The sequence below is a fragment of the Thioclava electrotropha genome (assembly GCF_002085925.2).
Taxonomy (GTDB): Bacteria; Pseudomonadota; Alphaproteobacteria; order Rhodobacterales; family Rhodobacteraceae; genus Thioclava; species Thioclava electrotropha.
In genome coordinates this window covers 1,021,354-1,077,828 of sequence record NZ_CP053562.1, presented here as the reverse complement: position 1 = coordinate 1,077,828, position 56,475 = coordinate 1,021,354, and the positions used below count along the sequence as shown (strand labels likewise).

Below are 56,475 nucleotides of genomic sequence, written 5' to 3'. Positions count from 1 at the left end.
TACAACCGCCTGATCACCCGCCTGCGCAAAGGCCGCTTCATGTCCACCCTCTTCAACCTGAAGATGGACGGCCAGGAAGATGTCCGCGTGATCTGCCGCGGCGTTCAGAAAGACGTCGTCAAGGACCTGCCGACCCACGTCGACTTCATGCGCACCCACCGCAACTCGCGCATCTCGCTCTTCGTGCATGTCGAGTTCATCAACCACGAGAAGGCGCCCGGCCTGAAGCGCGGCGGCACCCTCGTCGCAGTGCGCCCGGAAGTCGAACTCAACGTTCTCGCCGGTGATATCCCCGAGCAGATCGTGGTCGACCTCGAAGGCAAGCAGATCGGCGACACCATCCACATCTCCGACGTGGACCTGCCGAAAGGCGCCAAGCCGACCATCGAGCGTGACTTCGTGATCGCGAACGTCGCTCCGCCGAAAGGCTTCGGTGGTGGTTCCTCCGACGAGGACGAAGGCGAAGAAGCCAGCGAAGAAGCGACCGAAGAGTAATTCTTCTTCCGATGAGATTTTCGAGACGGGGCCTTTCGGGGCCCCGTTTTTCTTTGCCCAAAGCCGCAATTGCCGGCTGCACGGCAAACCTCCGGCCGGACATGCTCACATTTATGTGAACAAAAAATTTCTCGCCTTTTTTCCAAAACGCGATAGCTTCGAAGGTAATACAACCTAAAGGCTAGTCACATGCTGGAGCTTATCGCACTCGTTCTTGCAGCATTCGTGGTGCTACCGCCTAGAATGCTCAGCGCAATTGGTCGCGCCGTTTATGCCGTGCTGCGTCCGGTCCTGCGCCCGTTCTACCGCTTCGCGTCGAGACGACTCCCGCGCAACGGGTATGAAGAAATTGCGAAATGCGATATCGACGAGACCAGCGAGCGCCTCTTCGATGAATTCGCCCTGCCCGAACCGCAAGAGCGCCCGATCATCGTAGGCGAGTCGGGACGCCCGACTTATGTCGAATACCGCGCGGCTTAAGCGCGACGCCCCCTTTCCCCTGCGCGCCCGCTCACATATCCCTCGGTGAGCAGAGCCTCGACACCGGCGTTCGAAAGGGGAGACGCATGCAGCTTTGGGTGGGCCTGGGAAATCCGGGCGCGAAATACGCGAACAACCGTCACAATATCGGCTTCATGGCGCTCGACCGGATCGCCGAGGATCACGGCTTCGCCCCGTGGCGCGGCAAGTTTCAGGGTCAGGTGAGTGAGGGCCGCTTCGGCTCGACCCGCGTTGTGCTGCTGAAACCCGAGACCTTCATGAACCTGTCCGGCCAGTCCGTGCGCGCGGCGGCCGATTTCTACAAGGTCGATGTCTCCGACATCACCGTCTTCCATGACGAGCTGGACCTGGCCCCCGGTAAGTGCCGCCTCAAGCAGGGTGGCGGTCATGCGGGGCATAATGGGCTGCGCTCGATTCATCAGCATATGAGCCCCGACTACGCGCGGGTGCGGCTGGGCATCGGTCATCCGGGGCACAAGGACCGAGTGGCGGGCTATGTGCTCAACGATTTCCCGAAGGCCGAGCAGGAGATGCTCGACGACCTGCTGCGCGGGATCTCAGATGGGGCGCCTGCCCTGGCGGCGGGCGACGGGTCGAAATTCCTCAATGCGGTGAGCCTACGGGTCGCGCCGCCGCGCTCTTCGACCGGAACCAAGGCACCCGCGAAAGCCAACACCTCTGTCCCGCAAGACACTCCGCAGCCCGCACCGCAAAAGAAAGAGGCCACGGAAACCCGCAGCCCCTTCGACAAGCTTAAGGATCACTTCCGTAAGTGATCACCAGCTGCCGGTGTTCTCCATGCTCGACCACGGCTCCTGGATCGGCAGCGGCTCGCCCATCTGCAGCAGTTCGATCGAGATATTGTCGGGCGAGCGCACGAAGGCCATGTGACCGTCGCGCGGTGGGCGGTTGATCGTCACGCCATTATCCATCAGGTGCTGGCACATCTCGTAGATGTTTTCGACGCGGTAAGCGAGGTGGCCGAAATGGCGGCTGTCCGAGGGCAGCCCGCTATCGCCGTCCCAGTTCCACGTCAGCTCCACATCCGCCGTGCCGTCGTCCTGCTCGGGCGGGCACATGAAGACCAGCGTGAAGCGGCCCTTGTCGTTTTCGATGCGGCGGCGCTCCTTGAGGCCCAGAAGCTCGTAGAAGGCTTTCGATTTCTCGAGGTCGAGCACGCGGACCATCGTGTGCAGATATTCGATTTTCATGAACAGGCTTCCTTGGAACTGATTGCGGTTAACCGGAGGATAGCCCTTGAGGCAGCCGCGGCAAGCACCCCGGCTTATCCACAGGATATGGCGGTTCCTAGAGCCGCCCATCGCATATATAGTGGAGATCGATTCGAGACATCCGGAGGACATCATGGCGCTCACCCCCGAACAACAAGCCGAGATCGACGCACAGCGCGCCGAGACGCAAATGACCGCACGGGCGGTCTCGCCGGGGATGGAGAAGCGCCTCTATACCGCCCATGAAGTGCTCGATCACGGGGTGGTCCGGGTCATCGACTATATGGGCGACGACAACGCGATCGTGCAGGCGGCGCGGGTCTCCTATGGCCGGGGCACCAAGACGGTGAACAGCGACGCGGGCCTGATCCGCTACCTGATGCGGCACTGGCATTCGACCCCGTTCGAGATGTGCGAGGTCAAGTTCCACGTCAAACTTCCGGTCTTCGTCGCGCGCCAGTGGATCCGCCACCGCACCGCGAACGTCAACGAATACTCCGCGCGCTACTCGATCCTCGACCGCGAATTCTACATCCCCGAGGCCAGCCAGCTCGCCGCGCAATCGAGCCAGAACCATCAGGGCCGCGGTCAGGTGCTGGAGGGTGCCGAGGCCGCCCGCGTGCTCGACATCCTGCGCGACGACGCGATGCGCGCCTATGACCATTACGAGGACATGCTGACGCCCGACGAGGACGCGGGCAAACAGGGCCTCGCCCGGGAACTGGCGCGGATGAACCTGCCCACCAATATCTACACGCAATGGTATTGGAAGGTGGACCTGCACAACCTCTTCCACTTCCTGCGCCTGCGCGCCGACAGCCACGCCCAATACGAGATCCGCGTCTATGCCGAGACCATGTGCGACATCGTGCGTGACTGGGTGCCCGCGGCCTATTCGGCCTTCGAGGATTATCGTCTGGGCGGGGTGAACCTGTCAGGCAAAGCGGTGGAGCTGCTGAAGCGCCGTCTGGCGGGCGAGGAGATCACGCAGGAGACGTCGGGCATGAGCAAAGGCGAGTGGCGGGAGTTTTGTGAGGTTTGGGGGTAAGGGATGAGGACAGGGACACCTTTTTCAAAAGAAGTCTTTGACCTAGCATCAAGGCAGTTAGCTTCGCAAAAGGAAGACTTGCGCAATCTCCGAAATCAAGCCGCGATATCAAGTGCAATTACTGGCCTAGTTGCGGCCACCGGAGCGAACGCATTAGGCGACGTAGGCTTAGCGGGCTACAATCTCCCTCCTCATATCCTTGGAATGAATTTTGCGATATGGTTGGTTGCGGGGTTATTCTTCTTCGCTTTGTTCTTTTCCGCGCGCGTATTGGTTTCCCGCGAGGCTTGCACTTTTGACCACTCTGCCGCAATCATTTTCGAGCAACAGCGGGAAAGCGCTTCTGTCGAGGATTTGTATCGAAAACTATCGCGGGAAGCTGAAGGTTTTTTCGACAATAATGAGAAAGTACTAGACAGAGCACATCAAAACCTGACTTTCTCGATATCATGCTCAGTAATGCTCGTTCCTGCGTGGCTCCTATTTATATTCTAAGAAAATGACAAAGAAACCAACTAATACCCCCCCAAAGCCCCCGAAACATTCCAACGTCCACAAGGGTGGAATGAACAATTCCAGCAATGGCTCGGGACAAACCCGGCCTACTGGCTCAGGGAAAACGACCAATCGCGGGAAAAAATAGTTCTGACAACTTCTCAATATCTTTGAGTGAAGTTCCGAGTAGAGATTTAGTCGAGCGCTAACCAAAGCCGTCCCCCAAGGCGGGCGCGATTGCGCCCACCCTCGGATCGGTCGCGGCCCTCCTCGCGATGTCCAGAGCGTGTTAGGCTCACCCCATGACCCAACGCTTCCACGCCCCCCAAGACCGCGACTATCCGACCGCCCTCGCGGAGCTCCGCCAAGGGCGCAAGACCAGCCATTGGATCTGGTGGATCTTCCCGCAACTGGCCTCGCTCGGCCGCTCTCCGCGCGCGCGAGAGTATGGGATCGCGGATCTGGCCGAGGCGCGGGCCTATCTCGCCGATCCCGTGTTGCGGGCGCGTCTGGTGGAGGCCTCCGAGGCGGTGCTCGCCCATGCGGGCACGCCCATCGAGGAGATCATGGGGCCGGTCGATGCGCTGAAGCTGCGCTCTTGCGCGACGCTGTTCGAGGCTGCCTCAAAGAAAAAGGAGCCGGTGTTCACCCGGCTCCTTGAGACGTTTTATGAGGGCGAGCGCTGCCCGCTGACGCTTGACGCCTTAGCCGGGTGACATCCCGCGCAGGCGCTCGGAGCGGCGGCGCAGCAGCTCGACCGTGGTCAGAAGCGCGATCGACACGAAGACGAGGATCGTCGCCACCGCAAGGATCGCGGGGCTGATCTGCTCGCGGATACCGTTCCACATCTGGCGCGGGATCGTCTGCTGGTCATAGCCTGCCACAAAGAGCACCACGACGACTTCGTCGAAGGAGGTGACGAAGGCGAACAGCGCGCCCGAGACCACGCCCGGCAGGATCAGCGGCATCACGATCTTGAAGAAGGTCGTGCGCGGATCCGCCCCGAGGTTCTGCGCCGCGCGGGTCAGCGAGTGATCGAAGCCCACCAGCGTCGCGGTCACGGTGATGATCACGAAGGGAATGCCCAAGGTCGCGTGGGCCATGATGATGCCAGGATAGGAATGCGCCAGCCCGGTTTTCGAGTAGAAGAAGAACAGCCCCGTCGCGGTGATGATGATCGGCACGATCATCGGCGAGATAAGCACCGCCATGATGGCGCGGCGGAACGGCATCTCGGGGCGCGACAGGCCGAGGGCTGCCAGCGTGCCCAGCACCGTCGCGAGGATCGTCGAGAAGAAGCCGATGATCACCGAGTTCTTCGCCACGTCGATCCAGGTCGAATGCTGCCAGGCATCCATCCACCACGACCAGCCACGCTCCACCTGCGGCTCCTGCATCCCGAAGGTCAGCAGCAGGTCATACCAGCGCATCGAATAGCCGGAGGGGTCGAAGGCGAGCATCTTCTCGGTGAAGGTGAAATAGGGTTCCGCGTTGAAGGACAGCGGAATGATCACCACGATCGGCGCGATCAGAAAGAAGAAGATCAGGCCACAGATCACGAGATAGGCGTAGTGCCAAGTTCTCTCGAGCGGGCTTGCATATGCGGGAACGGCCATCTGTGTTTCTCCTCAGCCCAGCTTCATGTTGTCGATGCCCACCAGCCGGTCATAGAGCCAGTAGAGGATGATGACGCCGCCCAGCAGCATCGAGGCGAGTGCTGCCGCGAGCGACCAGTTGAGCGATTTCTGCATGTGGAAGGCGATCATGTTCGAGATCAGCTGACCGTCCGCACCACCGACAAGGGCGGGGGTGATGTAGTAGCCGACCGAAAGGATGAACACGAGAAGCGCCCCTGCCCCGATCCCCGGCAGCGTCTGCGGCAGGTAGATGCGGCGGAAGGCGGTCCACGAGGTCGCGCCAAGGCTGCGAGCCGCGCGAACATAGCTCGGCGGGATGGTCCGCATCACTGAATAGAGCGGCAACACCATGAAGGGCAGCAGGATATGTGTCATCGCGACGATCGTGCCGGTCTGGTTATACATCATCTCCAGCCGGTTATCGTTGCCGATCAGACCCGACCAGACGAGCAGATCGTTGATCACGCCCTGCTGCTGCAACAGCACCATCCACGAGGTCGTCCGCACCAGCAGCGAGGTCCAGAACGGTAGCAGCACGAAGATCATCAGAAGGTTCGATTTCGCCAGTGGCAGCGAGGCCAGCAGATGCGCGATCGGGAAGGCGAGGAACATGCAGAGCACGGTGATCACCAGCGACAGGATCGCGGTGCGGATGAACAGCTTGCCGTAGATCGCGCGTTGCGGATCGACGGGCACGATATTGTTGTCCTTGTCGCGGGTGTGGTCGGTCGCGGCGAGGTAGAAATCCACCGTGTAGGGGCTCGATGCGGAGCGCATCGCACGCCAGAGGTTCGGGTCGCTCCAATCCTCGTTCACGCCCAGGATCGCTTCTTTCCACGGCGGCTCGAGACGTTCGATCTTGCGCGCGGTGGAGGTGAACAGCGAGCGCGTGCCCGCCACGTCATAGTTGATCCGGGTCCCCGCCTCGCCCTGCGTGCGGTTTTCCTTCATCTGCTTGAGGTCCGAGGCGAGCGCGGTATAGGCGCTCTCGTCGATCGGCGACCCAAGGGGGTGTTCGTTGAACCATTGCCCCAGCGCCGGCGCGTTCTTCGAGAACCCGTCGTTATAGACCGATTGCAGCAGCATCTGCCCGATCGGAACGACGAAGGTAATCAGAACGAAGAGGAACAGCGGCGCGACCAGAAGGAAGGCGCGGCGTTTTGCGCGGAGTTGCGATTTCGCAAGGGCGGCCTTCAGCGGCAGCCCATCGGCGGTCTTCAACTGTGTTGGTTCGGGGCCGTTCAGGCTCGCATCCATCGTTGCGTCGCTCATCGTGTCTCCTTGGCCCCTCAGGGCAGCGGGGCGAGCTGCGCGCGCAAATTCGCGGCTTGCTCGGCGGGAATATCGGGCAGCATCACCCGCGTCGTGTAATTGCCGTGAAGCTTGCCATCGCGGCGAAAGCTCCAGTCGGAAATCTGGTTCGGCGCGAAGGTAATCTCGTCCCCCGCATGCGCTTTGAAATGCACGGGCTCGTTCATCAGCGTGCCGGTGATTTTCTGCGCGGAGATCGAAATCGGCGCGATCCAGATATGTTCGAGGCCATCGGCGGGCGTGTCGATCCCCGCCTTGAGCATGAATTGCGAGCCGGACCGGGCGCGCACCGCAGGAATGAAGACACTTTCATAGGTCGCGCGGGCTTGACCGATCGCCGCGTTCATCTTCGTATCGCTGGTCTCGTATCCAACGACCGCATCGTCTTGCGCCTGAGCGTGCAAGGCAGCGGGCAACGACAGGCAAAGACCGATGCACAAACAGGCCAGTGACGACCGGAAAGCTGACATCCGCGGGGCTCCTGACATCGAACAGGTCGAGCCGCGCGACAGGTGAATGCCGCGCGGCCCTTGTGGCTTTAGCCAGCGAGCCAAGCGTTGAAACGCTCGCTCAGTTCGGTGTCGTGGTCAGCCCAGAACTCCGAGTCGTTGACCAGGGCGTTCTGCATGTTGTTTTCCGCGGTGGGCATGTGCGGGCCCATCTCGGTTTTGCCGTCCTGATACATACCGACCATCGGAGCCGACGACTTACGTGCCGGACCGTAGGAGATCCACTTCGCCTGGTTGGCGAGCTGCTGGGTCTCGGTCGCGAACTTCAGATATTTCTTCGCGGCTTCCATATGGGGCGCGCCCTTCGGGATCACGAAGAAGTCGAAGTCCATCAGCTGGCCGTCCCAGACGATCTTGAAGGGCTGACCCTCGGCGACTTCAGCGTTGAAGATACGGCCGTTATAGGCGGTCGACATCACGACTTCCCCATCGGCGAGAAGCTGCGGCGGCTGCGCACCGGCATCCCACCAGACGACGTCGCCCTTGATCTTGTCGAGCTCGGCGAAGGCCTTGTCGACGCCCTCGGGGGTGCCGAGTTCCTTGTAGACGTCCGCAGCCGGAACGCCTGCGCCCATCAGCGCGAATTCCAGCGTGCCTTTGGCCGACTTACGCAGACCGCGCTTGCCCGGGAACTTCTCGGTGTCGAAGAAGTCGGCGATCGAGCTCGGGGTGCCGTCCACTTTGTCAGCGTTGTAGGACATCACCGTCGACCACACGATGTTCGCCACACCACAATCGGTGAAGGAGCCATCGATGAAGTCTTCGCTCGCCGGGGTGCCGTCGGGCGACGCGGCCAGATCGGTGTCGGGGTCGATCGGCTCGAGCAGACCTTCGTCGCACAGCCGGATCGCGTCGGACTTCTCAACATCGGCCACGTCGACCGACACGTTGTTCGCCTCGACCTGTGCCTTGATCGGCGTCGCCGGGTTGTCGGCGGCTTCCATGTTCACGTCGATGCCGGTCGCTTCCGCGAAGGGCTTGTTATAGGCTTCGACCTGGCTTTTTTCGTAAGCGCCGCCCCAGGAAAGGACAGTGACTTCCTCGGCCTGCGCCGCACCGGCCACGAGGCCGACGAGCGCGGTGCTCAGGATCATTGCTTTTTTCATCTTGGTTTTACTCCCAGTTGGTTGAGCTTTTGTGGTTTCGCGACGTTTTCGCCGCTTGGCCGCTTTTTGCGGCAGTTCGGAGCGTGCGGAGCTTGGACCGCACGTTCCGCATTCTTTAGAGATCGAGTGCGCGCGCGTCCTGCGGGTGCCAGCCGATCTTGACCGTCTGGCCTTCCGTCAGCCGCACCTGATCGAGCGTATTGCGCGATTTCATGACGAATTCCGGCGACCCGGCAACCTTCATACGGGTGCGCAGGATGTCCCCCATATAGATCACTTCGAGCACGTCGGCGTTGATCGTATGGGCGCCCGAAGGCATCATCTCGGGCTTGAATTCGACCCGCTCGGGACGGATCGAGACCAGCGTCTCCTGTCCCGCCTCGCGGATGTTCACCGCCGTCGCGTCGATGATCTCACCGGTTTCCAGGCGCACCGTGCAGGTGTCGCCGGTCAGCGTCTCGACGCGACCCGGAAGCTTGTTGTTCTCACCGATGAACTGCGCGACGAAGCTGTTCTGCGGACGTTCATAAAGCTCGTCCGGCGGCGCGAGTTGCTGAATGCGGCCGTCGTTGAACACGGCCACACGGTCCGACATGGTCAGCGCCTCACCCTGATCGTGGGTCACGTAGACCACGGTGATCCCGAGGCTTTCGTGCAGGTGCTTGATCTCGAACTGCATATGTTCGCGAAGCTGTTTGTCGAGCGCGCCGAGCGGTTCGTCCATCAGGACCAGCTCGGGGTCGAAGACCAGCGCGCGGGCCAGTGCGATCCGCTGTTGCTGACCGCCCGAAAGCTGCGCCGGACGGCGATGGATGAAGCTCCCCATCTGCACCATGTCCAGCGCGCGCTTAACCTTGGTTTCGCGTTCATCCTTGCCCATGCCCCGCACTTCGAGCGGGAAGGCGAGGTTCTCGCCCACGGTCATATGTGGAAAGAGTGCATAGTTCTGGAACACCATCCCGATGCCGCGCTTGTGCGGAGGCACCATGTTGATGTTCTGGCCGTCGAGGCGGATCTCGCCGTTGGTGGCGGTTTCGAAACCTGCAAGCATCATCAGGCAGGTGGTTTTCCCTGAACCGGACGGTCCGAGCATCGTCAGAAACTCGCCCTTACCGATCGAGAGATTGAGATCCTTCACGACGAGCGTTTCGCCGTCATAGCTCTTCTGCACGCGGTCGAATACGACGAATCCATCGTCGCTAGCTGCGTTGTTCAAAGCGGGCTCCCCGTTGTTTTTTGTCGTTGGTCAATTCCCGTGCATGTGACTAAAGCAAGGGCATTTGCGTTTTTCAACCCGGAAATCAAAAACCCACGTCACCGACGCATCACAGCACGGTTTCGCCTGAAAAATTGCCGTTTTGCGTCGCTTGTCGCGCAAGGAGCGACCACGACTTGCATTTGGAACGATCTAGCTTCCGCAACGTCAGCGACGGACGAACTCGTGGACCGTAGACCGCTTCCGGCGCCGCGCCGAGGAAATGGACCTCCGCCAAGGCGGGACGCGCGCGCAGCAGAGCGGCCAGATCGGACGCGGTGAGCGCGCGCAGCGCCTGCGGTCCGGGCCAGAAACTCTCGACCCAGGCACCCCCGGCATTGACCAACGCGTGACGCGGCAGCAGCAGGTGGTGATAGATCACCCTCCGGCAGCCCCGCATCACCCGCGCCCCGCCCCACCCCGTTGCCGCTAAGTGGCGCGCGCGCGCGAGGGCGCCCTGCCCCTCCGGCACCCAGATGCAATGTTGCCCGGAGAGAACCAGCGCCTCGCTATTACCGAACGCCCCAGGCCGCAGTCGCACCGGACAAAGCCGCGGATCGGCGGCCAGCGCCGCCGCGCCGAACCGGCGATGCGCATGCCACAGCACCGGCTGTGGCGCATCACCCAACGTCGTGACCAGATCGCCCGGTTTCAGGGTTTCCACCCGGCGCGGCCCGCGCGGCGTAGCCAGCCGCGTGCCTTCGGTGAAACAGGGGATCCCCATCGCATAGAGCTGCGGCGCCCCCGCCACCTGCGCGGGCGCGATACCGGTAAGCGTCAGGCTCTCACCATTGGGAAAGCTGAGAACCGCATTGCCCGCGCCATCGTCGCTGACCGCGACGTCCCAGGCGTTGACCGGATTTCCGGTGCCATCGGTCAGGTCAGAGACGTCGAGCTGATCGAGCGTGAAGCCCGTCCCACCATCCGTCAGATCGAAATCGGTGACGATGTCCTGCCCGTCGCCATCGCTGAAGCGGAGCGTATCGGCCCCAAGCCCGGTGGTTACCGTATCGACCCCGGCACCCGCATCGATGACGTCATCGCCAGCGCCCGCATCGAGCGTGTCGCCCAGCGCCGAGCCAGTCAGCGTATCAGCCCCGTCGCCTGCTGCGATCGAGACGGCATTCCCCGCGGCGGAGGCATCGAATGCCTCTGCGTCGGCGGAGCCCAGAACCTCCTCGACCTCCCAGAAATAGGTGACGGTAATGCCGCCGTCATAACTGATCGCGCCGGTTTCCCAACCCGTCCAGAGGACGACGGCCTCACCCGGACCAAGCTCGATCACGTCCCAATCGGTGCCGCCTTCGCCGCCGAAGATCGTCTCAGCCCCGTCCCCGGCATAAAGCAGGAAAGTGTCGGCATCGTCGCCGCCATGCAGCTCGTCAGCCCCTGCCCCGCCGGTGAGCGTATCGCTACCGCCCACGCCCTGTAGCGTATCGTCGCCCGCCCCTCCCGAGATCAGGTCGTCGCCGCCCAGCGCCCAGATCGTGTCGTTGCCGTCTCCGCCCGAAAGCGTGTCCGCGCCCGATCCGCCGGTGATCGTGTCGGCGCCGCCGCCACCGTCGATCAAGACGCCGCTGGCATCATTGGTGGCGTCGATCACGTCGCCCTGCTGCGACCCGACAATCCCTTCGATCTCACTGAAGGTCGCCGCGTTTCCACCGGCGCTGGCCGTTCCGCTCTCCGATCCGGAGAAGGTGACGGCCACGCCGCTCGCCGTGTAATAGGTGAAGTTGAGCTGGTCGAAATCGCTGCCCGTGGTGACAGTCTCGCCGCCGAAGATCGTATCGCTACCCCAGCCGTCGCTCAGGTAGACCGTGTCGGCATCGGCATCGCCGTAGAGGAGGTCGCTCCCGGCCTCCCCGCGAGGTGATCGGCCCCGTCCCCGCCCGAGATCGTGTCGTCCCCCGTCCCGCCGAGGATGGTATCCGAGCCCGCCTCGCCCAGAATCGAGTCGTTGCCCTCTTCGCCATAGAGATAGTCGTTCCCCGCGCCACCAAGGATCGTGTCATCCCCGGCCTCGCCATGAACGACGTCGTCATCGTTCCCGCCCTCGACATAATCCGCGCCGCCCCCGGCCCAGACCGTATCACTTCCGGCGCCGCCATAGATGGTGTCGTCATAGTCGTAGAAAGTGCCCGAAATGTCGTCGATCAGATCGTTGCCATCGCCGCCGTAGACCAGATCGCCCTCGGCCAACGTGCCGCCGCCGGTACCGTAGTAAATCGTGTCGTCGCCCGCGCCACCGTCGATGGTGTCGGCGCCAGCGCCCCCATCGATCAGGTCGCTCGACGCGCCCCCTTGAAGCGAGTCATCCAGACTGCCGCCCTGGATCGCGTTGGCGTCGTCGGGGTCGTAGGTTGCGTTGAAGAGCTCGGTATAGGCGGGGCCGGTCGAGACGTCGCTGACGGATGTGACCTCATAGGTGACACCGGGCTGCAGCGGTTGATCGGCGACCTCGCCGACGATCGTTCCGCCGATCTCAAGGATATAGATTGTGATCGTCGTGCCGTCCGGGGCGAGCAGCGTGAACTCATTCTCGATATAGACCTGACCGGACGCAATCGGCGCGCCATATGCATCGGTCACCGAGACGGATTGCGTGAGGTCGTTGCCGATCTCGTCGAGAAGTGTGTCGCCGGAGAGAGTCGAGCCGTCGTCGGTGAAGGTGAAGATACGTCCGCTCGTATCGACGTCCCAGCTCGGGTCGATCATGAGACGGCTGCCGGTGACGACGGTCGAGCCGCCGCCCTCGATCAGGAAATCCGATCGGAAATAGCCATGAAAGACGTAACTCGCCATCGCCCGACCGCCCGATCAGCCCCACACACGGTTTCACCCAGGGGCGATCATCGCGCGCGCCTCCCAAGGCAGAGTTAACGCGCGCGAGAGAGTTCACGCGATTTGAGATAAATCGGTCGGGGTTCAGCCCGGCGCGACCGTGTTGTCGGGTTGCCACGGCGCGAGCCCGGACGCGTCCAGCGCCAGCGCCGTACCATCCGATGCCCCCGACGGATCGAGCGGCGGAAACTGCGCCATCCGCGTCGCGACCCGGTTTGCGCAGAGGCGTCCGCCACGGTCGTTGAGATGGACGAGCAGATCGCCCCCAGCCTCGACCGCGAGATACCAGCCGCGCGTCGCTAGGTTGATGCCGCTCTCGCCCCACAGATCGATCAACGGGATCCCCCAGCGATCGGCCACACGCGCATGCACCGCGTTGCGCTCGAAATGGCCCTGCGGCCAGTCGAGCGTCCCATCGAAGGACCAGAAGGCCTGCGGCTCACGCACGATGAACAGCCGATGATCGGGCACCCCGTCGAAGCCGCTCGCCGCAAGATAATTGGCGATCATCGTGTGCCACAGCCCCTCATAGGTCACGATATGCCCGGTGCTCAGCGGCGCAGACAGAAAGGCCGCCGCGCCATCCGCGGCGTTGCGCGCCTCGAACTCGTCCTGCTCGGCCTCGGTCATGATCCGATCGCAGCTATAGGGGGTACCGGGCTGGGGAACGTGATAGATCGCGCGCGCCTCGGCGCTGCCGGTATTGCGATGCTCATAGAGGATATCGAAGCCGGGCTGCGTGCCGGGGGCCCTGAAATAGGCCCCGGCTTGCGTCGCCGCGAGCCCCTCTGCGGGGCCTGCGAAATGCCCGACGGAGAGCGCCGCCGCCTTCGCCGCCAGCCCCGCGATCTGCGCCCCATCGAGCGCGAGGGTTTGATACCCGGCATTCGCGAGATCCGTCACCCCGTCATTCGCGCCGAGCCAGAAGATCGTCGCCGCACTCCGGTCCCGGACACCCGCGCTCAGGCCCAGCGTCGTCGCGTTTCCTGCGGTCGCATCGCTGAAATTGATCAGGTCGTTCGCGAGCCCCGCCATATAGTCGCGTGAGAACATACCCGCCACTCCCTCGCCCGGCTTGGGCTGCAAGGTGCCACCCGAGATCCCGCGCACCGAGTGCCCCTCGAGTGACAGCATCTCGCGCAGAGGCGGTTGCCACATGACCTGCGAAACCAGCGAATGGCCCAAAGTGATGACCCGCTTACCCGCCCAAGGGGAGCGCAGCGCCTCCGCCATATCAGCCAGATCGGCGCGGGCCGCCTGCCCCGCCTGCTGGGCGTAGCCCGTCTGGACCGCGCGCACCGCGTCGAAGCTGATTGCCTGCGCGGTCTCGGGCAGCGGGTGATAGGGGCGCCCAGCCGCGCCAGCGCTTCGGCCACTTCTGCCTCACTGAGGTCGAAAGCGGGTTCGCCGGCCATGCCCAGATCGACCAGCATGAAGCAGCGCAGCGTGAGTTTGAGCGACAGGGTCAGGAGGTTCTGATCGCTCCCGTCGCGCGGGCTCGCGAATTCGATATAGGGATTGCCGCGCGTCGCGCTCGCCTCGGCGGTGAAGCACCGCGCGACACGGTGGCGGATCGGCGCACCGCTCTCGCCCACCTGCACGCGCAGCGCGCCCATCGCCGATCCCGGCGTCGATTGCAGCACGAAGGGACGCCAGCCGAGCGTGTGGATGCCGCTTGCAGCCACATCGCCCTCCGCGTCGAAATCGGCGTAAAGCGCGTAGCGATGCCCCGCGACCAGATCAACGCCCGCGCCGGGGACGTCTTTGTAGATCAGCATCGCGCCGAAGCTTTGCCCCGACAGGCTGCGCGCGACCTCCGCGCCTTCGGGGGCCCAGCTTACAGTATCCGCCCCCGAGATGGCCCATCCAGCAGCACCGTCGCGAAAGTCGTTGCCGCCGAAGACCGAGCGCAAACCGGTAAAATTCCGCGCCGCTAGCGCCTCGGTTGACGGGTAGCTCGCGACCTCCTCGGCGATGCCTCCAGCCGCATGACGGTAGAGCGTCGCGAAACGCGCGCCCTCGCCCGCCACACTGAAATGCGCGCCTTCCGCGGTGGCCCCGAGCCCGTCGGCAACGCTCGCATAAACTCCGCCGCTCAGCAACGCGGCATCGCGCGCCAGTTCCGCCGCCGTCCGGCTCTCCGCAGCCGCCGCGCCGGCCACCGCAGCCGCGGTCGCCTCTGCGCTCGCCGATTGCGCCGCGACCTGCGCAGCCTCCGCCCAGGCCTGCGCGCTTTGCGTGCCCGGCCCGCCCGGGGCCATGCCTTCCGCCCAAGCCTGCGCCAGCGCGACATATACCGCGCTCGCCTCCGAGGGCGGCGTATCTGCGGGCGCTTCCTCGGGGGCAGTCGCGATACAATTGGCAAAACTCTCGCTTGGCGCATCGGGCACCCGCGCCAGAAACTCCCAATGCAACTCCCACGCGTCACCGAAACAGGTGCCGTGATAGTCGCCCGCAGGCAGGTCGATCGCGAGCACGCCTTCCGCGTCGGTCTGCGCAGAGACGATCCGCGGCACGCGCACCGTGACGCCGCCTTGCTCGACGGTCGAGACGATTCCGCCCAGCCGCTCGAAGCTGACGGTGCAATTGGCGCAGATGATCCCGTCTGGGGATGTGACTATTCCGGTGATGTGGCAGGTCATGCGATCCTCGCTCAGGGTAAGCCGCTGTCGAGGGATAGGATCAGCAAGAGGCCCTACCGAGCCTTGAACCGAGCGCACGGAGCTTGCCCGAGGCCATCAGGCCTTTGAAAATAAAGGAAATCCGCCAAATCAGGAGACACACAAACCTGCGCGCACATCTACGGTGCAACGTGAGATTTTCGATTTAGGGAATACCCGCCTCGGGTCTGTCAGCTTTCTCTTCAGGAGAGAAATGGTGCGGTCGAGAAGACTCGAACTTCCACGGGAGTTACCCCACAGCGACCTCAACGCTGCGCGTCTACCAATTCCGCCACGACCGCACTGTCTAGGCTTGGTGTGGCGCGTATTAGCCAAAGGCTTGGGGGATGAAAAGGGGGTATTTCGGGATTGGCGAGAATTTTTCGCATTCGCGCTCTTGCCGTTGCGACAGGCCGGGCTGTCCCGGCCTGTGCAGGGTGCAGTTTATTGCGGCGCCGCGGTTTCCACGAGCTCCGCCGCCTTCGCCGCAAAGCTCGGCAGCGCCATCACAGGCTTCGGCGCCGTTGCGGCGTCGGCGCGACCGTTCATCATCAGGGCCGCCTTGCGGATCAGACCGCTGCGTTCGGGCTGCGCGGGCGCGAAGACCGGCTGCGCCGAAAGCGCGTTCTCATACCAGCCCATCGCGAGGTCGGCGCGCTCGGCCGTGCCGATTCCCTGCATCAGGTGATGGCCGACCAATTCGTCATAGGCGCCCTCGCCCAGACCGCCCAGAACCAGCGCCGAGCCCAGCGCCACATCCATGTCGTCGGTGCGGTAGCCGACCGACAGGCAGACCTTCGCGGTGCCCGAGAGCTGCGCCGGGCTCATCCCCGAGCCGTCGATAAAGCTTTTCACCTTGGCAAGCGTGGCGTCGCGCGGGGTGGTGCCGACGGCAGCCACTTGCTCGGAGAGAAGGGCGCCGAAATCGCGGCATTGCGCGGCGATCTGCTCGGGTGTGAAGCCCCCGATATTGGCCTCGAGCTCCGCACCTTCGTCCAAGGCATAGCCGCGCGCGAGGCAGAACTGCTCGCCCAAGGCCTGCCCCGGATCGGTCAGCGAGGCCTCGGTGACGAAGCCACCATTGGACGAGGTGACGAGACTGGTCTTCGCGCAGAAAGACGCAAGCGACACCGGCACCGGTTCGGCCACCGGCGCGGGCGCCACGAAGGACGGCATCGCGGGCGCCGGCTGCGAGGCCATCTGCGTCGCGAAGGACGGCGCGGCTGGTGCCGGAGCAGGCGCTCGCGCGGCAGCCGTTACCGGCGCGTTGCTCTGGGCGCTCGCGCCGGTCTTCTGGCACGTACCCGCCTGACAGGTGAACATCGCAGGCGTCGCGTTATAGGCTTGGAAGTCGTTGCGCGAGAAACCACTCGGCGTCGAGGCGAAGACCCGCACCGCACAGCTCTTGTCGTTGCACCAGAAGCCCGGCCCCAGAACCGACGTGTCGAGCAGATAATCGGTGCGCCCGTCGTTATTCAGATCGGCCAGCTGCACGAATCCAGACCGCGCCATCAGCTGCTGCGGCTCGACATTGGAGCTGCGCGCGATCTCGAACACGGCCTCGGAAATCTGAGGCGGCAAGCCCCCGATCGAATTGCCAGCGTAGGTCGATTTCCCCGTGCCCAGCATCTGCTCGCGTGTCTGCAAGAGAAGCCCGCGCATCCCCTGCGGATGGGTCGAGATCGTCTGCGTGACAGCAGCGCCGCCCAGGCTCGCCTTCTGATACGACGTGGTCAGGATGGTGCGCTCCAGATCGGTCAGCTTGCCCGTGATCGGGAAATCCATGAATGCCTGATATTGCGAGATGCCCGCGCGCGAGTTGCGCCCCAGCACCCCGTCCGGCGTACCGACATTCCATCCGAAGTGATTGAGCGAGACCTGCACTTCGCGATTGGCCTCGCGCTGCGCCGACGACATGGTCGGCTTCTTGTAGTAGGTGCGCTTCGTAACCGTCCGCGGCTGGCGGTTGGCCTCGTTCACGATCGCGCCGCCGATGATCCCTCCGATCACCCCACCCACGATATCCGAGCCGCCCGCCAGCGCCGACCCTGCCGGTCCGCCCGTAGCGACAGCGAGCGCAAGACCCGCCAGAACGAACTTGTGTTTCATCCCTGAACCCTCCAATCAAATAACTTCCGGTCTTGCCTGTTGCCCCGCAAATTCCATGTTTCTGCACGACAGGACCGGTCGGAATGTGACCGGCGCGGGGGGTGCGCGACCTTACCAATAGGTCAAGTTTGCGCTCCGAATCGGTGATGTGGCAAGGAATATTGACGCCGGGTGAGGAATTCCGGCGGGTGAGGTTAAGAAATGGTCGAATGGCGCGTAAGTGACAGCCCGGTCCCCTATCATGAGGCGCTGGCCTTCATGGAAGACCGCGTGGCCAAGATCGCCGCGGGCGAGGCCGAGGAGATGATCTGGCTTCTCGAGCACCCGCCGCTCTACACGGCGGGAACCTCGGCGAAGCGCGAGGATCTCGTCGATCCCGACCGTTTTCCCGTCTTCGAGGCCGGGCGCGGCGGCCAATACACCTATCACGGCCCCGGCCAGCGCGTCGCCTATGTGATGCTCGATCTGAACAAGCGCGGGCGCGACGTGCGCTGCTTCGTGCGCCAGCTAGAGGATTGGGTGATCGCCGCGCTCGACGAATTCAACGTGAAGGGCGAGATTCGCGACGGCCGCGTCGGCGTCTGGGTCCAGCGTCCCGACAAGCCGAAAGCGGCGGATGGCAGCCTGCGCGAAGACAAGATCGCCGCGATCGGGGTGAAGCTGCGCAAATGGGTCAGCTTCCACGGCATCTCGATCAACGTGGAGCCGGACCTGTCGCATTTCGAGGGAATCGTGCCATGCGGGATTCGCGAACACGGGGTGACGAGCCTCGTCGATCTCGGCCTGCCGGTCGAAATGGCCGATCTTGATCTCGCGCTACGTGCGACATTCTGTCGCATTTTTGTGAGTAAACTAAATGCGACCTCAGAAGTTTAGTGGACACATAGGCAATCATGCATGTTAGAACGCCCTTCAAGGCAGCGTGACTGCCCTGTGAAAGCCGGGTCGGGAGGGCCCGAGCTTCGTCTCAAAATGAACAAGGAAGACGCGATGAAACTCAGCCTTATTGCCATGATCACCGCCGTCACCGTTGCGAGCCCCGCGCTTGCGCAGGACGTCGAGAAAGGCAAAAACGAATTCAAGCGGTGCAAGGCCTGTCACTCGATCGTCGCCCCCGATGGCACTGCGATCTACAAAGGCGGCAAGGTCGGCCCGAACCTCTACAACGTGATCGGCCGCAAGGTCGCATCCGTGGATGGCTATAAATACAAGGACGGGATCAAGGAATACGCCGATACCGGCGCCGTCTGGACCGAAGAGCTGCTCGCCGAATACATCACCGATCCGTCGAAGTTCCTCGAGGAGCAGACCGGCGATCCCAAGGCGAAATCGGGCATGGCCTACAAACAGCGCAAGGACCAGGCAGACATCGCCGCTTACCTCGGTTCGGCAGAAGTGTCGCCCGACGCGCCCGCGTCCTGATCGCGATATAAACGCATCACGCGTTCGTTGGCGGACCCTTTCGAGGGTCCGCTTTTTTTGTGCCAGCGTCGCGGATTAGCAACGCCTGTCTGGCGCAACCCCGACGCTCGCACAGCCAGCCAAGGGCGCGAGATCACGGATCACTCACACCTGACAGAGCTGCGACATTTTTTCACGGCTGCGTGTGCAGAATTCTTGCCCTGCCATCGAAATATTCATAACCTCCGTTCATTCAGGCCCAAAGGGACGGGAGACCCGGGTCTGACGGGAGAAATGGGAGATCACTATGGCGGACGCAGCCGTTCACGGCGAGGGCGCACATGACACGCGCGGGTTCTTTACCCGTTGGTTCATGTCGACCAATCACAAGGATATCGGGATCTTGTATCTCTTCACCGCAGGTGCGGTGGGGCTGATCTCGGTCCTGTTCACAGTTTACATGCGCCTCGAGCTGATGGAGCCGGGCGTGCAATACATGTGCGCCGAGGGCGCGCGCTTCATCGCTTCGGCTGAGGAATGCACCCCCGACGGGCACCTCTGGAACGTGATGATCACCTATCATGGCGTCCTGATGATGTTCTTCGTTGTCATTCCGGCGCTGTTCGGGGGCTTCGGCAACTACTTCATGCCGCTCCAGATCGGCGCGCCGGACATGGCGTTCCCGCGGATGAACAACCTAAGCTACTGGCTCTATGTCGCGGGCACCTCGCTCGGGATCGCTTCGCTGCTCGCCCCCGGTGGCGGTGGCGGCGCAGGCTCGGGCGTGGGCTGGGTGCTCTACCCGCCGTTATCCGTGAACGAGGGCGGCTATTCGATGGATCTCGCGATCTTCGCCGTGCACGTCTCGGGCGCCAGCTCGATCCTCGGCGCGATCAACATGATCACGACCTTCCTCAACATGCGGACGCCGGGCATGACCCTGCACAAGGTGCCGCTGTTTGCCTGGTCGATCTTCGTGACCTCCTGGCTGATCCTGCTGTCGCTGCCGGTTCTGGCGGGCGCGATCACCATGCTGCTGATGGACCGTAACTTCGGCACCACCTTCTTCGATCCGTCGGGTGGCGGCGATCCGATCCTCTACCAGCACATCTTGTGGTTCTTCGGACACCCCGAGGTCTACATCATCATCCTGCCGGGCTTCGGCATCATCAGCCACGTCATCGCGACCTTCTCCAAGAAGCCGGTCTTCGGCTACCTGCCGATGGTCTATGCAATGGTGGCGATCGGCGTGCTGGGCTTCGTCGTCTGGGCGCACCACATGTACACGGTGGGCCTGTCGCTGACCCAGCAAAGCTACTTCATGGTGGCGACGATGGTTATCGCGGTGCCAACGGGCGTGAAGGTGTTCAGCTGGATCGCGACGATGTGGGGCGGCTCGATCGAGTTCAAGACGCCGATGCTCTGGGCGATCGGCTTCCTGTTCCTGTTCACCATCGGCGGCGTGACCGGCGTGGTGCTGTCGCAGGCGCCGCTCGACCGCGTCTATCACGACACCTACTACGTCGTGGCGCACTTCCACTACGTTATGTCGCTGGGGGCGGTGTTCGCGATCTTCGCGGGCGTCTACTTCTGGATCGGCAAGATGTCGGGCCGCCAGTACCCGGAATGGGCCGGCAAGCTGCACTTCTGGATGATGTTCATCGGTTCGAACCTGATCTTCTTCCCGCAGCACTTCCTCGGCCGTCAGGGCATGCCGCGCCGCTACATCGACTATCCGGAGGCCTTCGCCACCTGGAACTACATCAGCTCGATCGGTGCGTTCATCTCGTTCGCCAGCTTCGTGTTCTTCATCGGCATCGTGTTCTACACCCTCTTCAAGGGTAAGCGCGTCACCGAGAACAACTACTGGAACGAGTATGCCGACACGCTGGAGTGGACCCTGCCCTCCCCGCCGCCGGAGCACACTTTCGAGGAGCTCCCGAAGCGCGAGGATTGGGATCACGCCCACGCGCACTAGTGATCTACATCTCCTGATAACGAGAACGGCCCCGGAGCGATCCGGGGCCGTTTGCAAAAGGGCGAGAGGTTGCAGGAAGGACCGGGCGGATCATGCCCTATCGCTGGACAGATACCGAAGGCCAAACCATGGAGGCGCCCCGCTCCGAGGCTGCGCCCCTGCCCGATCAGCTGCACCTGTGGCCCTACCGTTCCCTGCCGCGCAAAGGCTTCGTCTTCTTCATCGCGGCTACGGTGGTCATGGTCAGCCTGCCGCTGCTGTCGCTGCTGGGCCATGTCGAACTGTGGGGGCTGCTGCCCTTCATCGCGCTCGCCATTGCAGGCGTGTGGTGGGCGATCTCACATAGCTATCGCACCGGAGAGGTGCTCGAGATCCTGACCTTCAACGGGCCCCAATTGCACCTGATCCGCCACGAACCGGGCAAACCCTCGCGCGACTGGGCGGCCAATCCGCATTGGGTGCAGGCTGATCTGCATGGAAAGGGCGGGCCGGTCGAAGCCTATCTGACACTGCGCGGCGGTCCGCGCGAAGTGGAGATCGGCGCCTTTCTCACCCCGGAAGAGCGCCGCCAGCTGCACCGCGAACTCGTGATCCGCCTTGCAGCCTCGCGCGCGCCCATTACGCCCTGATCACTTCGAGATACCGACCCCCGGCGCGGCCACGGGCAGGCATTCATACTGCTCTTCGATCTTCAACGCCGCTTCGCGCGCCCAGGCGTCGCTGTCGCGATTGACCTCTTGCGCGGCGGAACTCGCCCCGGTTCCGGCCTCCAGAGCGGAGACCAGCGTCTCGGCGAACCTGCCACCGTAGCTTTGTATTTCGACCTCATAGGCGGCATGGGCCTTGCGCGCGCGGGCTTTGGTAGCCCTCGGCGTGCTGCCCGCCGCGCAGAGATAACTCACCTCGCCACCCAAGGCAGAGGAATTGAAATGATAAAGCGTGCGGTCGGGATAGCTTCGCTTCAGATCCTGCAGGCCCGGTTCCGGGACACATCCCGATAGACCGACAACAGTCCCAATCACCGCCAACCCCGGAAGACGCCCCATCCACTTCTCCAAACACATCACTCGTCACTCGTCATCAGGCACGGCCGCAACCGCGCCTCTCAGTCGTCCTTGCTCTCAGGGAGATCCTTGCGCTTCGTGCTCGCGATATCCTCAAGCTCGCTTTCGGACATGCTGTCATACATCTCCTTCGACGCGCCCTGAAGATCGCCGACCTTGGTCTCGCCGCGCTTGGCTGCGAGCGCCGCGCCCGCTGCTTTCTGCTGTGCTTTCGATTGCGCCGGCATCGCTGCCTCCTTTTAGAAACTCGCAAAAGAAAACGCCCCACAAGGGGGCGCTGTTCCCAGTCTCGAGAGACCCAAGTCAGATCAGGAGGCGAGACGATCTTTCACCATCGGGCCCGCCTTCGAGAAATCCATCTGTCCGGTATATTGGCCCTTCAGCTCGCCCATCACGCGCCCCATGTCGCGAATCGACTCCGCACCGAGTTTCGAGATAGCGGCTTCGATGGCGGCATTCACCTCATCTTCGCTCAGCTGACGCGGCAGGAAGTCCTCGATCACGCGGATCTCGGCCTGCTCCTTCTCGGCCAGCTCCAGCCGACCGCCCTCTTCATAGGCGCGTGCGCTTTCCTGACGTTGCTTCACCATCTTTCCCATGATCGCAAGCACTTCGGCGTCGCCGACAGTGCCCTCGCCCTCGCCTTCGGCGCGCATCGCGATCTCGCGGTCCTTGATGGCGGCGTTGACCAGTCGCAGCGTCGAGAGCCGCTCCTGATCCTTTTCCTTCATCGCCGCTTTCAACGCGGCGGCGATCTTATCGCGCATTTGCATCACATCGTGTCCCTACTTCAGTGAAGGCGCCAGAATAGCGGCATTGCGAAACGCGCACAACATCCGCAAGTCATTGATAAATAAGCAATTCGCAATTATTTCATGGCCTCTTGACCCCCGCGTTCAGCGCGTCTAGGTTCCGGCGAATTTTGACATCGGGGAGTCGCGCCATGCCTGCAAGCCAGTCCGCATCGGAAAAGCCCACTGCGTTGATCGCGCTCGCTGATGGATCGCTGTTTTACGGGAAGGGTTTCGGCCGCCCGGGCGAGACAGTGGCCGAACTGGTCTTCAACACCTCGATGACCGGCTATCAGGAAATCATGACCGACCCCTCCTATGCGGGTCAGGTGGTGACCTTCACCTTCCCCCATATCGGCAACACCGGCGTGAACCCGGAAGATGACGAGACGAACGACCCCGTCGCCGCTGGCATGGTGGTGAAGTGGGACCCGACCGAGCCGTCGAACTGGCGCGCGGCCGAGACGCTGGTCGAGTGGCTTGAGAAGCGCGGCCGGATCGGCATCGGCGGCATCGACACCCGCCGCCTGACCCGCGCGATCCGCCAGCAGGGTGCGCCGCATGTCGCGCTTGCCTACAACCCCGATGGCGTCTTCGACATCGAGGCGCTGGTGCGCAAGGCGCGTGAATGGTCCGGGCTCGAAGGACTCGACCTCGCGAAGGACGTGACCTGCTCGCAAAGCTACCGCTGGGACGAGATGCGGTGGGCCTGGCCCGAGGGCTACAAGAAAGCCGAAGGCAACGATCTGAAAGTGGTCGCCATCGACTACGGCGCGAAGCGTAACATCCTGCGCTGCCTCGCTTCGGCTGGCTGCGACGTGACCGTGCTGCCCGCGACTGCCACGACCGAGGACGTGCTCGCGCTTGAGCCCGATGGGGTCTTCCTGTCGAACGGTCCGGGCGATCCGGCGGCCACCGGGGAATATGCCGTGCCGATGATCAAGGGCATTCTGGAAACCGAGCTGCCGGTCTTCGGCATCTGCCTCGGCCACCAGATGCTGGCGCTCGCGCTCGGCGCGAAGACGATCAAGATGAATCACGGCCACCACGGGGCGAACCACCCGGTGAAGGACCTGACCACCGGCAAGGTCGAGATCACCTCGATGAACCACGGCTTCGCGGTCGACAGTCAGACCCTGCCCAAGGGTGTCTCCGAAACCCACGTGTCGCTCTTCGACGGCTCGAACTGCGGGATCGCCATATCCGATCGCCCGGTCTTCTCGGTGCAGTATCACCCCGAGGCGAGCCCGGGCCCGCAGGACAGCTATTACCTGTTCGAGCGCTTCGCGACCGCGATGCGCGCGCGCAAGGCGTAAGCTGCACTCCGACCAATCGCTCGCCGTGATGCCTAACCGGCCCCGGCGGGCGTTAACACCATGTTAACCAAGCGTTCGCATTCTGCCCTGCGGGACAGATGCGAGGATTGGCATGGGCGGCGCGCGGCGACAGCTTCTCGAAATACCGGCGGCGATAGCAGAACCGGCGGAACGCGCGCAGCGCGCGTCACCGGCGAATTCGTCTGGCGCGCTGGTGCGATCCAAGCGTGATCCGCTGGGCACGCCCGACCGCAAACCCAGCCGTGCCGACCGACCGCCCTTGGGGCAAATCCTGCTGGACCGAGGCGCAATCGACCCCGGCGACCTCCTGAAAGCACTCGCATTGCGGCAACGCGAAGATGTGCGGCTGGGCGACATCCTCCTTGCGAATGGCTGGGTGCGCGAGGCCGATCTGCTAGCGGCCTTGGCCGAGCAATGGCACGCCTCGGTCGTCGATCTGCAGGCCTGCCCGCCCGATCCACGTCTGATCGACGCTGTCGGGGCGGAACTGTGCCTGAGACATGCGATGGTGCCGTGGCGGCGCGTTGGCGGTGTTACCCTGATCGCGACCGCACGGCCCGAGGATTTCGAAGCGCTGCGCGACGCCCTGCCCGCGCGCCACGCCCCCTACAGGCTGGTGCTTGCGCCGGAACGCTGCATCCACGAGAGCTTGCTGGCCCGGCGCCAGACCGCCCTGATCCGCCGCGCCGAGATCAAGGTCGACCCGGCCGAGAGCTGCCGCGACCATAACGAACAGCGTGCAAGCCGGATTGCGGCGGGGTTTCTCGTGGTGACGGGTCTCGGCCTGTGGCTCGCACCTTCTCTCCTGATCGGCATCCTTTTCGCATGGGTGATGCTGACACTCGTGGGTTCCATGGCGCTCAAGCTCGCCGCTTTCGCGAGCGAACTCATCGCCTGCCGCCGTCCCGCCCCTGACCCGTGCGACCGTGGCGCGCCAAGAGGACGTTTGCCGATCATCTCGATGATGGTACCGCTTTTTCGCGAAACAGACATCGCCGCGCGGTTGGTCGAACGGCTCGGCAAGCTGCGCTATCCGCGCGAATTGCTCGACGTGATCCTCGTCGTCGAGCAAACCGACGCGATGACTCTGGCAGCCCTTTCCGGTGCCGATCTGCCGCGTTGGATGCGGGTGGTCACGGTGCCCGACGGGCCGATCAAGACCAAGCCGCGCGCGCTGAACTACGCGCTGAACTTCTGCCGCGGATCGGTGATCGGAATCTGGGATGCCGAAGACGCGCCCGAACCGGATCAGCTGCAGATCGCCGCTCAACGCTTTCTCGCAGCGCCCCCCGAGACCGCCTGCCTGCAAGGCATCCTCGATTATTACAACCCGCGCAGCAACTGGCTCGCCCGCTGCTTCACCGTGGAATATGCGACCTGGTTTCGGATGTTCCTGCCGGGGCTCGCGCGGCTCGGTTTCGTCGTGCCTCTGGGCGGCACTACTCTGTTCTTCCGCCGCGACGCACTGGAGAAGCTGGGCGGCTGGGACGCCCATAACGTGACCGAAGATGCCGATCTGGGCGTGCGGCTCGCGCGGCATGGGTACCGCACCGAGTTGATCCCGGCGGTCACCCACGAGGAAGCCAACTGCCGTGCTGTGCCATGGGTCAAACAACGCTCACGCTGGCTGAAGGGCTACGCGATGACCTGGGCGGTCCATATGCGCGATCCGGTGCAGCTCTGGCGCGATCTCGGAACGAAACGCTTCATCGGGGTGCAGATCCTGATCCTCGGATCGCTCTCGCAATATGTTCTGGCCCCGGTACTGTGGAGTTTCTGGCTCGCGCTGTTCGGAGTCTGGCATCCGATTGCGAGCGCCCTGCCCGGCCCGGTCTTTGCCATCGTCATGGGCACTTTCATCCTGTCCGAGCTGATCGCGATCACGACCTCGGCCTGGGCCTGCCGCGGTGCGGAACATCGCCATCTGATCAAATGGGTGCCGACGCTGCATCTCTATTATCCGCTGGGCGCACTGGCGGGCTGGAAGGCGCTGTATGAGTTGGTCGCACGGCCCTTCTACTGGGACAAAACCAGCCACGGCATTTTCGATGCCAATGGAGCCACAGCGCCGGACAGCGCGCAGCACAGGCTTCTCGAGGAAATCGCAGCCGCACAGGCCGGGGCAAAGCCCGGACCGCAGCGTCTGGCGCATGCGCCGCTTATCGGGTGATCAGAGCGCCTCGGCCCAGTGGCCCGCCGTGCCGTGATGCGCCGCGTCGAGCGTGAGACGCGTCTCGAAGGCCCGCGAGATATGGGCGCGCAGCGCCGAGGCCGCCGCATCGCCATTGCCTTCGCGGATCGCATCGACAATCGCCTGATGCTCGTCGAGCGCAGCTTCGCCCCGGCCCTTCACCGCAAGCGAGGTCGTCGCGAGAAGCGCCATCGAGCGGTGCACGAGGTCGAGCTGCTGGACAAGGTAACGATTATGCGAGGCGAGGTGAATTTGGTGGTGGAACCGGCGATTGGCCCGGCTCAACGCCTCGGGATCGTCCAGTTGCCCGCGATCCTCGTCGATCATGTTCTGCAGCACGCGGACCTCTTCGGGCGCCGCATGTTTCGCCGCCAGCTGCGCGGCCAGCGCCTCCAGTTCGGCGCGCACGATATAGAGCTCCGCCAGCTGGTTGTGATCGAGCGAGGCCACGATCAGCGACCGCCCGTCGCGGGCCAGCATTTGCTGGGTTTCCAGCCGTTGCAGCGCCTCGCGTACCGGGGTGCGTGACACTCCGAACCGCTCCGCCAATTCGGATTCGACCAAACGGTCCCCGGGGCGGTAAACGCCTTCGTCGATGGCGTCGAGTATGAGAGTGTAGGCGTCTTTTTGCATGCAACCTGCTTTCGCGTTCTGCCAGAGATTAGGCGCGGGCCGCCCCCGGTGACAAGCAGATTGCACCTGCGCGCCCCGCGACCTAGCTTGCAGCCCATGACAGACAGCTCCGCGCCTGCCCCCGCCTCCGCCACCCCTGCCGACCGCGATCTCGCTGCCGATTTCGCGCATGTCGACGCCTGGGTGTTCGATCTCGACAACACGCTCTACCCGCCAGAGGCGCGTCTCTTCGACCAGATCGAAGTGAAGATGACCGATTTCGTGATGCGCTCGCTGGGCGTCGATCGCGCGCGGGCCGACCATCTGCGCAACCACTATTGGCAGCTTTACGGCACCACGCTGGCGGGTCTGATGCACGAGCACGACGTGGATCCTGCCCCCTATCTGCACGAGGTGCACGAGATCTCGCTCGACCATCTGGTGGTGGATGAGGCACTGCGCGCAGGCATCGAAGCCCTGCCGGGGCGCAAGATCGTCTATACGAACGGCTCGGCCCCCTATGCGACGCGGGTGATCGCGGCGCGCGGGCTGACGGGGCTGTTCGACGGGATCTATGGCGTCGAACATGCCGAGTTTCACCCCAAGCCCCGCGCCGAAGCTTTCGACCGGGTCTTCGCGCAGGCCGGGATCGCGCCCGACCGCGGTGCGATGTTCGAAGACGACGCCCGCAACCTGCGCCATCCCCATGCGATCGGGATGAAGACCGTGCATGTCGCCCCTGCCCCCGCGCCGGAGGATCACATCCACTATCACACAGCCGATCTCGCCGGGTTCCTGCGCAAAATCACGCGCGCATGAAGGGAAAGTGACGGCGCTGCGACAATATGGCACGGCTTCGCATCTTTATCGAAACGAGATGCATCTTTAAATCACGGTGGCCTGTCAGGGAGACAGCAAACGGGAGAATCGATTATGACCATGACGACCGCCGATTCCGGCGTTTCGGCCTATGTGGCCGATCATTCCGAAACCGAGCACAAGCAGATTTCGCCGGCTTTCATGTTCACCCTCGCGCTTGTCGTCGTGGCTCTGGCCGCGGGCATGGTCGCGATCATGGGCCTTGGCGGCCTGATCCTCTGGGCCGTGGGCGCCACCTGGATCATGCTCGGCCTCATCGTTGTGATGACCGCAGGCGGCTGACGTCGCACTAGTAGAATTCTCGCCCTTGGCGAACACGGCCCGGATCCGCGTGATCCGGGCTGTTTCTTTTTGCGCCGCGCGTTGCGGGACCTGCACACCCCCGGCTTGCGTTTCGCTGTGTCGCCGCGTCGCATCCCGGCGGCGGATCATTGCACCTGCCCGCGCCGGAGGGCAAAGTGGCACGGACATTGACGGAGGCGCCCCATGGCCGAAACCCGCACACCCATCGACACCGATATCCTGATCTCCGGCGGCGGCGTCGCCGGTCTGACGGCAGCCGCGGCCTTCGGGCAGGCGGGCTTCACCACGATCTGCGTCGATCCCACGCCGCCGGTCACGGAAGAGGCGGCAGAGGGCGCGGATATGCGCTCGACCGCGTTCCTGCGCCCGTCGCGCGAGGTGCTGCAGGCAGCTGGGATCTGGGATCGGCTCCTGCCCTATGCCGCGCCGCTGCAGATCATGCGGATCGTGGATGCGGGCGGCGAAAGCCCGACCGCACGCCTGACCCGCGATTTTGACGCGGCCGACCTGTCCGACGAGCCCTTCGGCTGGAACTTCCCGAACTGGCTGCTGCGCCGCGAGCTGGTGGCCGCGCTGGCCGATAACCCGCTCGTCGATTTCCGCCCCGGCGTTGCGACGATCGGCCTCGTGACCCGCGAAAGCGGTGCCGAGGTGACGCTGTCCGACGGCACCCATGTGCGCGCCCGTCTCGTCATCGGGGCCGATGGCCGCAATTCCTTCGTGCGCGAAGCGGCGGGGCTTGGCGTCAAGACGATCCGCTATGGCCAGAAGGCGCTGGCCTTCGCGGTCACCCACCCGATCCCGCATGACAATGTCTCGACCGAGATTCACCGCTCGGGCGGGCCGTTCACGCTGGTGCCGCTGCCTGATCGTGACTGCAAACCCTCTTCCGCGATCGTCTGGATGGAGCGCGCCGCCGAGGCTGAGCGCCTCGCCACGCTGCCCACGGAGGAATTCGAAGCGGCGATCATGGAACGCTCGACCGGGCTTCTCGGGCCGCTGAAGCTGGAGACCCGCCGCGCGGTCTGGCCGATGATGACGCAGATCGCGGATCGGTTCTCGGGCCAGCGCGTGGCCCTGATTGCCGAGGCCGCCCATGTCATTCCGCCGATCGGCGCGCAGGGGCTGAATATGAGCCTCGCCGATCTCGCCTGCCTTCTGAAACTGGCCGAGGAAGACCCGGTGCATCTGGGCGAGGCGAAGATGCTCGACGCCTATCACCGCCGCCGCTGGCCGGAGGTGAAGGCGCGCGAAGTGGGGATCGACCTGCTCAACCGCGCCTCGATGGTGGAATCCCAGCCGCTGCGCGATCTGCGCGCAGGCGTTCTGGGCGCGCTCTATTCGCTCGGGCCGGTGCGCAAGACGCTGATGAAGGCGGGGCTTGGCGTGCGTTAAGCGACTGACTGGCGCGGCTGCAACCACGGCCCGCGCCAGAACCGCCGCATCATCATCGCCCCCGCCGAGGCGAGACCGAGGACGAGGCCGAGCCATAGCCCGACGCCGCCGAAATCCAGCGTGAAGGCGAGAAAGTAGCTGGCCGGGATACCGATCAGCCAATAGCTCGCCACCGCCATCCACATCGGCACGCGCGTGTCCTGCACGCCGCGCAGCAGGCCCAGCGCCATCACCTGCATCAAGTCGAAGAGCTGGAAAATCGCCGCAACCATCAGGAAGCGCACGCCATAGAGGACGATCTCCGGCGTGGCCGGATTGTCGGCATCGAGAAACAGCCGCGTGAGCCAAGGACCGGCGAAGACGAAGACCGCCACCGTCAGCAGACCGAAGCCCACGGAGAGCCCTGTCACCACCCGCGCCCCGTCACGCAGAAGGCGCGGGTCACGTTTCCCATGCGCCCGCCCTGCCCGCACGGTGGCCGCGTTCGACAGGCCGACATGCACCATGAAGGTGATCGAGGAGACCTGCAGCGCGATCCCGTGCGCGGCGAGTTCGATCGTGCCGATCCAGCCCATCATCAGCGCCGAGGCCTGAAACATCGAGCCTTCCGCCACCGAGGTCAGCCCCACCGGCAGACCCATTTTCGCGACGATCCAGAACGCCTCCCAATCGGGCCGCCAGAAACGCTGGAACAGCCGGATATGGGTCAGGCCCGGCGCACGCGCGGCATAGATCGCCTGCGCCACGAGGTTCAGCACCATCGCGCTCAGCGAAGCGATGGCCGCGCCGCGCACACCCAGTTCCGGCGCGCCCCAATTGCCGAAGATCAGGATCCAGTTGACGCCCGCGTTCAGCAGGACAGCCCCCAACGTGATCCAGAGCAGCACCGCCGTGCGCTCCTGCGCGGACAAATACGAGCGGATCACCATCATCGCGAGGCCTGGTGCCAGTGCGAAGCCGAGGATGCGCAGGTAATCCTGTGCGAGCGCCGCGATCTCGGGCTTTTGGCCCAGCATCTCCAGCACCGCGCCGGAATTCCAGAAGACCGGCAGCATCGCGAGCCCGAACAGGATCGACAGCCATATCCCCATCCGGGTGTCGCGCCGCGCCTGCACCTCGTCATCCGCGCCCAAGCTTGCCGAGACGCGCCCCATCACCGCCAACGCGATCCCGTTGCCCAGCATGAAGATCGAGAAGAAATAGGAGGTGCCCAGCACCAGCGCCGCCAGCGCCTCGACGCCATACCAGCCCACCATCACCGTATCGGTCACGTTGAGCAGCATCTGCGCGAGGTTGGAGCCGATCAGCGGCAGACCCAAAGTGAAGATCGCCCGCACGTGGCGGGCGAGAGGCATCGCTTGGTTTTGCGGCTGAGGCGGTGGCGCGCTCTGATGGGGGTCGGTGCTCGTCATGGGCGAGCGCTAGCCCCGCCCGACGCGGCGGTCAAGAGAGCGGTTACTCGCCCACTTCTTTCTTACCCGTGATCATCGGCTTCACGAGGTTCACACCTTTCCACGTCCGGTAATAGACGATGGCCGCGATGTGGATGCCCACGACGATCAGCAGCAGGGTCGCCACGAATTCATGGATTTTCGGCGCCCAGCTCGTGCTGATGCTCTCGGGCACGGAGCCCGCAAGGGGGCCGACGTTGATGTAATCCTGCGGATCGGAGGTCAGCCCGGTCACGACCTGCACGATCAGCAGCGCGAGCATCACGAGAACCGACCAGCCGCCCAGCGGATTATGCCCGACATGGCCGGAGCTTTCCTTGGATGGCAGGTGGCGAAGATAATCCGCCACCGCCTTGGGTCCATAAAGGAACTGCGAGAACCGCGCCGTGCGCGATCCCACGAACCCCCAGATAAGACGCACCGCCAGCAGCCCCGCGATCGCGTAGCCGGCATAGAAATGCCGCGTCATCTGGTTCGGCCCCCATTCCCCGAGACCCCAAGCGGCAGCAAAAGCCGCCACCAGAAGCCAGTGGAACAGACGCACGACAGGGTCCCAGACCGTGACGGTTTTCTTCGCGGGGGAGGCGGCGGTGTCTTTCATTCTGCGTTACTTCGAACGGAACTCGTCGTGGCAGCTCTTGCACGTGCCGCCGAGCTTGCCGACCGCCGGCTGCAGCGTCTCGAGGCTGCCTGCCGCATCGGGCATCTCAGCCGCGGCTTGATGGAGGGCGTCCGCCTTTTCCATGAACAGGTCCATGTTCGACCAGATTTCCGACTTCGCGTGGGTCTCCATCATGTCGTCGACCGAGGTGCCTTCGACGAAGAGCGGCGAGATGTCGACCTTCGCGAGCGCCGCGATATTGTTGGCGGCGGTCTGTGCCTTGGCGGCATCGAAGTCCATCTTGCCCTGCGCCATCGGCGCGAGCACGGCCATCTGGGCGCCGAGCAAATCGAAGAAACCCTGGCGCGCTTCGACAGCGTCTTTGGGCGACTGCGCGAAAGCGGCGCTGGCGGCGAGGGTGAAGGTCAGGGCGAGGAGAGGCTTACGCATGTGGAACTCCAATCTGCGATGGCAAGAAACGTACAGGTTTGAGGTTACACGCATTCGTGTCAATCCGAAGACACTCCTATGTGCGCAGGCACACATTTCCCCTACCGGGACGATAGGGAGGCACCGGGTCTTAGGCAGGTTCCGGCCTATTGCCGATCGAACGCGCAAGTCGCCTAGAAATCGCACTTAAGTTGCGACGGAACGTCAGGCACCCCGCGTATAAGCCGCGCGAAATCCTGACTTTATGCCGAAATCTGCGGAATCAGCGCGCGGGTTTGCGGGCGACGAAATCGATCAGGGCGGCGCGACCGGAATGGCCCGCGCCCTCGTCGAGAACGGCATCGTAATCGGCCTGATGCAGCACCTCCCAGCGCGGGAAGGCGTCGCGCAGGAGATCGAGATCGTAGAGCTGCTCCACGACCCCCGGCCCGCCCGTGCCGTAGCGCGGCTGGCGGCGCGCGAAGCCGTGGATCAACGCGAGCCCGCCCGGTTTGAGCGCGGTCGCGATGCCGTCAAAAATCTCCGCCCGAAACGCGGTATCGGCGAATTGGATGAAACAGGCGAGAACGGCGTCATATTCGCCGCGTGGCCAGTCATAGCCGCGCAGATCGGCGTCGATCGTCTGCATCGACACGCCCCGCTCCCGCGCCAGTTCAGCGGCCTTGCGGCGCGCGTTCTCCGACGGCTCGAGGGCCGTGACCTGCACTCCGAGGCTGGCGAGATAGGTGCCGTTGCGGCCTTCGCCGTCAGCGATGCTCAACAGCCGCGCCCCCGGAGCGAGACGCCACGCCTGACGCGCCACGAAATCCGCCGGGGTCGTGCCATAGAGATAATCTTCTCCGGCGAATCTTTCGTTCCAGCCCATGCTCTCCTCCGGTTGTTACCTTTCACATGGAATGCAACCGGCGGAGGGACAAGCCCCACCGGTCACCGAAATCGCCATCGGCGATCACATGCTCAGGATTTGGTCACGCGGCGCTGATCGGGATGAAGAGATGCGCCAAGAATATGCTCAGACGAATGCACGACATGGCTCGCATGGCCCACGATCAGCGGATCGGGCGGCGTTGCGATCGTGGGATCCTTGTCGGGATAGTCCAGCGTCGACAGGAAATGCTTCATGCAGTTCAGCCGCGCGCGCTTCTTGTCGTTCGACTTCACGATGGTCCATGGCGCATCGGCGGTGTCGGTGTAGAAGAACATCGCCTCTTTCGCCTCGGTGTAATCGTCCCAGCGATCGAGGCTCGCCAGATCGATCGGCGACAGCTTCCAGCGCTTGAGCGGATCGGTTTCGCGCGATTGGAAGCGGCGGCGCTGCTCCTCGCGGGTGACCGAGAACCAGTACTTGTAAAGCCGAACCCCCGAGCGCACGAACATCCGCTCCAACTCCGGGGTCTGGCGCATGAATTCGAGGTAATCGTTGGGTTTGCAGAAGCCCATCACGCGCTCCACACCCGCGCGGTTATACCAGCTGCGATCATAGAAGGTCATCTCGCCCGCGGTCGGCAGATGCTCGACATAGCGTTGGAAATACCACTGACCGAGTTCCTCTTCCGAGGGCTTGTTGAGTGCGACGACCCGGGCAAAGCGCGGGTTGAGATGTTCGGTGAAGCGCTTGATCGTACCGCCCTTGCCCGCCGCATCGCGGCCCTCGAAGAGGATCACGAATTTCTCGCCGCTCTCCTGCGCCCATTTCTGGACCTTCAGCAACTCGGCCTGAAGCTCCGCCTTTTCTTTCTCATAGGCGGCGCGCGCCATCTTGCGCTTGTAGGGGTATTTCCCGGTCTCGAAAGCCAGCCGCACCGCACTGGGATCGACGCGCGGGAAGCTCTTCGGGCCGGTCGCCTTCGGCTCGGGCGGGGTGATCGCGGGATGCGCCTCGGAGGGATCGATCGGCTTGACGACAGCCTCTGCCTTCCCGGCTGCGGCCTTGGCCGGTTTCGTCGCGTCGCTCATGAACTGATCTTTCATGCGTATCCCTCCGTTGGCTGAACCTTGCAGAGCATCGCGCAATCCCGCGTGATGTGCCTTGATACGCATCAAAAACCCGTGTCTGCTGGGCCTCCGGCGGCAAAAACGCCACAAAAATCGAGCGAAACGAAGGAACGGACATGATCACGATCTACGGCAACTATCATTCGCGGGCGAGCCGGGCGCTGTGGTTGCTCGAGGAGTTGGGCCTGCCGTTCCGTCTGCGCCGAGTCGTGCAGGCGAACCGTTTCAAGGATCCGCTCGCGCCGGAGGTTCCGCTCAACACCCGCTCGCCCGAATTTCGCAAGCTCTCGCCGATGGGCGCGATCCCGGTGCTGGAGGAAGACGGGCTTATCTTGACGGAGTCGCTCGCGATCAACCTGCATCTCGCGCGCAAGGCGGGTGGCCCGCTCGCCCCGGCGCACGAGCGCGAACTGTCGCAAATGGAGCAATGGGCGCTCTTCGCCGCGACCTGGATCGAGACCGACGCGCTGGCGCTCAGCTTCGTCTATCGCCGCAAGGAGCAGGACACGCCCGAGGGCAAGGCCGAGATCGCGTCTCTCTGCTCGAAGCTCGCACGGCCCCTGACCACGCTCGAGACCCATCTGGAGACGCATAGCCATATCGTGGGCGGCCGGTTCACCGTGACCGACCTCAATCTCGCGGAGGTACTGCGCTACGGACAGGACCACCCGGATTTCCTCGCCCCCTACCCGCGCCTGCAAAGCTGGATCAAACTGTGCCAGAGCCGCAAAGCCTTCCGCGCGATGTGGGAGAAGCGCGAGGCCGAGGCGGTTTGATTCGGCGAACCCCGCGCCGCGCATAGTTCGAAAGGTGTATGCGAAGACGGCGCGGATACGCGCTCTGCTCAAGCGATGGGCAGGCGCTCAGCCCAACTTCGCCTTTCAGTCAGGTCTCCCTGACCAAGTGGTCGGGTTTTCCGCAGCGGGGTGAATTCCTCTTAGCAATGCAGCTTCCCTTACGTCATTTTGTCGGGGTGAAGAGGGTTCGAGGTAACCATGTCTGCTTTGCTTGGATACAGCCTGTGTTTGGGTGCGACGCTGATCGTGATCGCGGGAGATTTCGTTCTGAAATCCGCCGTTGATAAAGGTCACGCGCTGCATTCGCCGTCTGTCTTCCTAGGTTGCGTGCTTTACGCCGCTTCGGCAGCAGGTTGGTTTCTGGCTATGCGGCATGTGTCGCTGGCACAAACGGGCGTGGCCTCGGCGCTTTTCACATTGATGGCTCTGGTGACGATGGGAGTCGTCCTGTTCGGTGAAAAACTCGCCTTGCGGGAAGTCTTCGGTATCGCGATGGCGGTGGGGTCGATGCTGCTCATGGCGCGCGTCGCGTAAGAGCCGGACGTTTTCGGGGTGTGGGGCTTTCGAAGCGGATCGGGGCGGTGGGGTCTTCTTGCTCCTCCGCCCCAACCTGCGGTATCTCTTGTTTAGAAAACTACAAGAGAAAGCGAGCAGCATGGCCGACGATCTTCTGACGCCCCAGACCGATTCCTATGACGCCTCCTCGATCGAGGTGCTCGAAGGTCTCGAACCCGTGCGAAAACGCCCCGGCATGTATATCGGCGGCACCGATGAGCGCGCGCTTCATCACATGGTGGCAGAGGTGCTCGACAACTCGATGGACGAAGCGGTGGCCGGTCACGCCAACCGCATCGAGGTCGAACTGCTCGCCGATCATTCCGTCGTCATCCGCGACAACGGGCGCGGCATCCCGATCGACCCGCACCCGAAATTCCCCGGCAAATCCGCGCTGGAAGTCATCCTTTGCACGCTGCACGCGGGCGGCAAGTTCTCGGGCGACGCCTACGAAACCTCGGGTGGTCTGCACGGGGTGGGCGCCTCGGTGGTCAACGCGCTGTCGGACCTGATGGTCGTTCAGGTCGCCAAGAACAAGGAGCTGTATGAACAGCGCTTCTCGCGCGGCATCCCCGAAGGTCCGGTCGAGAAGATCGGCTCGGCCCCGAACCGTCGCGGCACCACCGTCACCTTCCATGCCGACGAGCAGATTTTCGGCCATCACCGGTTCAAGCCCGCACGTCTGCTGAAGATGGTGCGCTCGAAGGCGTATCTCTTCTCGGGCGTGGAGATTCGCTGGAAATCCGAGGTCGACGATGGCGAGACCCCGACCGAGGCGACCTTCCACTTCCCCGGCGGCCTCGCCGATTACCTGACCGAGACGCTGAGCGGCGCAAGCACCTATGCCGACCGCCCCTTCTCGGGCAAGGTCGAGTTCCGCGAAAAGTTCAACGTGCCGGGCTCGGTCGAATGGGCGATCAACTGGACGCCGTCGCGAGACGGTTTCATCCAGTCCTACTGTAACACCGTGCCGACGCCCGAGGGCGGCACCCACGAGGCGGGCTTCTGGTCGGCGATCCTCAAGGGTATCCGCGCCTATGGCGAGCTGGTGAACAACAAGAAGGCTGCGCAGATCACCCGCGACGACCTGATCACCGGCGGCTGCGCGCTGGTCTCGTGCTTCATCCGCGAGCCGGAATTCGTGGGCCAGACCAAGGACCGACTCGCCACCGTCGAGGCGCAGCGACTGGTCGAGGGCGCGGTGCGCGACCACTTCGACAACTGGCTGGCCTCGGACACGAAATCCGCAGGTGCGATCCTCGATTTCCTCGTGCTGCGCGCCGAAGAACGCCTCAAGCGCCGGCAGGAGAAAGAGACTCAGCGCAAATCGGCCACCAAGCGGCTGCGTCTGCCCGGCAAGCTGGTCGACTGCTCGGCCACGAACCGTTCGGGCACGGAGCTGTTCATCGTCGAGGGCGACTCGGCAGGCGGCTCGGCCAAGATGGCGCGCGACCGCAAGAACCAGGCGCTGCTGCCGCTCCGCGGCAAGATCCTCAACGTGCTCGGCGCGGCAAGCTCCAAGCTCGGCTCGAACCAGGAGATCAACGATCTGACGCAGGCGCTCGGCGTGGGGCTCGGCACCAAGTTCAACGTCGACGATCTGCGCTACGACAAGATCATCATCATGACCGATGCGGATGTCGACGGCGCGCACATCGCCTCGCTCCTGATGACCTTCTTCTTCACCCAGATGCGCCCGATGATCGACCAGGGGCACCTCTATCTGGCCTGCCCGCCGCTCTATCGTCTGACCCAAGGGGCCAAGCGCGTCTATGTGGCCGATGACGCCGAGAAGGACGCGATGCTGGAGAAGGGTCTGGGCGGCAAAGGCAAGATCGACGTGCAGCGCTTCAAGGGTCTGGGCGAGATGGACGCGAAGGACCTGAAAGAAACCACGATGCACCCCGACACGCGCAAGCTGATCCGGGTCACGATCCACGACGACGAGCCGAACGAGACCGGCGATCTGGTGGAGCGTCTGATGGGCAAAAAGCCCGAACTGCGGTTCCAGTATATTCAGGAGAACGCGCAGTTCGTGGAGGAGCTGGATGTTTGAGGAAGGTCGGCTCGGAGAATCAAGCGTCGAGCCTTAACCAATGGGGCCAATCAACAAACCAACGAGACGACGGGGAGCCGCCAGCCTTAAGCGTTTGATAATACTTGTCTTCGGCATGTTGACGCGCCTCCATGCCGATCCGCAGAGTATTCAATACACTTAGGGTTTCATCCCTGTCATCCTGAAGCGACCATATGAAATCGGAGTTACACAACTGCCTATGAGCAAATGATAGTGCGGCCTCTATGCCTGTCATCACGGCATTGATCTGTTTCAACGTTGGCCCGACTACGGCTTCTTGATTGCGGACTGCATCCCAATCTCGGTGTGCGATGAACTTGTTACGTTGGGCTTCAAGCGGCTGTAGCGTCTTTTTTGCCGCGTTTGCCAAGTTCTCAAACTCTTCCCGTCCCTCCCAGTCTGCATATCGATTGGTGTCCGCCAAGCTGAGCAATGTAAGATTTAACTTCTCTCCGCACCCACGCCCTGATTTTGCCGACCCAGCGATCCGAAAAGCACCTTGGATGAGTTCAGAAATCAGTGCTTGCTGCACGATGCCGAAGAAATGTCCCGAGACATTGTTCATCAGCGTGACACGTTCTTGATGCGAGGCGAAAAGCGTCAAGAGGATTTCCGCACGCGCTTTGAACCAGAAAAAGTCAGTCTCCAAAATATCAAGATCGCCACGAATGGTATTCATGTCTTGTGCTTCCTTCGTTGAAAATCAGTGGAATGATGGGGTGATCACCCTTGATTTCCAAACCAAATCGCCCGGGCGTCCAGCCCGGGCAGCGCCCGACCCTCCCCCCGGGAGGGCGCATTGGCAATGCCAGCGCGGGCATAAGCGTCCTCCGGGCTTGCGAGATAAACCGCTCGAACCAATCGACGGCGACTCGCCCACCCAAGGGTCGGGCGCTCCCCTTCGCACTCATCATAAGCGCCTATCCAAAGCCTGGCGCTGCCCCCTTCGCTGAGCACGAAACGGACACGGGCTTGGATCATTGCCGGCTGCGCGATACCAAGGCGCGATACGTCACAACCTCCGGATCCCGACACATGCCCCAGATTTCTTCCCAAAGCCTCAGCGTCACCATCGCCGATCTGGGCGCCGAGATGCAGGGGCTGAGCTATCAGGGGCAGGAGCTGCTCTGGGAGGGCGACCCGGCCTGGTGGAGTGGGCAAGCTCCGATCCTGTTTCCCATCGTCGGCCTTCCCGCCCCCGACGGGGTGACGATCGACGGCACGCCCCACGCGATCTCCAAGCACGGCTTCGCCCGCGACCTGCCCTTCCGCGTGACCGAGCTGACGCAAAGCCGCTGCTGCCACCTGCTCGAACCCTCGCAGGAGACCGCGGCCTATCCGTTCGATTTCCGCCTCGAGATCGTCCACGAGGTCGTGGGGTCGGAGCTGAGCGTCACCGCCACGGTCAGCAATGCGGGTGATCGAGAGATGCCGTTTTCCTTCGGCTTTCACCCCGCGTTCCGCTGGCCGCTGCCCGGCGCGACCGGCCCGCATCGGATCGAGCTGCGCAACGGGGCGGAGCCTGCCTTGGCACGTCTGACGGATGGGATGCTGGGGCGCGCGCGGATGCCCTCGCCCTTCACGGCGGGCGCGCTGACCCTCGATCCGGCGCAGTATGAGGACGATGCGATGATCTTCCCCGAAGGCGCGGGCGACGGGCTACGCTACCACGCCGACGGGGCGCCGGTGCTCGATTTCCGCTTCTCCAACCTGCCCAATCTCGCGCTGTGGCAGAAACCCGGCGCGCCCTATATCTGCATCGAGCCGTGGCATGGGCTGCCTGCCGCGGAAGGGGCCGGGCCGGAACTGGCCGCGCGGCCCGACAGCATGATCTTGGCCCCCGGCGCACAGGAGACATTCGCGATGACCTTGGCGGTGAGCGGATGATCCCCTACCTCGCCTATGGCTCCAACCTGCTGACCTCGCGGCTTGCCGCGCGCTGCCCTTCGGCCCGCGTGCTCGGGTTGGCGGAGGCTCCCGGACATGCGCTCGATTTCTCGAAACGCGGGCGCGACGGGAGCGCGAAGGCTACGATCACCGAAAGCGACGCGCGCACCCAAGGTGTGCTGTTCGAGATCACGGAGACCGACATCCCCGCGCTCGATGCCGCAGAGGGCGCGGGGCTGCACTACGAGAAGATCGCGCTCACGCTCGAGGATGGCCAGCGCGCCTTCACCTATCGCGCGCTACAGCGACAGGACGGGATCGCGCCGTTCGAATGGTATCTCGCGCTGATCCGGGCGGGGCGGCGCGAGCACGGGCTGGGCCTGGACGATCTGGCGGACGTCACGCCGATCCCCGACCCCGAGCCCGACCGCCCCGGATTCATCGCCGCCCGCGAAGCGTTGGTCCGCGCGGGCTATAGAGACTGGCGCGCGGCGCTCTGACCGATCGGGCGCACAGGCATGCCCGGCCCGGTCAGCACGGCGATGCCTGCCCCGACCAGAGACGACAGCTCCGGCCCGTCGCAATCCAACCCCCCGGTATAGGTGCCGAAAGCGGGCAGGATCAGGTGATCGCGCCCCACCAGAAACGCCCGATGCGACCGCCGCGCGATCGTCGCTTTGGGATGGTAATGGCCCGAGAGGTCCGGCCCCGCGCCTGCGATATGGCGCAGGGTGAGCGGGCCGATTTGCGTCTCTTCCACGGTCCGGCCCAAGCCGATCGGATCATGGTTTCCCGCGATCCATAGCAGTTCGGTCTGGGCCGCGATCCGTGTTAGACGCCCGGCGATCTCGGGCGCGATCTCTCCCGCCGCCGCATCGTCGTCGAACGCATCGCCTAGGCTGATCAGCCGCGAAGGCCGGAGGCGCAGCACCTCGGCCTCCAGCCGGATCACCGTGTCGAGGCTCTCGAAAGGCGGCAACAGCGCACCGCCACGCCGCGCCATCCGCTCGGACTTGCCCAAGTGCAGATCGGCCACGATCAGCGAGTCTTCCTCGGGCCAATAGAGCGCGCCCGACGGTTGCGCGATGAGCCGCTGCCCCGCGAAGGTGATCTCTCTCATTCCAGCCCCGCCTCGCGCATCATTGCCTGCGCCTCTTCTTCCATCAGCCGCGCTTCGCCCGTGCCGCCCCGAATGCCGACCTGCCCATGCTCCAACAACAACGGCGCGGCCAGCGGCGTCACATGCGGGGCGCGGATATGCACGATTCTTTTGCCTTGGGCCAGCATCTCCTCGATCCGCTCGAAATCGACGAGACCGCGGCTCGCCTCCTCGCGGGTGATGCGCAGCAGAAGGTGGTCGGGATCGTAGCGGCGCAAGGTATCGTAAAGGATGTCGGACGAAAACGTCGCCTGTTTGCCCGATTTGCGCTGCCCCGGCAGATTGCGCTGGATGAGGCCCGCGATCGTGGCAATGGAGCGGAAGGCGCGCTTCATCACCGCGTTGCTCTCCAGCCAGTCGCGGAGACCTTCGCGCAGCCCTTCGACTGAGAGCAGCGGGGCGGGGTCTTCGACCGGATCGATCGACCAGATCAGCAGCGCATAATCGGTGGCCACGAACCCGAGCGGTCCGAGCCCCGCCTGCTCCATCCGGTGGGTCAGCAGCAGCGCGAGGGTCTGATGTGCGTTGCGCCCGGCGAAACCGTAGAGACAGAAGAACGCCCGCCCGCCGCGCAGGAAGGTCTCGCAAGTCAGCGTGCCGGGGGCGGGCAGCATGGAAATCTCGCGCTGCAGCGCCAGCCAGTCGCGCGTGTCGGGCGGCAGCTGCTCCCAGTCCCTGGGCGTGGCGATCAGGCGTTGGACTCTTTGCGACAGCTCCAGTGAGGTCGCCATCTTCAGCCCCGAGAAGACGGCGATCTTCGGCTCGCGCGTGGCGGCGTTCGTCACCTCAACGACCATCTCGCGCAGGCCTTCGTAGCGCACCACCTGCCCGCCGATCAGGAACGTGTCGCCGGGGGTGAGAGACGAGGCGAACCCTTCCTCCACCTCGCCCAAGGGCGTGCCGCCGCGCCGGGATTTGCGGCGAACTTTCAGCTTCTCGGTCTCGGTGATCGTGCCGATATTCATCCGCAGATCGCGGGTCGCGCGGGGATCGCGGAGCTGCCATTTGCCGTCGCGCTGCAACAGGCGCTGCCAGCGGTCATAGGCCCGCAGCGCGTAACCGCCCGTCGCGCAGAACTCGAGACAGGCATCGAAATCGGCACGTGGCAAATTCGCGTAGGGCCCCGCCCGCAGCACCTCCGTATAAAGCGCATCCGCCTCGAACGGTCCGGCGCAGGCAGTCAGCAGGATATGCTGACACAGCACGTCGAGCGGCCCCCGCCAGCGCCGCCCGCCGCCGTCCAGATCGTTCTCGCGCACGGCCTCCAAGGCGGCGGCGCATTCGACGATCTCGAAGCGATTGGCGGGTACGATCCGCGCGCGCGAAGGCTCGTCATAGCGGTGATTGGCGCGCCCGATCCGTTGCACGAGGCGCTTGACGTTCTTCGGCGCGCCGACCTGCAGGACCAGATCGACATCGCCCCAGTCGAGCCCCAGATCGAGTGAGCCGGTGCAGACCACCGCGCGCAGCTCGCCGCTGGCCATCGCTTCCTCGACCTTGTGGCGCGCCTCGCGCGACAGCGAGCCGTGATGCAGCCCGATCGGCAGGGCGTTGTCGTTCACCTCCCAGAGCGCCTGGAAGAACAGCTCCGCCTGCGCCCGGGTGTTGAGAAAGACGAGGCTGAGACGTGCGTTCTCGATCGCCGCCATCACATCGCGCGCGGCATGCCGTCCGCCGCCGCCAGCCCAAGGTGCGGGGCGCTCGGTCGGCAGCATCTCGATATCGGGGGGCGGGCCGGGATCGGCCATGATCACCCGCGCGCCGCCCATGAAATCGGCCAGCGCCTGCGGAGCCTCGACCGTGGCCGAGAGCCCTGTGACGGTCAGGTCCGGCGACACGCTGCGCAGCCGCGCGACGCCCAGCATCAACTGGTCGCCCCGCTTGCTTTCGGCCAACGCGTGGATCTCGTCCAGCACCACCCGCTTCACCCCCGCGAAGATTTTCGGAGCTTCCGGGTAGGACAGCATCAGCGCGAGGCTCTCCGGCGTCGTCAGCAGGATCTGCGGTGGATCGACCCGCTGACGGCGGCGCTGCGTGGCCGATGTGTCGCCGGTGCGATCCTCGATCCGCAGGTCCAGCCCGATCTCGTCCACTGGCGCGCGCAGGTTGCGTGCGATGTCCTTGGAAAGCGCCTTGAGCGGCGAGACATAGAGCGTGTGCAGCCCCTCGTATCCCGCGGCCAGATCGACGAGCGACGGCAGAAACCCCGCCAACGTCTTGCCGCCCCCGGTCGGCGCGATCAGCAGCGTATCTTCGCGCGCCGACAGCACGTCGAGCTGATGCCTGTGCGGCTGCCAGCCGCGGCTGGCGAACCAGTCGGCGAAGCGTTGCGGCAGGAGGGGCGTGGCGGCGGTGTCGGGCATCGCGTGAAAGGTAGGCGTGAGGAGCGGATGCGCAAGCTTTGCGGCACGTCTTGGCGCGGGCGGCCAGCCTGAGCCGCGCCTGCCCGTCTCTAAAGCAATGAGTCCCTGCGCCGCGACGCGCGGCGCGCTCGCCGCTGAAAGCTTTCCCTGGAAGCCTTCCGAGACGCCCCCCTCCCCCAACATCTCGCACCATCGCACAGCCTACCCGCGCGATCTCGCCACTGTTCATCGGGCGATCCATGTTATATTCAGGCCCGCGACAGGAAATTGCCCGAGTCCCCTCGGGCGCGACAGAAACGGAAAACTTATGGCCTTTTATCGTTCCCGTAGATCCACCCATGGCCGCAACATGGCAGGTGCGCGCGGTCTGTGGCGCGCCACCGGCATGACCGATGACGACTTCGGCAAGCCGATCATCGCGGTCGTGAACTCCTTCACCCAATTCGTTCCCGGCCACGTCCACCTCAAGGACCTCGGCCAGATGGTCGCGCGCGAGATCGAGAGCGCGGGCGGTGTCGCGAAGGAATTCAACACCATCGCGGTCGATGACGGGATCGCGATGGGCCATGACGGGATGCTCTATTCGCTGCCCTCGCGCGAAGTGATCGCGGACTCCGTGGAATACATGGTCAACGCGCATTGCGCCGATGCGATGGTCTGCATCTCGAACTGCGACAAGATCACCCCCGGCATGATGATGGCCGCGATGCGCCTGAACATCCCGGTGATCTTCGTCTCCGGCGGCCCGATGGAAGCCGGCAAGGAAGGCGCGGAAATCATCGGTCACGACCTCGATCTGGTCGATGCGATGGTGGCTGCGGCCGACGACAAATATTCCGACGAGGACGTGCTCGCGATCGAGAAGGCCGCCTGCCCGACCTGCGGGTCGTGCTCGGGCATGTTCACCGCGAACTCGATGAACTGTCTGGCCGAGGCACTGGGTCTGGCGCTGCCGGGCAACGGTTCGATGCTGGCGACGCATGCCGACCGCAAAGAGCTGTTCCTCGAGGCGGGCCGCAAGATCGTCGAGATCACGCGCCGCCATTACGAGCTGGAAGACAAGGGCCTGCTGCCGCGCGAGATCGCGACGTTTGAAGCCTTCGAGAACGCGATGAGCCTCGATATCGCGATGGGCGGGTCCACCAACACCGTGCTCCACCTGCTGGCGATCGCGCATGAGGGCAAGGTCGACTTCACGATGGAAGACATCGACCGGCTCAGCCGCAAGGTTCCGGTGTTCTGCAAGGTCGCACCGGCGAAGCAGGACGTCCACATGGAAGACGTCCACCGCGCGGGCGGCATCATGGGCATCCTTGGCGAGATGAACCGCGCCGGTCTGATCCATCAGGACGTGCGCACCGTGCATTCGGAGACGATGGCCGAAGCGCTGTCGAAATGGGACGTGATGGTCGCCAATGACGATGCCACGGATCAGTTTTACCGCGCGGCGCCGGGCGGCGTGCGCACCACGCAGGCCTTCTCGACTGAGAACCGCTACAAAGAGCTCGACCGCGACCGCGAAAACGGCGTGATCCGCACCGCGGAACATGCGTTCTCGCAAGATGGCGGTCTGGCGGTTCTGTACGGCAATATCGCCGAACAGGGCTGCATCGTGAAAACCGCAGGCGTCGACGACTCGATCCTGAAATTCTCGGGCCCCGCAAAAGTCTACGAGAGCCAGGACGACGCGGTGTCGGGCATCCTGACCGGCAAGGTCGTCGAGGGCGAGGTGGTCATCATCCGCTACGAGGGCCCGCGCGGCGGTCCGGGGATGCAGGAAATGCTCTACCCGACCTCCTACCTCAAATCGAAGGGCCTCGGCGCGAAATGCGCGCTGCTGACCGACGGACGGTTCTCGGGCGGCACCTCGGGGCTGTCCATCGGCCATGTCAGCCCGGAAGCGGAAGAAGGCGGCACGATCGGCCTCGTCGAGACCGGCGATATCATCGAGATCGACATCCCGAACCGCACGATCAACCTTGCCGTGGCCGACAATGTTCTGGCCGCGCGGCGTGAGGCGATGGGGCCGCTGCCGTGGAAACCGGCAGAGCCGCGCAAGCGCGCTGTCTCGACCGCGCTCAAGGCCTATGCGCTGCTGGCCAGCTCGGCGGCGAAGGGTGGCGTGCGCATCCTGCCCGAGTGATCGCACCCTAACGCGAATTGGAACGGCCGCCTCTCGGGGCGGCCGTTTTCATTCAGGCGGCATCGCTTTCGGGCAGGCTTTCTTCCCAACCGAGCCGCTTGCGGATCGCATGGGCGAGATAGCTCATCGCCAGGGCCGAGGCCCCGCCCAGGACCGTGCCCGCGAACCGACCCCAAGCGTTCGACAAAGGTGCATCATTGCCCATCGAGACCATCACGACGATCAGCGCGGTCAGGAAGGCCACGAAGGTCGGGTAATGCGCGGGCGGCGCGAACAGGATCGCAGTCACGCCGAAGATCACATAGAGCCCCGGCATCACGAAACTGTCTGGCCCCAGCCACAGCACAAGCAGGCTCGCCCCCAGCCCGCCTGCGAGGGTTGCGAGGCTGCGCACCAGCACCCGGTCCCATGTCATGCCGGGACGCGGGCGCAGCATCAACAGCGCCGAGAGTGGCGCCCAGTAGGGGTGATTGATCGAGAAAGCCACTGCGATCCCGTAGGACAAGCCCACCGCCCCCATCGCCTGCAGCCCCTGCCCGATCAGCGAGTTGAGCGGCGCGACGCCATCGGGCGGCACTTGCCCATCGAGCTTCGGCCCCGTCTTCGGTGCGAAGTGTTTCCAGATCACCCGAACCGCCTCTTCCACCGCCAGGACCCAGACCATCGCGCCGCCGACAGCAAGCAGCACCGGCCCGGGCGACGGGATGAACTGCACGAGAAAGGTCGAGAGCGAGAAGAACAGCCAGCTTTGCAGAAACAGCCACCACAGGCTCATATCGCGACGCGAGAGCAGGCCAACGGCGAACGCGCCAAGCAGCATCCCCGGCACGCTCAGCGCGACGCCGCCGATCATGACCTTCGCGGCGATCATGCCGGCGAAGATCCCGACCAGTTTGCCCGCAATGTCGAGGAAGGTGACCGGCCAGCGCCGATTACGGATCGACTTGCCCTGCCCTGTCGAGGTGGCGAAGCCCGCGCCAAGCGCCGCGAGTTCCTGCCCCCGCGGCAGATCGAGCGACAGCACGATCGCGACCAGCCCGCTCAGCGCAAGCGCCGCGGGCAAGCCGCGCGACCAGTTCAGCTTGGAAAGCTGTGAGATTGAGATATCGGACAGCGACACCGTGTCTCCTTTCGATGCAGGCAAAGCGCCTTACCGACGCGCTGGTTCCCCGCTAGACGCCGATCCGGTCCAGAAGCCCCGCCACCATTCCGTGATAGCCCGAACCTAACAGGCGCAGATGCACCAGTGCGGGCCAGAGCTGATAGATCGCCCGCCGCGCCTGCCAGCCGGGTTCGAGCGCGCCGTAGCCAGCGGCGAATTCCGGCCCGGGCGCGCCGAAGAGATGGAGCATCGCGAGATCGACCTCGCCGTCACCGTAATAGCAGGCCGGGTCGATCAGCCCGCTCAGATGCCCCCGATCGGCCAGCACATTGCCCGCCCAGAGATCGCCATGCAGCAGGGACGGGAACGGGCGCGGCGGCAGATGCTCGTCGATCTGCGCGGCGAGCGTCTCGACACGGCGCGCAAGCGGCGCAGGCAGTTCGGGCAGCGACGGGCGCAGCCGTGCCTCGGCCCAGAACTCGGGCCATGTCGGGCGCGCTGCGTTCGGGATCGGCACCGGGCCGAAGGCGTAATCGTCGGGCCAGCCGTAGGGCGCCTCATCCGGTGCCCCAGCCGCGCGGTGCTGGCGCCGAAGCATCTCGCCCAGTTCCAGCCACCCCGCGCCCCGCAGCCCACCGCTCTGCGGCAAAGCCTCCATCACGAGGCAGCCCCGAGAGGCCGCGATCACCTTCGGCACCCGTGCGCCCGCCTCGGCCAGCGCCCGCAGCATCCTCGCCTCGATTTCGGGGCGTGGCCCGCCCTTGGCGATCACCCGCTCTCCGGTCGGCAGGTCCAGCGCCAGCACTAGGCTCAGATCGCCGCCCGCCAGCGGCTCGGCCCGTCGCGGCGTGATTTCCAGCAGGCGCGCGGCCTCTGCCAATATCCGCGCCGTTTCGTCCATGTCGCCCTCCTGTTTTCGGTCGTTTGCCTTTTCTTGCGGCACCACAGGCGAATATCCGCTCTGTGCGACAGGATTACGGTTGCGTGACGGGTTCCATCCGGTGCAAATGCCCAATGTTGCCGTCGATCAGCCTCCCCATGGCGGGTCAGTCCTTCGTGCAGCATAGACATTTTGGACGCCTTCGTGCCGAGACAATGCGTGCAGCGCGCTCGGGCCGGAGGATTTGTCCGTTTCTGTCCCTCGGGGGGCAACACGAGACCCTGACGGAGATATCCCCACACTCGTCTCCGTCGGGTAGCAGCCGCCGCGAACCCCTTGCGGCGGCTGCGTTTAGCCCTGGCCCCGGTCAGCGCAGGAAGTTGTCGCGCATCAGCGAGACCACCTCATCGGCACGCCCGTTGAGCACCGCCTTCACGCCAAAGAGCGCGGTAGACCCCACCTGTGCCGGTTCGATCTTCGGTGGCATCACAAGTTCCATCCGGTTCACCTTCACGTCGAGCAGCGCAGGCCCCGGTGCGGCGAGCCAGTCGCGCACCGCGCCGTCGAGGTCGCTCGCGCTCTCGACCCGCATCCCTTCCATGCCGATCGCCCGCGCCATCGCGCCGAAGTCGGGATTGTGCAGCCCGGTGAAGGCGTCGAGCATCCCCTCCACCCGCTGCTCCATCTCCACGAAGCCGAGCGAGGCGTTGTTGTAGACGAGCAGTTTAACCGGCAGTTTCTCCTGCACCAGCGTCAGCAGGTCGCCCATCAGCATGGTCATCCCGCCATCGCCGCACATCGCGATCACCTGACGCTCGGGATAGGCTTCCTGAATACCCAGCGCCTGCGGATAGGCATTGGCCATCGTCCCGTGCAGCAGCGAGGTCAGGAAGCGCCGCTCGCCATTGGCACTGAGGTGACGCAGCAGCCAGACCATGGGCGAGCCGCCATCGGCGGTGAAGATCGCATCCTTCGCCGCGAACCGGTCGAGCAACTCGGTCAGGTGCTGCGGGTGGATCAGGCTCGGGTCGGGTTCTTCCGCGCTATCGAGGTAGCCCTTGAGGTCCTCGGCATAGGCTTTCAGCGCCCGATCCAGATGCTTGCCGGGCTCGCGCGGGGCAAGGCGCGGCAGCAGCGCGTCGATCGTGTCGCCGACATCGCCCGCAAGTCCCAGATGGATCGGCGCGCGCCGTCCCAGCCGGGTGGGATCGATGTCGAGCTGCACGATCTTGGCCTTTCCGGGATAGAACTGCGTATAGGCGAAATCGCTGCCCAGACAGAGGAGCAGGTCGCAATCGCCCATCGCCTCCATGCCCGCGCGATTGCCCAGGATCCCGGTCATGCCGACATTGTTGGGCATGTCCGGCTCGATGAATTCCTTCGCGCGCGTGGTATGCGCGACCGGTGCGGCGAGCCGCTCCGACAGTGCCCGGATCTGGGCGGCGGCTCCGCGCGCGCCGATGCCCGCATAGATCGTGATCCGCTCGGCCTCGGCGATCATGCCCGCCAGCGCGTCCAATTCTGCCTCCGACGGGCGGATCACCGGCTGCGGGCGATGCACGGCCCATTGCAGATCGTCCTTCGTAGTCTCACGGAACATGTCGCCATTGACGATCACCACCGCGACGCCGCCCTTTGTCAGCGCCGCCTGCGCCGCCTGCGCGGTGATCCGGCGGGTCTGATCGGGATGGCTGATCCGCTCGCAGAACACCGAAGCCTGCTCGTAGACCTTCTTCTGATCGACCTCCTGCGGGAAGCCCAAGCCCTCCTCCGCGCGCTCGATATTCGAGGCGATCAGAACCACGGGAGCGCCGTTGCGGTGGCTCTCGAAAATGCCGTTCACGAAATGCAGGCTCCCGGGCCCGGTGGTTCCCGCGCAGACCGACAGCTCCCCGGTCATGTAGCTCTCGCCACCTGCCGCGAGCGCGCCGACCTCTTCATGGCGCACATGCACCCAGTTCAGGTCCGACCGGCGTACCGCATCGGTGAAGTGATTGATGGTGTCGCCCACGATCCCGTAGACGCGCTGCGCCCCCGCCGAGACCAGGGTTTCGGCGATGATGTCGGATACGCTCTTGCTCATGTCAGGCCTCTTTCAATTCGGCTTTGTGATGCAGGCTGGTGCGCTTGGCATCGAGGTCGATGCGCGGCTTGAAGCTGTCCGCATCGGCCGCCTCCCACCAGTCCGCGTAATCGGTGCTGCCCGGATCGTCGTTGAGGATGTTCGCGGGCAAAAAGGGATAGATCTTGTCGATGGTGCGGGCCTCGCGCACGGCAGTGCGGTGCACGATGTGATGGGGCTGCAGCTCACTCGGATGCTCCAGTCCGGCGGCTGCGACGATGTCGGCAAGCGCCTCCAGCGTCTTGGCATGAAAGCGCGCGGCGCGGGGCCCTTGCACCTCGGGCACGAGGCCGCGTTGGCGGCTCTTGTCCTGTGTCGTCACTCCGGTCGGGCAGGTGCCCAAGTGGCACCGCTGCGCCTGAATGCAGCCGATGGAGAACATGAAGGCCCGCGCGGCATTGCACCAATCCGCTCCGATCGCGAGGTTCTGCGCCAGCCCATAGCCGGAATAGACCTTGCCGGACGCCGCCAGCCGCACCTTGTCCTTCACGCCCGCGCCGACAAGCGCGTTGCGCATCAGCACCAGCCCGTCAATCAGCGGCATCCCCACATGATCCGACAGCTCCAGCGGCGCAGCCCCGGTGCCGCCCTCGGCTCCGTCGACGACGACGAAATCCGGATAGATGCCGGTCTTCTGCATCGCCTTCACCAACGCGAAGGCCTCATGCGGCTGACCGATGCACAGCTTGATGCCCACCGGTTTGCCGCCCGAGAGGTCGCGCATCTTCGCCGCGAATTCCATCATCTGCGCGGGCGTCGAAAACGCCCTATGGCCGCGCGGAGACAGGCAGTCCTGATGCGCGGGCACCTTGCGGGTTTCGGCAATCTCCTCGGTGACTTTCGCCGCAGGCAGCAAGCCGCCATGACCGGGCTTCGCGCCTTGGCTCAGCTTGATTTCGGTCATCTTGACCTGATCGCGGCTGGCCTGCTCGGCAAACAGCTCCGGGTCGAAATTCCCCTCGTCGTCGCGCGCCCCGAAATAGCCCGAGCCCAGTTCCCAGACGATGTCGCCACCGTGGCTCTGATGATAGGGCGAGAACCCGCCCTCGCCCGTGTCGTGGTAGAACCCGCCCTGTTTCGCGCCGAGGTTCAGCGCCTCGACCGCGTTGGCCGACAGCGCACCAAAGGACATGGCCGAGATATTGAGCACCGAGGCCGAATAGGGCTTGGCGCATTGATCGTTGCCGACCGTGACGCGGGGGCTTTTGTCGGGATGCTCGGCGGGCGCGATGGAATGGTTCACCCATTGGTATTCGGCACCTTCCACGTCGCGCTCCGTGCCGAAGGGATGGGTGTCGGTCTGCCCGCGGGCCCGGGCATGAACGAGGTTGCGCGCCTCGTAGGGGTAGGGTTTGCCCTCCAGATCGCCCTCGACGATATATGCGCGCAGGAAGGGCCGCAGATCGTAGGCGAGCCAGCGGATGCGCGCCGCGCCCGGATAGTTGCGCGTGATCGTCCAGTCCTTCTGGAAATAGTCATAAAGGCTGAGCGCCAGAAGCGGCACCGTCACAAGCAAAAGGATCAGCCACCAAGGGCTGATCCAGACGGCCAGCGCGAGCGCCAGCACAGATACCAAGAGCGAGCCGAGGGGGACGATGTTGCGGATGATGCTGTTCATGGCGTCCCTCCGGCTCTGCGTGGCTCAGATTGTCGCCTTGGCGCCTTTCGGCCCGACGAGCAGCCAGATGATGAAGCCGATAATCGGCAGGATGACGATCAACAGGATCCACAACACTTTCTTGCCGGTGGATTCGCCCGAGCCAAGGATCGACACGATGGCCCAGATATCGAGGATGAGGACGACGAGGCCCCCGATCATGCTCAGCATAACTTCACTCCTTTATCGGTTTTTTCCGGCACTTACCGGCGTTCCTTGGCAGGGAAACTTGCGCCTTCAGCGCTTTGTTCCCCGTTTTCCCCGATTCAAGCGGAAGTGATTGATCACCGAGGCGGTCGCGCGCGTAGAGCGGCCGCTTTGACAGTGGGAACGCGCCTTCGCCTCAGCGCCCCGGCGTCAGTTTGCGGATCAGGACGTAGAAGGCGGGCACCATGAAGACGCCGATGAAGGTCGCCGCCGCCATGCCACCCAGCACGCCGATCCCGATCGCGTTCTGCGCCGACGCCCCTGCCCCGGTCGCGATCGCCAGCGGCACCACGCCAAGCATGAAGGCAAGCGAGGTCATCAGGATCGGGCGCAGGCGGAGCCGTGCCGCCTCGATGGTCGCGGGGATCAGCTCCTTGCCCTCGGCCTCCAGGTTCTTCGCGAATTCCACGATCAGGATCGCGTTCTTCGCCGCCAGACCGATGGTCGTGAGGATACCCACCTTGAAGTAGACGTCATTCGACTGCCCGAAGACCCAGGCCGAGACCAGCGCCCCCAGAACCCCCACCGGTACGGCGAGCATCACCGAAAGCGGGATCGACCAGCTCTCGTAGAGCGCGGCAAGGCAGAGGAAGACCACCAGCACCGAGAGCGCGTAAAGGTAGGGCGCCTGATCGCCGGACTGGCGTTCCTGATAGCTCAGCCCGGTCCAGGCAACCGCGTAGCCGCCGGGCAGATCGGAGACCAGCTGCTCCATCGCGTCCATCGCCGCGCCGGAGCTTGCGCTGTCCGAAGCCTGACCCGAGATCTCGATCGCATTGGCCGCGTCATAGCGCGACAGTCTCGGCGCGACCGAGACCCATTTCGTCGTCGCGAAAGACGAGAACGGCACCATTTCACCGGAGGCGTTGCGCGCATACCAAGTGTCGATATCCTCCGGCTGCATCCGGTAAGGCGCATCGGCCTGCACGATCACCGGGCGCAGATTGCCGTTAAGGTCGAAGTCGTTCACCGATCTGCCGCTGAAGATCACCGAGAGCATCGAATTGAGATTGCTCAGCGTCAGCCCGAAGCTTTCGGCCTTCTGCTGGTCGATATCGAGCTGCAGCGCCGCCTTGTTCTCGTCGCCGCTGACGCGGACATTGGTCAGGCGGCTGTCGGATTTCGCCGCGGCCACGAGCTGCTCGCCCGCCTCCTTAAGCGCCGACGTGCCGTTATTGCCCTGATCCACCAGATACATCTGGAAACCCGACGAATTGCCAAGCCCGTGGATTGCCGGCGGCTGCAGGAAGAAGACCTGCCCGGCGCGCAGCCCCGCGAAATGCGCATTGGCTCGCGCAGAGACGGCCGCCGCAGTCTGATCGTCCCCGCCGCGTGCATCAAAATCCTTCAGTTTGGCGAAGACCATCGCAGTGTTCTGACCGCCACCGCCAAAGGAAAACCCGAGCGTCGCGAAGACCGAGGACACGTCGGATTTCTCCTGCGTCAGCAGGTATTGCGTGATCTGATCGACGACATCCGAGGTCTGCGCCGTGGTCGACCCCTCGGACAGATTCACCATCGCCATCAGCACGCCCTGATCCTCTTGCGGCAGGAAGGACGAGGGCAGCCGGGTCATCACGCCCCACGCGCCCGCGAGCACCAGCACGAGAACCAGCGCCATCAGGAAAGGTTTGCGCACGATACGGGCCACCGCGCTGGCGTAACCGCCCTGCATCTTCGCGAAGCCCGTGTTGAAGGCGCGCGAAGGCGCAATCGCTCGTCCCGTCGAAGGCCGCAGCAGCTTTGCCGCCAGCGCAGGCGTCAGGATCAGCGCGACCACGGCAGAGAGCACCATCGCCGTGATGATCGTCACCGAGAACTGTCGGTAGATCACCCCCGTCGAGCCCGGGAAGAACGCCATCGGCAGGAACACCGCCGAGAGCACCAGCGCCACCCCGATCAACGCCCCGGTGATCTGCGACATGCTTTTCTCGGTGGCCTTGAGGGGGCTGAGCCCCTCCTCTTCCATCACGCGCTCGACATTCTCCACCACGACGATCGCGTCATCGACCAACAGGCCAATCGCCAACACCATCGCGAACATGGTCAGCGTGTTGATCGAATAGCCCGCGACCAGCAGCACCGCGAATGTGCCCAGCAGCACCACGGGAACCGCGACGATCGGGATCAATGTCGCGCGCCATTTCTGCAAGAAGACGAGGATCACCAGCAGCACCAGCACGATCGCCTCGGCCAGCGTGTGATAGACCTTCTCGATGGAGAGCTGCACGAAGGGCGAGGTATCGTAGGCGATCTGGAATTCGACGCCCTCGGGCAGCGAAGACGACATCCGGTCCAGCGACGCACGCACCGCCGAGGCCGTATCCACCGCATTCGCGCCGTTCGCGAGGTTCACACCGAACCCCGCCGCATTCATCCCGTTGAACCTGGAGTTGCTGCCGTAATCCTCCTGCCCGATCTCGATCCGCGCCACGTCGCCCAGATAGACCGCCGAGCCGTCGGGCTCGGTCTTTAGAAGGATCTTCTCGAACTGCTCGACCGAGGTCAGCTGGCTCTGCGCGGTGATGGTCGCGGTGAATTGCTGGCCCTCAGTGGTGGGCAGATCGCCGAGCGAACCGACCGAAACTGTGGTGTTCTGCGCCTGCACCGCCGAGGTCACGTCGGTCGGCGTCAGCTGATATTGCTCGAGCTTGTAGGGATCGAGCCAGACCCGCATCGCGTAGCCCGAGCCGAAGACGTTGATCCCGCCCACACCCGAGGTGCGCTCGATCGCGCCTTTCACTTCGGTGTCCAGAATGTTGCCCAGCTCGACGGTCGAATATTTCCCGTCGGTCGAGACCAGCGCGCCTACCATCAGGATGTCGGAGGAGGAGCGCGACACGCTCACCCCCGACGACTGCACCGCATCGGGCAGCGAATTCTCGACCTTGCGGATCTTTGTCTGCACCTCGTTCTCGGCGTCGATCGGATCGACCGAGCCGTCGAAGGTCAGTGTCAGGCGTGCCGAACCCTGATTGGACGAGCTCTCCATGTAGAGCAACCCGTCGAGCCCGGTCAGCGAGTCCTCAATCGGCGTCGTCACCGAGTTCTCGACCGCCTGCGCGGTAGCCCCGGAATAGCTGGCCGAGATGCGGATCGTGGTCGGCGCGACTTCCGGATATTGCGAGACAGGCAGCTGGGTGATCGCGTAGCCGCCGGCGAGCATCGTCACCAACGCAAGCACGATCGCGAAGACGGGGCGATGGATAAAGAAACGGATCATGTTGAGCTTACTCCGCCTTCGCCGTGTCGTTCGAGGCGTCGGCGGTACTGTCGGAGCTATCCGTGGCATCCTTCACCACACCCTGCGCGTTGATCGTCACCGGCACCGTCTTGATCTCGGCCCCGTCGCGCAGGTTCTTCAGCCCGTCGAGGATCACCTGATCGCCGCTCTCGATGCCGTCTGTCACGATCCACGCGTTCTGATAGGTGCCCGCCGTCGTCAGCGTCACCTTCTTCGCCGTGCCATCGGCGGCAATAAAGGCCGAGAGCGACCCATCCCCTTCCCGCGTGGTCGCGCGCTGCGGCACGAGGATCGCCTGCGTCGTGCCCAACGTGATCTTCGCGCGCAGGAACTGTCCCGGCAGGATCATTCGGTCGGCATTGTCGAACTTGAACCGGAAATCCACCGTGCCCGTTGTCGAGGAGACAGTCGCACCAGGGCTGACCAGCGTGCCGGTGCCGTCATATTCCTCACCCGTCTCCAGCAGCAGCGAGACCTTCAACTGATCGCCGCGCTGCAAGGAGCCTTGGTCAATTCGCTGACGCACCCGCATGATCCGCGCGGCACTTTCCGAGACATCGACATAGATCGGATCGAGCCGCGTCACCGTCGTCAGCGCATCGGACTGGTTCGCCGTGACCAGCGAGCCCACCGAGACCGCCGCCACATCCGGGTAGCCGTCGATGGGCGAGCGGATCACCGTGCGGTCGAGATTGAGCTGTGCGGTCTGCAGATCGGCCTCGGCACTCAACGCTGAGGCCTTGGCTTGGGCCAGCGTGACCCTGGCCGTCTCCAGATCGCTCACCGAGATCGAGGTCTTCTCGAGCTTGGTATAGCGGTCCACTTGCGATTGCGCGGCCTGCACATTGGCGTCGGCGCTCGCCTTCTCGGCCTCGGCTGCGGTCAGTTCGGCCTGATAAGTGTCGTCGTCGATGTGAAACAGCGCGTCGCCCGTCGCGACCTTGTGGCCCGCCTCGTAGTCGATAGAGGCGATGGTGCCCGCGACGCGCGGGCGGATATCAGTCTGCTCAAAAGCCACCGCGCGGCCCGGCAGGGTGACTGTGTAAGGCACCGATTGCGTCTCGACCTGCTTCACGCCGACCTCGGTCGGGCCTTGAGTGCCGCCCGGCATTCCCTGCGCCAGCGCGCCCGTTGCAATTGCCACGGCCACGGCCACCAGCGTCCCCACCGCCGCGCGCGACGTCCACTTACCTAAACCCATTCCTGTCGTTCTCCTGTCCGCAGCCCGTTTGATCCGGGGAATTCGGTTTTCCTACGGTAGGCTCCGGACATTCTGTCGCCACGTGTGCGAGAGCGGACTTGCGCCCTGCACATGGCTGGACCGGCAGCAAGGGGCAGCGAAGCATCGCTTATCCTTGTTATTATTCAATGGAATAGCCGATTTCCGAACGCATTTCATCCGCACGCGAGACCGTCTTCAGCCACCTGTTCCGGCGCCTGAAGAGGATATCACGATATCGCGATGAGGCGACCCAGGGCGCATGTCACCGAGCCGTTCAATTCAACGTACCGGGCGAGGCGAAACCGTATTTGTGGTAGATCTTCTGCCCGTCGCTCGAAGTCAGGAAGGTCACGAAATCCTTCGCGGCTTCCGGATGTGGCGCCGTCTTCAGCACGCCAGCCGTATAGGTCAGAGTCGAATTCTCGCTATCGGGCAGCTTCACCATATCGATGCCTTCATCCGCCCGCTTGGAGTGGAATTCGGCCTCCGTCAGCCAGACCGGCGCGGCATCGGCGAGCCCCGCCATCACCCGCATCGGCGACTGGCGATGGTGGATATGGGTCAGGTAGGTCGAGCCGTCCCGGACCTTGTCTTTCATGATCTTGTCGTCGAGCGCCTGCCCGCCTGCCTTTACGTAGCTTTTCTCGATCACCTTCGCGATGCCCTCCCAATCGGGGTTCGGCATCGTGACGCGGGTCGCAGGATCGGCCAGATCGGCGAGGCTCTGGATATGCAGCGGATTGCCCTTCGCCACCATCAGCGCCAGTTCGTTATCGGCATAGTCCTGCAAATCGGAGAAGGCCTTCTCGTCCTTCTGCATCGCCTCCATGGCGCCCTTGCCGCGGGTCAGGACATCGGGCTTCATCGCGATACGTAGATTGCCGATGGCGAAGGCCCCGTCATGGTTCTTCACCGCGTCGAGCAGGATGCCCGGCGGCAGGGTGACGTAGAAGATACGCTTGTATTGCGGATAGGCGCGCTGGAAGGCAGCGATCAGGTCCTGCACCACCATGTATTGGTTGCCCGCGAAATAGATCACCAGTTGCGGATCGACGATATCGCCATGCAGGTCGGGAAGATTGTTCACTTCCGGCACCGTGAAGTTCTTCGCATCCGAAGGCGGATTGTCCCAAGGCGCGAAGATGCTGGCTGAGCGGTTGAAGGTCGTCGGCTGGTCGGTATAGCCCGAAAGCTCCTGCCAGCTTTGCCCATCGCTGGACTGGGCCTGTGCCATCGGCGCGGTGAGCGCCAGTCCTGCAGCCACGGCGAGCGCGGTTGTCCTGAGCGATGCCATCGTGATTTCTCCTCCCTGTTGTGATGATGCAGTGCGAAATATCGCCGCACTCATCTCAGCCTAAGCTAGAGTTCACACTCGCCCACTCACGTCTCGCTCACGGACCCTCTCTTTCGCGC

The 56,475-nt window shown here is 64.0% G+C and carries 51 protein-coding genes, 1 tRNA gene and 1 pseudogene (1 of these 53 only partly in view); 21 read left to right on the top strand and 32 right to left on the bottom strand.

Annotated features, from left to right (window positions below):
- The 3 genes from AKL02_RS05305 to pth all read left to right on the top strand — a co-directional run.
- On the top strand, positions 1-495 hold the 3' portion of the coding sequence (locus AKL02_RS05305; protein ID WP_078569525.1) for a 50S ribosomal protein L25/general stress protein Ctc. Its footprint begins 141 nt before the window's first position; only the last 495 of its 636 coding nucleotides appear in the window; its start codon lies beyond the left edge, outside the window; it ends in the stop codon at positions 493-495.
- Between the two features lie 189 nt (positions 496-684).
- Complete coding sequence (locus tag AKL02_RS05300; protein WP_083079222.1) at positions 685-975, top strand: hypothetical protein; 291 nt, start codon at positions 685-687, stop codon at positions 973-975.
- An 86-nt stretch (positions 976-1,061) separates the two neighbouring features.
- Positions 1,062-1,772, top strand: coding sequence for an aminoacyl-tRNA hydrolase (pth, locus tag AKL02_RS05295; protein WP_078569527.1), 711 nt, complete (start codon positions 1,062-1,064; stop codon positions 1,770-1,772).
- Here pth and AKL02_RS05290 read toward each other — a convergent pair whose 3' ends face one another.
- Positions 1,773-2,207, bottom strand: a complete 435-nt coding sequence (locus AKL02_RS05290; protein ID WP_078519753.1) for a VOC family protein — start codon at positions 2,205-2,207, stop codon at positions 1,773-1,775.
- Positions 2,208-2,361: 154 nt separating this feature from the next.
- On the opposite strand from AKL02_RS05290, the gene thyX reads away from it, so the two are divergent.
- The 3 genes from thyX (at position 2,362) to AKL02_RS05275 (ending at position 4,487) form a co-directional block, all read left to right on the top strand.
- Entirely contained in the window at positions 2,362-3,276 is a 915-nt protein-coding gene (gene thyX / locus AKL02_RS05285) for an FAD-dependent thymidylate synthase (protein WP_083079223.1), read from the top strand.
- Between the two features lie 3 nt (positions 3,277-3,279).
- The gene (locus AKL02_RS05280; protein ID WP_133051994.1) at positions 3,280-3,771 is read left to right on the top strand and encodes a hypothetical protein; all 492 of its coding nucleotides are present in this window, start codon (positions 3,280-3,282) and stop codon (positions 3,769-3,771) included.
- 302 nt (positions 3,772-4,073) lie between these two features.
- On the top strand, positions 4,074-4,487 hold the full coding sequence (locus AKL02_RS05275; RefSeq protein WP_083079224.1) for a DUF1810 domain-containing protein: 414 nt from the start codon (positions 4,074-4,076) through the stop codon (positions 4,485-4,487).
- On the opposite strand, the gene AKL02_RS05270 is transcribed toward AKL02_RS05275, so the two are convergent.
- From AKL02_RS05270 to AKL02_RS05220, 11 genes and pseudogenes are all read right to left on the bottom strand, one after another.
- Positions 4,476-5,387: an ABC transporter permease gene (locus AKL02_RS05270; protein ID WP_078519757.1), complete on the bottom strand. Its 912-nt coding sequence runs from the start codon at positions 5,385-5,387 to the stop codon at positions 4,476-4,478. The two genes, AKL02_RS05275 and AKL02_RS05270, sit on opposite strands and share 12 nt — an antisense overlap.
- A 12-nt stretch (positions 5,388-5,399) precedes the next feature.
- Positions 5,400-6,680, bottom strand: a complete 1,281-nt coding sequence (locus AKL02_RS05265; protein WP_083079225.1) for an ABC transporter permease — start codon at positions 6,678-6,680, stop codon at positions 5,400-5,402.
- A 17-nt stretch (positions 6,681-6,697) separates the two neighbouring features.
- Entirely contained in the window at positions 6,698-7,189 is a 492-nt protein-coding gene (locus AKL02_RS05260; RefSeq protein ID WP_165757030.1) for a YegJ family protein, read from the bottom strand.
- Positions 7,190-7,257: 68 nt separating this feature from the next.
- Positions 7,258-8,334: an ABC transporter substrate-binding protein gene (locus tag AKL02_RS05255; protein ID WP_083079227.1), complete on the bottom strand. Its 1,077-nt coding sequence runs from the start codon at positions 8,332-8,334 to the stop codon at positions 7,258-7,260.
- Between the two features lie 115 nt (positions 8,335-8,449).
- Positions 8,450-9,550, bottom strand: a complete 1,101-nt coding sequence (locus AKL02_RS05250) for an ABC transporter ATP-binding protein (RefSeq protein WP_078569534.1) — start codon at positions 9,548-9,550, stop codon at positions 8,450-8,452.
- Between the two features lie 109 nt (positions 9,551-9,659).
- Positions 9,660-11,297, bottom strand: a complete 1,638-nt coding sequence (locus AKL02_RS05245; protein WP_198453264.1) for a Hint domain-containing protein — start codon at positions 11,295-11,297, stop codon at positions 9,660-9,662.
- 218 nt (positions 11,298-11,515) lie between these two features.
- Positions 11,516-12,304, bottom strand: a pseudogene (locus AKL02_RS05240) (calcium-binding protein); the annotation flags it as partial.
- Positions 12,305-12,514: 210 nt separating this feature from the next.
- The gene (locus AKL02_RS05235; RefSeq protein WP_198453262.1) at positions 12,515-13,483 is read right to left on the bottom strand and encodes a hypothetical protein; all 969 of its coding nucleotides are present in this window, start codon (positions 13,481-13,483) and stop codon (positions 12,515-12,517) included.
- Positions 13,441-15,072, bottom strand: coding sequence for a hypothetical protein (locus AKL02_RS05230; protein WP_198453261.1), 1,632 nt, complete (start codon positions 15,070-15,072; stop codon positions 13,441-13,443). Before AKL02_RS05230 ends, AKL02_RS05235 begins: the two co-directional genes overlap by 43 nt.
- Positions 15,073-15,305: 233 nt before the next feature.
- Positions 15,306-15,392, bottom strand: a tRNA-Leu gene (locus tag AKL02_RS05225).
- A 142-nt stretch (positions 15,393-15,534) separates the two neighbouring features.
- Complete coding sequence (locus AKL02_RS05220; RefSeq protein ID WP_083079230.1) at positions 15,535-17,199, bottom strand: peptidoglycan-binding domain-containing protein; 1,665 nt, start codon at positions 17,197-17,199, stop codon at positions 15,535-15,537.
- 201 nt (positions 17,200-17,400) lie between these two features.
- Between AKL02_RS05220 and lipB the strand changes: the two genes are divergently transcribed.
- The 4 genes from lipB to AKL02_RS05200 all read left to right on the top strand — a co-directional run bounded on the left by lipB (position 17,401) and on the right by AKL02_RS05200 (position 21,207).
- Positions 17,401-18,075 (top strand): lipoyl(octanoyl) transferase LipB, encoded by a 675-nt coding sequence (gene lipB / locus AKL02_RS05215; protein ID WP_083079231.1) that lies wholly within the window; start codon positions 17,401-17,403, stop codon positions 18,073-18,075.
- 114 nt (positions 18,076-18,189) lie between these two features.
- Positions 18,190-18,621 (top strand): c-type cytochrome, encoded by a 432-nt coding sequence (locus tag AKL02_RS05210; RefSeq protein WP_078520032.1) that lies wholly within the window; start codon positions 18,190-18,192, stop codon positions 18,619-18,621.
- Between the two features lie 286 nt (positions 18,622-18,907).
- Positions 18,908-20,578, top strand: a complete 1,671-nt coding sequence (gene ctaD, locus AKL02_RS05205) for a cytochrome c oxidase subunit I (RefSeq protein WP_078539822.1) — start codon at positions 18,908-18,910, stop codon at positions 20,576-20,578.
- A 92-nt stretch (positions 20,579-20,670) separates the two neighbouring features.
- Positions 20,671-21,207 carry a DUF2244 domain-containing protein gene (locus AKL02_RS05200; RefSeq protein WP_083079232.1) on the top strand — a complete coding sequence of 179 codons (537 nt, stop codon included), beginning with the start codon at positions 20,671-20,673 and terminating at the stop codon, positions 21,205-21,207.
- Here AKL02_RS05200 and AKL02_RS05195 read toward each other — a convergent pair whose 3' ends face one another.
- The 3 genes from AKL02_RS05195 to AKL02_RS05185 form a co-directional block, all read right to left on the bottom strand.
- The gene (locus tag AKL02_RS05195; protein WP_083079233.1) at positions 21,208-21,624 is read right to left on the bottom strand and encodes a hypothetical protein; all 417 of its coding nucleotides are present in this window, start codon (positions 21,622-21,624) and stop codon (positions 21,208-21,210) included. It lies immediately after the preceding gene.
- Positions 21,625-21,683: 59 nt separating this feature from the next.
- The gene (locus AKL02_RS05190) at positions 21,684-21,869 is read right to left on the bottom strand and encodes a DUF3008 family protein (RefSeq protein WP_078604010.1); all 186 of its coding nucleotides are present in this window, start codon (positions 21,867-21,869) and stop codon (positions 21,684-21,686) included.
- A gap of 81 nt (positions 21,870-21,950) precedes the next feature.
- A complete protein-coding gene (locus AKL02_RS05185; RefSeq protein ID WP_078519770.1) occupies positions 21,951-22,415 on the bottom strand; it encodes a GatB/YqeY domain-containing protein in 465 nt (154 codons plus the stop codon).
- 170 nt (positions 22,416-22,585) lie between these two features.
- Here AKL02_RS05185 and carA point away from each other — a divergent pair, with 170 nt between their 5' ends.
- Together carA and AKL02_RS05175 are read left to right on the top strand one after the other, a co-directional pair.
- The gene (gene carA / locus AKL02_RS05180) at positions 22,586-23,749 is read left to right on the top strand and encodes a glutamine-hydrolyzing carbamoyl-phosphate synthase small subunit (RefSeq protein WP_078519771.1); all 1,164 of its coding nucleotides are present in this window, start codon (positions 22,586-22,588) and stop codon (positions 23,747-23,749) included.
- A 112-nt stretch (positions 23,750-23,861) separates the two neighbouring features.
- Entirely contained in the window at positions 23,862-25,940 is a 2,079-nt protein-coding gene (locus AKL02_RS05175) for a glycosyltransferase family 2 protein (protein WP_083079234.1), read from the top strand.
- Here the strand turns inward: AKL02_RS05175 and AKL02_RS05170 are convergent, their stop codons facing one another.
- Positions 25,941-26,594, bottom strand: a complete 654-nt coding sequence (locus AKL02_RS05170; RefSeq protein ID WP_078519773.1) for a GntR family transcriptional regulator — start codon at positions 26,592-26,594, stop codon at positions 25,941-25,943.
- A 96-nt stretch (positions 26,595-26,690) separates the two neighbouring features.
- On the opposite strand from AKL02_RS05170, the gene AKL02_RS05165 reads away from it, so the two are divergent.
- The 3 genes from AKL02_RS05165 (at position 26,691) to AKL02_RS05155 (ending at position 29,150) form a co-directional block, all read left to right on the top strand.
- Positions 26,691-27,392, top strand: coding sequence for a pyrimidine 5'-nucleotidase (locus tag AKL02_RS05165; protein WP_078604012.1), 702 nt, complete (start codon positions 26,691-26,693; stop codon positions 27,390-27,392).
- Between the two features lie 114 nt (positions 27,393-27,506).
- A complete protein-coding gene (locus AKL02_RS05160) occupies positions 27,507-27,734 on the top strand; it encodes a hypothetical protein (RefSeq protein WP_078604013.1) in 228 nt (75 codons plus the stop codon).
- Positions 27,735-27,938: 204 nt separating this feature from the next.
- Entirely contained in the window at positions 27,939-29,150 is a 1,212-nt protein-coding gene (locus tag AKL02_RS05155) for a UbiH/UbiF family hydroxylase (protein WP_083079235.1), read from the top strand.
- Here AKL02_RS05155 and AKL02_RS05150 read toward each other — a convergent pair.
- The 5 genes from AKL02_RS05150 to ppk2 all read right to left on the bottom strand — a co-directional run bounded on the left by AKL02_RS05150 (position 29,147) and on the right by ppk2 (position 33,623).
- Complete coding sequence (locus tag AKL02_RS05150; RefSeq protein WP_078604015.1) at positions 29,147-30,505, bottom strand: MATE family efflux transporter; 1,359 nt, start codon at positions 30,503-30,505, stop codon at positions 29,147-29,149. The genes AKL02_RS05155 and AKL02_RS05150 overlap by 4 nt on opposite strands.
- 100 nt (positions 30,506-30,605) lie before the next feature.
- Positions 30,606-31,202: a cytochrome b/b6 domain-containing protein gene (locus AKL02_RS05145; protein ID WP_083079236.1), complete on the bottom strand. Its 597-nt coding sequence runs from the start codon at positions 31,200-31,202 to the stop codon at positions 30,606-30,608.
- A gap of 6 nt (positions 31,203-31,208) precedes the next feature.
- Positions 31,209-31,652, bottom strand: a complete 444-nt coding sequence (locus AKL02_RS05140) for a c-type cytochrome (RefSeq protein WP_078519779.1) — start codon at positions 31,650-31,652, stop codon at positions 31,209-31,211.
- 262 nt (positions 31,653-31,914) lie between these two features.
- On the bottom strand, positions 31,915-32,517 hold the full coding sequence (locus AKL02_RS05135) for an SAM-dependent methyltransferase (RefSeq protein ID WP_083079237.1): 603 nt from the start codon (positions 32,515-32,517) through the stop codon (positions 31,915-31,917).
- A gap of 92 nt (positions 32,518-32,609) precedes the next feature.
- Positions 32,610-33,623 carry a polyphosphate kinase 2 gene (gene ppk2 / locus AKL02_RS05130; protein ID WP_232621717.1) on the bottom strand — a complete coding sequence of 338 codons (1,014 nt, stop codon included), beginning with the start codon at positions 33,621-33,623 and terminating at the stop codon, positions 32,610-32,612.
- Between the two features lie 140 nt (positions 33,624-33,763).
- On the opposite strand from ppk2, the gene AKL02_RS05125 reads away from it, so the two are divergent.
- The 3 genes from AKL02_RS05125 to parE all read left to right on the top strand — a co-directional run bounded on the left by AKL02_RS05125 (position 33,764) and on the right by parE (position 37,055).
- Positions 33,764-34,423 (top strand): glutathione S-transferase family protein, encoded by a 660-nt coding sequence (locus AKL02_RS05125; RefSeq protein WP_078539834.1) that lies wholly within the window; start codon positions 33,764-33,766, stop codon positions 34,421-34,423.
- A 219-nt stretch (positions 34,424-34,642) separates the two neighbouring features.
- Complete coding sequence (locus AKL02_RS05120; protein ID WP_133051995.1) at positions 34,643-34,978, top strand: hypothetical protein; 336 nt, start codon at positions 34,643-34,645, stop codon at positions 34,976-34,978.
- Between the two features lie 121 nt (positions 34,979-35,099).
- Positions 35,100-37,055 (top strand): DNA topoisomerase IV subunit B, encoded by a 1,956-nt coding sequence (gene parE, locus AKL02_RS05115; protein ID WP_083079690.1) that lies wholly within the window; start codon positions 35,100-35,102, stop codon positions 37,053-37,055.
- Between the two features lie 19 nt (positions 37,056-37,074).
- On the opposite strand, the gene AKL02_RS05110 is transcribed toward parE, so the two are convergent.
- Complete coding sequence (locus AKL02_RS05110) at positions 37,075-37,755, bottom strand: AbiU2 domain-containing protein (protein ID WP_083079686.1); 681 nt, start codon at positions 37,753-37,755, stop codon at positions 37,075-37,077.
- A gap of 356 nt (positions 37,756-38,111) precedes the next feature.
- On the opposite strand from AKL02_RS05110, the gene AKL02_RS05105 reads away from it, so the two are divergent.
- Both AKL02_RS05105 and AKL02_RS05100 read left to right on the top strand, forming a co-directional pair.
- Positions 38,112-38,963 carry an aldose 1-epimerase family protein gene (locus AKL02_RS05105; protein ID WP_083079682.1) on the top strand — a complete coding sequence of 284 codons (852 nt, stop codon included), beginning with the start codon at positions 38,112-38,114 and terminating at the stop codon, positions 38,961-38,963.
- The gene (locus AKL02_RS05100; protein ID WP_083079674.1) at positions 38,960-39,463 is read left to right on the top strand and encodes a gamma-glutamylcyclotransferase family protein; all 504 of its coding nucleotides are present in this window, start codon (positions 38,960-38,962) and stop codon (positions 39,461-39,463) included. The genes AKL02_RS05105 and AKL02_RS05100 overlap by 4 nt, the downstream gene beginning before the upstream one ends.
- Here the strand turns inward: AKL02_RS05100 and pdeM are convergent.
- Both pdeM and AKL02_RS05090 read right to left on the bottom strand, forming a co-directional pair.
- A complete protein-coding gene (pdeM, locus tag AKL02_RS05095) occupies positions 39,436-40,083 on the bottom strand; it encodes a ligase-associated DNA damage response endonuclease PdeM (RefSeq protein ID WP_083079671.1) in 648 nt (215 codons plus the stop codon). The genes AKL02_RS05100 and pdeM overlap by 28 nt on opposite strands.
- The gene (locus AKL02_RS05090) at positions 40,080-42,485 is read right to left on the bottom strand and encodes a ligase-associated DNA damage response DEXH box helicase (RefSeq protein ID WP_083079701.1); all 2,406 of its coding nucleotides are present in this window, start codon (positions 42,483-42,485) and stop codon (positions 40,080-40,082) included. Before AKL02_RS05090 ends, pdeM begins: the two co-directional genes overlap by 4 nt.
- Positions 42,486-42,792: 307 nt before the next feature.
- Between AKL02_RS05090 and ilvD the strand changes: the two genes are divergently transcribed.
- Entirely contained in the window at positions 42,793-44,628 is a 1,836-nt protein-coding gene (ilvD, locus tag AKL02_RS05085; protein ID WP_083079666.1) for a dihydroxy-acid dehydratase, read from the top strand.
- Between the two features lie 52 nt (positions 44,629-44,680).
- Here the strand turns inward: ilvD and AKL02_RS05080 are convergent, their stop codons facing one another.
- From AKL02_RS05080 to AKL02_RS05045, 8 genes are all read right to left on the bottom strand, one after another.
- A complete protein-coding gene (locus AKL02_RS05080; protein WP_083079664.1) occupies positions 44,681-45,748 on the bottom strand; it encodes an FUSC family protein in 1,068 nt (355 codons plus the stop codon).
- A gap of 52 nt (positions 45,749-45,800) precedes the next feature.
- Positions 45,801-46,631, bottom strand: coding sequence for a fructosamine kinase family protein (locus AKL02_RS05075; RefSeq protein WP_083079662.1), 831 nt, complete (start codon positions 46,629-46,631; stop codon positions 45,801-45,803).
- 346 nt (positions 46,632-46,977) lie between these two features.
- Positions 46,978-48,693 (bottom strand): thiamine pyrophosphate-dependent enzyme, encoded by a 1,716-nt coding sequence (locus tag AKL02_RS05070; protein WP_083079660.1) that lies wholly within the window; start codon positions 48,691-48,693, stop codon positions 46,978-46,980.
- A gap of 1 nt (position 48,694) precedes the next feature.
- Complete coding sequence (locus AKL02_RS05065) at positions 48,695-50,350, bottom strand: FMN-binding glutamate synthase family protein (protein WP_083079658.1); 1,656 nt, start codon at positions 50,348-50,350, stop codon at positions 48,695-48,697.
- A 24-nt stretch (positions 50,351-50,374) separates the two neighbouring features.
- Positions 50,375-50,560, bottom strand: coding sequence for a PLDc N-terminal domain-containing protein (locus AKL02_RS05060; RefSeq protein ID WP_078569563.1), 186 nt, complete (start codon positions 50,558-50,560; stop codon positions 50,375-50,377).
- A 172-nt stretch (positions 50,561-50,732) separates the two neighbouring features.
- Positions 50,733-53,819: a multidrug efflux RND transporter permease subunit gene (locus tag AKL02_RS05055; RefSeq protein ID WP_083079656.1), complete on the bottom strand. Its 3,087-nt coding sequence runs from the start codon at positions 53,817-53,819 to the stop codon at positions 50,733-50,735.
- A 7-nt stretch (positions 53,820-53,826) separates the two neighbouring features.
- Positions 53,827-55,041 carry an efflux RND transporter periplasmic adaptor subunit gene (locus AKL02_RS05050; protein ID WP_083079654.1) on the bottom strand — a complete coding sequence of 405 codons (1,215 nt, stop codon included), beginning with the start codon at positions 55,039-55,041 and terminating at the stop codon, positions 53,827-53,829.
- A gap of 295 nt (positions 55,042-55,336) precedes the next feature.
- A complete protein-coding gene (locus AKL02_RS05045) occupies positions 55,337-56,356 on the bottom strand; it encodes a molybdate ABC transporter substrate-binding protein (protein WP_165757044.1) in 1,020 nt (339 codons plus the stop codon).
- Positions 56,357-56,475 lie beyond the last annotated feature (119 nt).

What these genes read in the sequence shown, in the direction of transcription:
- AKL02_RS05050 (WP_083079654.1), bottom strand. Translation starts at nt 55,041, where the DNA reads ATGGGTTTAGGTAAGTGGACGTCGCGCGCGGCGGTGGGGACGCTGGTG.
- AKL02_RS05300 (WP_083079222.1), top strand. Translation starts at nt 685, where the DNA reads ATGCTGGAGCTTATCGCACTCGTTCTTGCAGCATTCGTGGTGCTACCG.
- pth (WP_078569527.1), top strand. Translation starts at nt 1,062, where the DNA reads ATGCAGCTTTGGGTGGGCCTGGGAAATCCGGGCGCGAAATACGCGAAC.
- AKL02_RS05145 (WP_083079236.1), bottom strand. Translation starts at nt 31,202, where the DNA reads ATGAAAGACACCGCCGCCTCCCCCGCGAAGAAAACCGTCACGGTCTGG.
- AKL02_RS05140 (WP_078519779.1), bottom strand. Translation starts at nt 31,652, where the DNA reads ATGCGTAAGCCTCTCCTCGCCCTGACCTTCACCCTCGCCGCCAGCGCC.
- thyX (WP_083079223.1), top strand. Translation starts at nt 2,362, where the DNA reads ATGGCGCTCACCCCCGAACAACAAGCCGAGATCGACGCACAGCGCGCC.
- AKL02_RS05290 (WP_078519753.1), bottom strand. Translation starts at nt 2,207, where the DNA reads ATGAAAATCGAATATCTGCACACGATGGTCCGCGTGCTCGACCTCGAG.
- AKL02_RS05045 (WP_165757044.1), bottom strand. Translation starts at nt 56,356, where the DNA reads ATGGCATCGCTCAGGACAACCGCGCTCGCCGTGGCTGCAGGACTGGCG.
- AKL02_RS05210 (WP_078520032.1), top strand. Translation starts at nt 18,190, where the DNA reads ATGAAACTCAGCCTTATTGCCATGATCACCGCCGTCACCGTTGCGAGC.
- AKL02_RS05220 (WP_083079230.1), bottom strand. Translation starts at nt 17,199, where the DNA reads ATGAAACACAAGTTCGTTCTGGCGGGTCTTGCGCTCGCTGTCGCTACG.
- AKL02_RS05110 (WP_083079686.1), bottom strand. Translation starts at nt 37,755, where the DNA reads ATGAATACCATTCGTGGCGATCTTGATATTTTGGAGACTGACTTTTTC.
- carA (WP_078519771.1), top strand. Translation starts at nt 22,586, where the DNA reads ATGCCTGCAAGCCAGTCCGCATCGGAAAAGCCCACTGCGTTGATCGCG.
- AKL02_RS05255 (WP_083079227.1), bottom strand. Translation starts at nt 8,334, where the DNA reads ATGAAAAAAGCAATGATCCTGAGCACCGCGCTCGTCGGCCTCGTGGCC.
- AKL02_RS05105 (WP_083079682.1), top strand. Translation starts at nt 38,112, where the DNA reads ATGCCCCAGATTTCTTCCCAAAGCCTCAGCGTCACCATCGCCGATCTG.
- AKL02_RS05190 (WP_078604010.1), bottom strand. Translation starts at nt 21,869, where the DNA reads ATGCCGGCGCAATCGAAAGCACAGCAGAAAGCAGCGGGCGCGGCGCTC.
- AKL02_RS05230 (WP_198453261.1), bottom strand. Translation starts at nt 15,072, where the DNA reads ATGACCTGCCACATCACCGGAATAGTCACATCCCCAGACGGGATCATC.
- AKL02_RS05155 (WP_083079235.1), top strand. Translation starts at nt 27,939, where the DNA reads ATGGCCGAAACCCGCACACCCATCGACACCGATATCCTGATCTCCGGC.
- parE (WP_083079690.1), top strand. Translation starts at nt 35,100, where the DNA reads ATGGCCGACGATCTTCTGACGCCCCAGACCGATTCCTATGACGCCTCC.
- AKL02_RS05260 (WP_165757030.1), bottom strand. Translation starts at nt 7,189, where the DNA reads ATGTCAGCTTTCCGGTCGTCACTGGCCTGTTTGTGCATCGGTCTTTGC.
- AKL02_RS05275 (WP_083079224.1), top strand. Translation starts at nt 4,074, where the DNA reads ATGACCCAACGCTTCCACGCCCCCCAAGACCGCGACTATCCGACCGCC.
- AKL02_RS05055 (WP_083079656.1), bottom strand. Translation starts at nt 53,819, where the DNA reads ATGATCCGTTTCTTTATCCATCGCCCCGTCTTCGCGATCGTGCTTGCG.
- ppk2 (WP_232621717.1), bottom strand. Translation starts at nt 33,623, where the DNA reads ATGAAAGATCAGTTCATGAGCGACGCGACGAAACCGGCCAAGGCCGCA.
- AKL02_RS05195 (WP_083079233.1), bottom strand. Translation starts at nt 21,624, where the DNA reads ATGGGGCGTCTTCCGGGGTTGGCGGTGATTGGGACTGTTGTCGGTCTA.
- AKL02_RS05170 (WP_078519773.1), bottom strand. Translation starts at nt 26,594, where the DNA reads ATGCAAAAAGACGCCTACACTCTCATACTCGACGCCATCGACGAAGGC.
- AKL02_RS05150 (WP_078604015.1), bottom strand. Translation starts at nt 30,505, where the DNA reads ATGCCTCTCGCCCGCCACGTGCGGGCGATCTTCACTTTGGGTCTGCCG.
- AKL02_RS05075 (WP_083079662.1), bottom strand. Translation starts at nt 46,631, where the DNA reads ATGGACGAAACGGCGCGGATATTGGCAGAGGCCGCGCGCCTGCTGGAA.
- AKL02_RS05090 (WP_083079701.1), bottom strand. Translation starts at nt 42,485, where the DNA reads ATGCCCGACACCGCCGCCACGCCCCTCCTGCCGCAACGCTTCGCCGAC.
- AKL02_RS05060 (WP_078569563.1), bottom strand. Translation starts at nt 50,560, where the DNA reads ATGCTGAGCATGATCGGGGGCCTCGTCGTCCTCATCCTCGATATCTGG.
- AKL02_RS05135 (WP_083079237.1), bottom strand. Translation starts at nt 32,517, where the DNA reads ATGGGCTGGAACGAAAGATTCGCCGGAGAAGATTATCTCTATGGCACG.
- AKL02_RS05120 (WP_133051995.1), top strand. Translation starts at nt 34,643, where the DNA reads ATGTCTGCTTTGCTTGGATACAGCCTGTGTTTGGGTGCGACGCTGATC.
- AKL02_RS05065 (WP_083079658.1), bottom strand. Translation starts at nt 50,350, where the DNA reads ATGAACAGCATCATCCGCAACATCGTCCCCCTCGGCTCGCTCTTGGTA.
- pdeM (WP_083079671.1), bottom strand. Translation starts at nt 40,083, where the DNA reads ATGAGAGAGATCACCTTCGCGGGGCAGCGGCTCATCGCGCAACCGTCG.
- ctaD (WP_078539822.1), top strand. Translation starts at nt 18,908, where the DNA reads ATGGCGGACGCAGCCGTTCACGGCGAGGGCGCACATGACACGCGCGGG.
- ilvD (WP_083079666.1), top strand. Translation starts at nt 42,793, where the DNA reads ATGGCCTTTTATCGTTCCCGTAGATCCACCCATGGCCGCAACATGGCA.
- AKL02_RS05185 (WP_078519770.1), bottom strand. Translation starts at nt 22,415, where the DNA reads ATGCAAATGCGCGATAAGATCGCCGCCGCGTTGAAAGCGGCGATGAAG.
- AKL02_RS05280 (WP_133051994.1), top strand. Translation starts at nt 3,280, where the DNA reads ATGAGGACAGGGACACCTTTTTCAAAAGAAGTCTTTGACCTAGCATCA.
- AKL02_RS05200 (WP_083079232.1), top strand. Translation starts at nt 20,671, where the DNA reads ATGCCCTATCGCTGGACAGATACCGAAGGCCAAACCATGGAGGCGCCC.
- lipB (WP_083079231.1), top strand. Translation starts at nt 17,401, where the DNA reads ATGGTCGAATGGCGCGTAAGTGACAGCCCGGTCCCCTATCATGAGGCG.
- AKL02_RS05165 (WP_078604012.1), top strand. Translation starts at nt 26,691, where the DNA reads ATGACAGACAGCTCCGCGCCTGCCCCCGCCTCCGCCACCCCTGCCGAC.
- AKL02_RS05125 (WP_078539834.1), top strand. Translation starts at nt 33,764, where the DNA reads ATGATCACGATCTACGGCAACTATCATTCGCGGGCGAGCCGGGCGCTG.
- AKL02_RS05235 (WP_198453262.1), bottom strand. Translation starts at nt 13,483, where the DNA reads ATGTTCTCACGCGACTATATGGCGGGGCTCGCGAACGACCTGATCAAT.
- AKL02_RS05160 (WP_078604013.1), top strand. Translation starts at nt 27,507, where the DNA reads ATGACCATGACGACCGCCGATTCCGGCGTTTCGGCCTATGTGGCCGAT.
- AKL02_RS05265 (WP_083079225.1), bottom strand. Translation starts at nt 6,680, where the DNA reads ATGAGCGACGCAACGATGGATGCGAGCCTGAACGGCCCCGAACCAACA.
- AKL02_RS05100 (WP_083079674.1), top strand. Translation starts at nt 38,960, where the DNA reads ATGATCCCCTACCTCGCCTATGGCTCCAACCTGCTGACCTCGCGGCTT.
- AKL02_RS05270 (WP_078519757.1), bottom strand. Translation starts at nt 5,387, where the DNA reads ATGGCCGTTCCCGCATATGCAAGCCCGCTCGAGAGAACTTGGCACTAC.
- AKL02_RS05070 (WP_083079660.1), bottom strand. Translation starts at nt 48,693, where the DNA reads ATGAGCAAGAGCGTATCCGACATCATCGCCGAAACCCTGGTCTCGGCG.
- AKL02_RS05175 (WP_083079234.1), top strand. Translation starts at nt 23,862, where the DNA reads ATGGGCGGCGCGCGGCGACAGCTTCTCGAAATACCGGCGGCGATAGCA.